Source organism: Peribacillus sp. YIM B13482, assembly GCF_042787975.1.
Taxonomy (GTDB): domain Bacteria; phylum Bacillota; class Bacilli; order Bacillales; family DSM-1321; genus Peribacillus; species Peribacillus simplex_A.
This window is the reverse complement of sequence record NZ_JBHZPF010000012.1, coordinates 57,672-103,228: the sequence shown is the minus strand read 5'-3', so window position 1 is coordinate 103,228 and position 45,557 is coordinate 57,672. Positions and strand designations below refer to the sequence as shown.

Below are 45,557 nucleotides of genomic sequence, written 5' to 3'. Positions count from 1 at the left end.
AAAAAAAGGTAGATTTCCTCAGAATAAACTGAGAAAAACTACCTCTATTGGCCCGAAGGGACTTTTTCAGTGCCCTCTATGACACTGGGCCTCTTTCAACCCTTCATAATTAAAGGCTGATATAATCATTTCCATCCCCTGAATAAGATATGGTCCACTTACCGTACGTATGCTAACTAACGATTTCTTCACTCATTCGCCATACTGCAATACCAATTTCAAATCCATCCATCAAGGAAGAGAATTATGCATTACTTGTCGATCATGTTAATGAAAGGCTGTTTTCACATACTTTGTTGCTATTTACCAGGTAGTAAGTTGTGGTTGATTTCCCCTCCAGATGCTCGCTTTCCGCGGGGCGGGCGGTGAGCCTCCTCGGCGTAAACGCCTGTGGGGTCTCACCTGTCCCGCTGCTCCCGCAGGAGTCTCGCACTTCCGCTCCAATCACCCTTAAATAGTTTCGTTTTAAAAACAACAATCTTTACGAAAAGAGCCTAATGAAAAGTGAGATAACAGTCGAAAGCTATATTATTGTATCCCCATATCTTTCATCTACCCGCCCGAACGAGTTTCAGTTCTTTTCTTCGCCGTTTATCTTGATACATTTTTTGATCCGCTTCCATGAATAAGCTATCCATATTCCCTTTGGAATGTAAATGGTAAGCATACCCGAATGACAAACTGATGTGGGGCCCATTTCATGGGAATTATGCAAAATGATTTCTTCCTTTAATAATTCACAAAGTGACTCCACTTCTCCCTTACCTCTATCAATCAGCAGAATGGCAAACTCATCTCCCCCCACTCTTGAAACAACAGCCATATCCGAGAAAACCCTTTTCAATAGATTGGCTGCTTCTTTAATCAATTCATCCCCTTTCTTATGGCCATACATATCATTCATAAATTTCAACTCATCTAAATCACATAAAATCATGGCAACCGGAGTATCAAAATCCTCATTGGATTTCGCGGATATATTATCGAAAAACTGTATATTTTTTCATTCAGGATTTCATAGTCATCAGGATGAATCCTTTCAAAAGGCGAGGAAGGATCATTGTATGCTTCTTCCAAGCCCCCTTGACCTAAAAAGGCATTGATGGATGGACTTAGATAACTGAACTTAGAACTAGGATTGGATTCATAGCGGTAGATAATATCCTTCGTGCTTTCAACTATTTTAAAAACCTTTTTTTGCTCTTCGAACCCTATCTTTAAATAGTCCTTTTCCCTTTTCTTACGGGTGAAGAACGTTCGTTTAAATATATCTAATGATAATTTATTGAATTTCATTCTGCAGCCCCCGTATATTTGAAGTCATTTAAAAATCTTCCCTTAAACTAGATGGCAGACTTACACGTTTCATTCATTCCTATTAACATGATTATTCCTTTCTATATTATAATTCCAAAACCATGTAAAAGGAAAAGCATCAAAAGTTTAAGCATTACTTTTTTCCCTATTACCTTAGAAATGGGCCCATCCCCAGTAAACTCTCCTCTAGCAAAGTACCTCTATGATAAAATGAAAAACGGATGAACCACTAGCAACTACTCTATTATTATTGGAATCTGTACATATCCAGCCGACCTACAGATGAAAAAGTGGAATGTCCGGAACCTGGACTTTCACGCCCGTTAATCGGGTTAACAACATGATAGTACGAAGCATGCCGATTTGGCCTCGCTGCTTGGACATTTGGTGTTCCCTGGGGATAAACTGACCATTACTGGTTTAGTATTAGAAGTTGTGATTCCAACCGGAGTCACCAGTTTACTTTGGGTGTCCGTCTATAAAGGGGACACTTTGCTCACCTTGACGATCGCCTTGATCGATACGCTCCTTTCGCCAATCATTGTCCCATATAGCGTCGCTTTCCTTAGCGGAACAACCGTTGAAATGGATACCGTGGCCACATGAAGGGACTGGACTGGCCTGGATGGTTGTCATTCCTTCGTTGATCGGGATGGTGCTGAATCAACTTACAAAGGGAAAAATAAAACCGATGCTCGGACGCGTTTAGCTCCCTTTTCTAAAATCGCAATTGGTATATGTGTGACCTTGAACAGCGCTAAAGTCGCTCCGCAATTAAGTCATATCGATGCTAAATTAATCAAAATGGGCATCATGGTCTTCTTCTATTCCGGTGCCTATTATCCTGGATGGCAGGTAAATTCCTGAAGTGGGAAAAAGAAGAGATCATTACCGTCACCTATACGGGAGGCATGGGTAATATAGCTGCAGGTGCCGCCCTTGCCGTTGCTTACTTCCCAGCGGCCGTTGGGTTCCCGTCATTCTCGGTACCTTGTTTCAACAAATATTGGCTTCCGTGTATGGTTCATTCTTAAAAAGGCATTACAATAAGCCAAAGTCTGTTCATGAAGATACAATGGCCGCTTAACTGAAAAAGCCGACCCAATTGGGTCGGCTTTTTCACGCTTCACGACTATTTCGTTACTTCGATTTTTCCATTATTCGTTTCCAATTTCACTAAGTTTTCACCTTTGCCAATGACAGTATTGCCCTCATACTTACCAAGGATATCTACCTTTCCATTGTCGACATGAACATTGAAAGTTGTATTTGTCGGTTCATTTTCTGTTTTGATCATGATTTTACCGTTATCACTTTCGAGGTCGATCATCCTATCCAGGTCTTTCGTGACCAATGTGATTTCACCGTTACTCGATGACCCAACCAGATTTCCCTCTACATTATTAAGATCCACTCTTCCATTAGCAGATTTCACTTTGACTTTTTCGGTTATTATATCATTTAATTCAACACGGCCATTTTGAGATTCCACATTTAGAATTTCACTTTTCAATTCAGATATTTGCAATTTTCCACTATCGGATTCGACTACAAAAGATTTATAGGATTTATCAGGCACATATACTTTTAAATGTAAGGATTGAATTTGAAAACCAAATCTAGAAGTATGTCGATCTTTTAATTTTATCGATAGCTTCTTGCCTTCCACATCTGCAGAGAAATCCAGCTTGGAAACATCCACACCTTTTGAAACCAACTCTATCCTGGTATCCTTATCCTTCGTTGGAATAATCTCTACAGCTGCATTGTCAGCGTCGACCTGAACGTCCGTCACGATCCCCGAAACCGTTTTTTCCTCTGTAGTCGTTTTCTTATCCGTCACTTGGAAAAAAGTAAACAGACTTCCTATTACTCCGACCAATAACAATACAAGTGCAATGATCGATAACTTTTTAACATTAATCATTTTTTCAAACCGCCTTTCACAAGGGAAGCGTTAAATTTTAAATAACGAATGAAACCTTTGGTTAAAGCGCTCGTAGCGACAAACATTCCCATGGCAATGAAAATGCCAATCCCGCTTAGCCCCAATGCAAAGAACAGATCGAATAATTGAAAGTTGCCCACTGCAAGGTTGAAAATAACGCCCAACGGAGCAAGAATGAACGCTATCGCCGATGCCCATCCTGCAATAACAACTCCGACCAATGCCATAAAAGGTCCTAAAACGATCACTAAATTAAAGAATCCCAAACCAATGACTGCCCAAACGGCCCGCATTACATTACCGGCAGAAGTTGATTGTTGGACCTGACCAAGATGGTAGGATGCCAACAGCTCCTTCGAAATCTGTTTAGGATGCCCAAGGGAAGTGGAAATTTCCTGCTCTGTCTTCCCTTTTTCCATTCCAATTGCGAAATACTCTTCGTAATCTTGGAGGATATCTTCCTGTTCCTCTAAGGAAAGCCCTGTTAAAGATTCATTCAACTGCTTTAAAAACTGTTCTTTATTCATTAGTTCACACCCTCCTTGATTAATTGGTTGACCCCATTGGAAAATTCATTCCATTCCGTCAGCAACTCTTGAAGGTATCTCCGGCCTTTGTCGGTTAACTTATAATACTTGCGCGGTGGCCCTTCTGTTGATTCTTGCAAATAAGTCGTAAAATACTCTTCCTTCGTCAATCGTCGTAAAAGTGGATATACCGAACCTTCCGATATCTCGATTTGATCTGAAATCTTCTGTACAAGTTCGTAGCCATAGCGGTCCTGCTTATCCAATAAGACCAGGACGCACAGTTCCAAGACACCTTTCTTAAATTGTACATTCATAGCACCAACACTCCTTCCAAAACTTTTTTTAGTATAGTTCAATAAACAGTACTTAACACCGAACAGTACATCTTATGTAAATAATTTACCATATGGTACTATTTATTGCAAGGTACTGAAAATATTTTTTTCTTACATGCAATCCAATGAGGGTAGAAGAAAATTAACATATATTCATAGCTGTAAGAGAATACATTGTATAATAGTAAAATATGGAAGGGGGAAGTGTTTTGGTCAAAAAAGTAATAACCAAAAAGAAATTCGAGTTTCTTGAACATGAATTTAATTACCTTGAAAAGGAAGGAGTCATCTCCCAGCAAGAGAAAGTGAGGATGTTAGATTCCTATGACGTAAAAGGTAATTTGAGCTTCATCACTATTCTATTATCCATTGGGGCACTTCTTTTAGGTCTGGGGGTATTGACCTTTGTCGCCAGTAACTGGATCTATTTAAGTAAAGCGGTCAAATTCGTGCTTATCATTGCATGCCTCATCGGGGTGAACTTTGCTGGTGTGAGGTGGCAGGCACGCTTTCCCAAAACGTCACGAAGTCTGCATTATGCAGGGATTCTAATATTTGGTGCAGGGATTTTTCTAATTGAGCAGATGTTTAATATCAGCATCAATTTCAACAGTTCCTTTTTATTATGGGCGATCGGTACGGTATTCATCGGTTACTATTTAAAGGATGTCTTCATCCTTATTTTTACATCTTTCCTGCTTTTCATTTATATTAACGGAAGTATTTTCGTTGATGAAACAGCTTATCCGCTTGCCATTCTTGTTTTTTTACCGGTTTTATACATTATGTTAAAGAAATTCGATTACCCTAAATATCTGACCTTTTTCATTAACGCTTTAGCCATCAATACAATTGCCTTATTTCTTATGGAATTCGTGCCTAAGCTGGAGTTTGAAAATTCGAATACGATTGTCCTTTCCATTCTGTTTGTGCTGGGAATCGTACTGGCCTATATTCCGGTAAGAGCTAAATTACAAAACATCACCCACATACAAGGGCATATGTTACATGGTATTACTGCACTCTTCCTTACCTTTGATTTTTCAATCTGGTTCCCTCTAGCTTATTTCGTTTTTCTGCTATATCTCATTCTAAAAGGAAGTTTGACCAGCATCGTGATCATCTGTGCACTGATTTTCAGATATTACATCGATTCCTTTGACTTCCTGCCAAAATCGCTTACATTCATCATCGGCGGCATCATGCTTATCGGTTTTGGCTTCTTCTTTGAAAATCGACGAAAAAAAGGAGGAGAACTCAATGAATAAACCATCATTCCGGCCACTCATCGTATTTTCCATTCCAGTCTTGATTCTGTTAGTCTTGGCGCTTCCTCCAGTCTGGACAACAATGACAGGCGATGTAATCAAAATCAAAACTGCCCCGGTCGATCCGACTGACTTGTTTAGGGGCAGCTATGTGGCATTGCAATACGAAATTGAATCCGTTAAGCCATCACAACTCGATGGCTCGATTAAATCCGATTTCAATACTAGAAATACGGGTGATTATAAAAAGGTATATGTACGTTTAAAACAAAACGCCGATGGACTATATGATGTCGATTCCGTATCGAAAGAAAAACCCAGCAATGGCATTTACCTAAAAGGGGAATTGGAAATCCCTTATGACCTGCAAAATGCTAAAACCATTCAGATCAGATACGGTCTGGACAATTATTTCGCATCCGAAGAAAAGGCTAAGGAAATGGAGAAGGACGCATTGGCCAATCCTTCAGTGGCCGTGGTAAAGGTTCGTAATGGCAATGCTGTATTAACGGATATTATCATTGAATGAATGACCCGATCCCGGATATGACTAGCAAAAAAGAGCATCTGAATCGATGCTCTTTTATTTGCTATACTTTTTATATAAACATCAAATTGTTACTTAATGACTCGTTTTGCCCCTATATATTTTTCTTTCCAATACTTATCACTCATTTTGACCACCTTGACTCCTTTGGTCGTGGTCCCGACAAATGTGCCATTTCCATAATAGATTCCAACAAAGGATACCTGCCCTTTCTTACCTGTAGCATAGAAGACCAAATCGCCCGCCATTAAGTCCTTTTGTTTCACGGCCTTTCCGATTTTATACTGTTCCGCACTCGTTCTCGGAATCTTCATTTCCGTCGCGGCATTTTTATATACATATTGGGTAAGACCACTTGCATCGAACCCTATTGGTGTCGTCCCTCCATATTTATAGGAGCTTCCCACCTGCTTCTTTGCCAAAGCAGCCACTTCATCACCATAATTAATAGAAGCTGAAGCATTAGCCGGACTGAATATGAATGCCGTCAACAATGCCCCGAGTAAAACTATGGCAGCAAGCCATTTTGAAACTGGTAAACGATAACTCATTCTTTTTCCTCCCCAAACTGAAAATGAACCACAATTTTAAATGTATGTTGCATTTTAGTTTTCAGACCAAAAAAAATTTCATTGGTCTACCATCATCCCTACAAAAAACAAAAAACCAGATACCCGTTGTGTAACCAGTACGGTGTTATCTGGTATATTCTTCTTTTAGTAGATTACGGAGTCAGGGCCCGTTACTTGGGCTCCTCGTATTGTCGAGCATTTTCACTGTCACTTAGACCTTTTGTGGTATGATCGACCACACCGCCGACCCCAAAGAAAGTAAGCGCTATGAAGTTAATGATGCCTAATGCCCCGTTAATTGCATCATCAGTTATGCTAAAGCCTATTGGGGTAATGAAATTGTTTATGAACGCTGCAACCATCTGCGCCAAAAATAAAAGCCCTGGAAGGAGTACAGTGAATATAAACGTCGGGTTCTTAAGGCGCACTTTCCAGTTGATCATTGCTTTTCCCCCTATCTATCATATTAAGTCAACTTTATTGAAAAATAGTTACGGACTTGCTATATATTATGCCGCTTGTCCATTTTACGTTCGAAAACTCCATGAAATTCACCTTTAAAAAGGTCCATCCGAGGATGGACCTTCTCTTAAACATCAAAATAGTTTTATGAAACTAGAGTAAGAGAAACCAATTCCCTTTACGAAAAGTGTAAAACTTTGTAACTTTTACACAAGACATACGTACATGAATGAGGAGGTGTAAAAGAAAAAGTATCTTTTTTTCACGATTAGTTTCTTATTGATATTCATGATATTACAAGTTTTATCCGGACTTATTCTAACTGCTGCATATGCCCCTGATTTTTCAGGATCAGGACATATCGGCGGTACATTATCCAATGAGGTCATTTTTGTGCAACGTTTGGAAATGCCTATAATGATAATTGCTGCAATCTCTGCTGTATCAGCCTATTTCATTTTAAATAAAGTCGCGAAAAATAATTAAGCAGTAGAAACAAAAATAAAGAACGTTCGATCCATGATCGAGCGTTCTTATATCCCAATGTAATGAACATAAATCAAACGATAGGCATGATACTTGCTTTTCGCTTCAATTTTCCCCATATTTGCATGAGGGTGAAATCCTGGAGTGATATGCCTTTACTTCCCTTACTAAATGACAACTTTTACACTCGATATTCCTCCAAAAACAATCGAATCCGTTCAGCAGCTTCCGTCAACCTCTCAGCCGGTTGGACCAAAGCCATCCGGACATACCCTTCACCCTGTTTCCCAAAAGCATCTCCAGGAACGGTTGTAACTCCTGCTTTTTCAATCAGTGCATAGGAAAAATCTCGTGATTTCCAACCAGTTGGAACTTTGGCCCAAATAAACATGGTCGCTGAGGTCTTCGGCACTTTCCATCCCCCTTCGGCAAGGCCTGATATCAAGGCATCACGCCGGGACTCGTATTCCTTAACCTGATCGGATAGCAGCGAAAGGTTGGAAGTAAGCGCCATTTCGGCAGCTTTTTGGATGGGATAAAAAACCCCATAATCAATGTGTGATTTCAATGTTCCCAAGATGTTCAGCACATCGCGATTGCCGACCACATACCCAATCCGGCAGCCGGCCATATTAAATGTTTTGGAAAGTGAATTAAATTCAATCCCCACTTCCTTGGCACCAGGAATGGACATAAAACTAATTTGTGGATGATTATCAAAAATCAACTCAGAATAAGCAAAATCGTGAACCACCAGGATCTCATTCTTTTCCGCAAACAATATGACTTCTGAAAAGAAAGCTTCATCAGCAAGGGCGGTGACTGGATTTCCCGGATAACTGATGATCATCATTTTCGTTTTTTTCACTATTTCATCCGGAATGCCGTTGAGCTGCGGCAGGAATCCATTCTCCGCAGTAAGCGCCATCGGATGAATGATTCCGCCGGCAAGCTCAACACTCGCTTCATAAATTGGATATCCCGGATCTGGCACCAGCACATAATCTCCCGGGTTTATCATCGCCGTTGCCAAGTGTGCAAGGCCATCCTGGGATCCCATCAGTTGCAGGACTTCCTTTTCTGCATCCAGTTCCACTCCGTAACGCTGCCGATAAAAGTAACGGACTGCCTCATGGAATTCAGGCGTACCTTTTAACGTATATCCATAGGAATTAGGATCCTGTGCATACTTCACAAGCGTATCCACAACAAAATCAGGCGGTGGTAAATCCGGACTTCCGACACTCAAATCGATAACATCCATCCCTCGTTTCATCGCTGCCTGCTTGCGGGTCGCCAACTCTGAAAATATACCTGTTTTGAATCTTCCGACTTTTTCTGATGGAGCCATATTCATTCTGCGATTCCCCTTCATTAATGATCTTATATCTATCATTATAGCAATCAATCTATAATATTTTATACCCTTAATTAGAGTTCATCAGTATCTGATGAAGAGCTTCATCAAGATGATGGAATTTAAATGCATATCCTTCCTTTTCCAACCTCTCAGGTATGACCCAGCGGCTTTTTAATATCAATTCCGTTTCGGTCCCCATAAAGAAAGCCCCCATTTCAAGCATGGGTGTTGGGCAAGGCATTCCTATCCTTTTATTCATGTTCTTTCTCAAATAGGCCATCAGTTCACGATTTGTAACTGGGTGCGGCGATGAACAATTGAACACCCCGCTCAACTCCTCATTTTTTCTCAGAAAAAGGACAATGTTAAATAAGTCTTCTATATGTATCCAACTGAATTTCTGATTTCCTGATCCTTGATGTCCTCCAAGGCCGAATTTAACCAAATTCCTATAAGGGGTCATCACTCCCCCATCGCCCAATACAATGGCGATCCGTAAAGCAATTTGTCTCGTCTTGGGTAATCGGAAATCGAAAAATGAGCGCTCCCAGGCTTTTGCTACATCAACGGAAAAGCCTGAACCGATTACACCATGCTCTTCTGTCATTGGTTTATCTTCAGCATGCCTGTATATGGTTGCCGTGCTTGAGTTTATCCATAATGAAGGAGGATTTTCACATTGTTCAATCGCCTGTCCGAGCACTTCAGTCGTATTTGTTCGTGAATCTAAGATTTCTTTCTTATTCTTGACATTGTAGCGGCAATTGACTGTTTTTCCGGCGAGGTTGATTAACATATCCGAATTATCGATTGTTTCCCTTATTCCTTCTTTATCATCCCACCCGATATGCGGGGGTTGCCTGGAGATGATTCTTACCTCATATCCCAAATTCCTGAAATGATTTTCAAAATATTGACCGACAAAACCAGTCCCGCCAGCTAAAACCACTTTCTTCAGCATATAACAACCCGCTTTCTGTTATGTGTTAATAGTTCGAGTAATAACCAGTAACATCCTTTTTGTGAATTACTTCACAAAAATTATACCATATTATTACATTAAATGGTATATACCACGGTGGCAATAATTAAGGAACTTGTCCAAGCAAAAGGGGAAATTACACATAAATTAGTAATGTGGAAAATTATAAAACAAAAGGATGATTACAGTGTCAAATAAAAAACTAAGAAGAACAAGTAGTTCTAGAACTAGTAATTTTAGAAGCGGCAATTCCAGAATTGGAAATAGCAGCCGCAGGGCTGGCTTGATAAGAGTCTTGGAAAATTTATTAAAAAACAATAACGGTAATTCAATCAAGGAATTTAAACGGAATTTTTAAGAGGTTTCTTTTTTAAAGATTAATATGGAATCCCTTTGGAATACTCTAAAGGGATTCCATATTAATAAAACATTAATGCTGATTGCTAAGTTTTGGTTATGTATATACAAGTCCTAGCTATATATTTCTGGTAAATAACTGTTATATCCAATAGAGATAAAGGAGAAATTACGATGTACTTTCGAGACTGGAAACCTAAAAAAGACATCAAGAAATTAACGGAAATTACGGTAAGTAATTTTCGGGTTTCGTCTGATACAGTGAATGAAATTTTGCAAAAGTCACATAAGGTACTTGTGATTTGTAATGATAAAGGTAAAGTAGTGGGATTTCTTTGTTATAATCTTTATTTATCTAAAGTGGCTCATATTAATTATATAGTGCTTGAGAAGAAGTATAGAGGAAAGGGAAATCTGCAATCCCTTTTACCAGGATTAGTAGCTTATGCAAGAAAAAAAGGGATCCTTGTAGTATCCGGTTTTGTGAACAAATATAACCCTGAAGCATTGCAAAAATTTAAAGAATTTGGATTTAAACCGATTTTAATTTATCATGATGACATTCTAATTCAATCATTGATTTAAAAGGGTCCTCCTGCCCCCTATCACCATAAATACGAAGAAATCGATTAAAATACATTCTGTTTTATCCTTCATTAATTGGACTCTCAAATAAGGAATATTAGGATTACACGGATATATGAATCTTGTGTTCCTCCATGCAATGAACAACAAGGAAAATGAAATCGCCTGTAAATTCTACATGGATTCATAGGCATTTTCCCTGTAGTCTATTCAACCTTTTATTAAACCTTAATCATGATCTAATTCCTCTCTAGGTTGCCTCATTAAAATAATCTGTTCTACATTTAATCACGGACAATCTAATTGAACGAAAACCTCCGCCCATATGTCCTCCCTTGGCATGGTATTAGAGATTCCTTTAAAAAGGCCAACAAGTAGAAACTGGCTAACCTTATACGATATCCTAATTGAATTAAACAGGAACGGTACAATATATATTAGAAGGAATACGTATTAATATACAACTTCGAACGATCATTAATTTTTCCTTATTTTCAAAATAATTCAATAAATCATGCATCAAACCGTGTATAGTAATGATATACACTGCTTAATGAGGAGGAAATTATGAAATCAATTGAACTAATCATCTTAAATCTGGAAGAGGTCAGAAGAAGAAACATTAAACTATGGATTTCAATACCTAATGACACTCTCCATTGGAAACCAGATGACAAGGCAATGAGTTGTTTAGAAATGGTTAGACATGTCCTTGATAGTGAGCATTACTATCATTTATCTATTAAAAATCAAGGTAGCTTATCAGTTTATGAATCACCATTCGAAAAACAGCCACTTATCTCTGTCGAAGCAGAATTAAACTTTGCCGAACCCTACAGGCGTGATTTTTTGGAAACAATAAAATCCTTCAACGAAAGCGACTTATCAAATATTAAAATTGATCGCTCTAATATGGGATATATTAGAGATTTAGGAGACATGTTACTTAGAATCGCTTATCATGAGTCAGTACATACTGGTCAATTATTGGACTACTTAAGAACTGCCGGAGTTCCTAGAATTAGCGTTTGGGATTAACTGCATCATTTTCAAAAGGGTGATTCATCATGGTGAATCACCCCTTTTATTTTGCAGGCGTGTCATATACGGCATGAAAAATCCTTAAGATATCTATAACCTGACTTCAAGATAACTCCGCTCTATTCTAGCCACCCATTAGTGAAAAATAATGATTATCCTAATCAAATCTATAGTCATCGTAAAATATTCTTTAAATGTATAAGTCACACAGTTCAACAATTTTCACACATGATGACAGGCTGTGAAATGCCCATTCCCCATATCCCGGAAGTCAAGATCACCATCCGATTTAAGAGCCCGAAAAGAACAACAACGGGGACGCAGTCAAAGTGGATCATGTGGATTTAATTTCGGGGGAGTAACCGGAAAAACTGTGCCTGGAACACCTGCTTATAATAAAGCTACCAATGATACGGCAAAAGTGGTTAAACGCTTTACAAGTAAAGACTGGAAAACCGATGGCGACGGTTTTCATGCCATCACTTACAAGGTCAAAGCAAATAATGAATCAATATTTCCGTTTGCGAGGCACGAATCTAGGGGCAAATGTCTCTGGAGAAACGATTGACGGTGAACCGCTAATCGATACGAAGACGGAGAACGAGGATAACGAAACACGTTTTTCAAAAATCAACAAACGTAACTATAAAGACCTTTGGTTCTATTCATACCAAATTTTTATCAGCGTAGAGGACAGAAATCATGATGATAAACACTAAGTTAAAAAGATCCATTCAATAGTTCCGGACAGTCCAAAAAGGCCCTCTTCCACTTAGCTAATAATCGACGTGGATGAGGGTCTTTTTGTCCCCACAGAAAGGATATGCAATCTTAATGAACCGTTCATTTCCTTTAAGTTCCTTCCTCGAATTAATTAAGCGGGAATTATACTTCTTTCTTTTAATATTATTTCACTCCGATCCGTCAAAATCCGTATAATTCACCAAGATTCATTAACACTAATCATATAAGTTATTTTCATTGACTTTTTTCCTATTCTTGTTTAGTATCACATTGTATCAATCCCTATCAGATTACTAGGAGGTTTACCGAAATGAAAAAAATGGTTCCGCTTTTATCGCTATTGTTAGCTTTCACTTTTGTACTTACTGCATGTGGTTCAAATACAAAAAATGAGGCGAACGATAACGGCAATAAGTCTTCTTCACAAGAAAGTCTATATGATAAAGTCAAAAAAGATGGCGTATTAACCGTCGGAACAGAAGGTACATACCCTCCTTTCACATTCCACGATGATTCAGGCAAATTAACGGGGTTTGATGTTGAAATCTCTAAAGAAGTCGCAAAACGCCTTGGAGTGAAAGCTGATTTCAAGGAGACACAATGGGACGGCATGTTTGCAGGATTGGATGCCAAACGTTTTGATATGATCGCAAACCAAGTGGGCATCGATAAAGACCGTCAAAAGAAATATGATTTCTCTGACCCATATATTCAATCAGGAGCCGTTTTACTTGTTCACAAAGATAATTCGGATATTAAATCATTCGATGACTTGAAAGGTAAGACTTCTGCTCAATCTTTAACGAGTAACTACAATGAAATAGCCAAATCACATGGTGCAAAGGTTACCGGTATAGAAGGGTTTTCCCAGTCTGTACAGCTTATCGGTTCTAAACGTGTAGATGCAACGATCAATGACAAATTGTCGTACCTTGATTATAAAAAGAAACACCCGGATGCACCTATCAAAGTGGCTGATGAGGAAAAAAGCGGAGTCGCCAGTGGTTTAATGTTCAGAAAAGACAGCGACAAATTAGTGGAAGAAGTAAACAAAGCACTTAAAGCCATGAAAAAAGACGGCACTTACGCAAAAATCTCAGATAAATGGTTTGGTGAAGATGTTTCTCCTAAGTAATATTTTCAGTGACCCTGAGCGTATGAACCAGCTTGTTTCCATCGCTCAAACCTCCCTCTATCCGATGATAGAGGGAGCCATTCAATATACGATTCCACTAACGCTAATTTCATTTGTTATCGGCCTTATTCTCGCTGTACTTACAGCATTAGCTAGATTATCTTCCATTAAAATTTTTCAAATAATTGCGCGTGTATATGTGTCAATCATCCGCGGGACACCTTTACTTGTGCAATTATTTATTATTTTCTATGGACTTCCAAATTTAGGTGTAACCATTAATCCTTTCATATCGGCTATTATAGGATTCTCTTTAAATGTGGGAGCATACGCTTCGGAAATTATACGAGCAGCCATTTTATCCATACCAAAAGGACAATGGGAAGCAGGCTATTCAATCGGGATGACATATACCCAAGCTTTAAAGCGCATCATTTTGCCGCAAGCAGCACGTGTATCCATTCCCCCATTATCCAACACGTTCATTAGCCTTATAAAAGATACATCGCTTGCATCACTCATTCTTGTAACGGAACTATTCCGTAAAGCTCAGGAGATCGCTGCAAAAAACTATGAATTTCTGCTAATTTACATAGAAGCAGCTGCTTTATATTGGATTTTGTGTACTATTTTATCTTTCATTCAAGGAAGTTTAGAGGACAGACTTAATCGTTATGTAGCAAAATAAGAACCGCAGTAGTTAAAGGAGATTTTAAAATGATCAACATTAAGAATCTTCATAAATCGTTTGGTGACCTTGAAGTTTTAAAGGGCATTGATTTGGAAGTGGAGCAGGGTAAAGTCATTGTATTGATCGGTCCTTCGGGTTCAGGTAAAACAACCTTTCTTCGGTGTTTGAATCTCCTTGAAGTGCCAACGGACGGGACGATTGAAATCGATCAAAGCTTAATGGACTTCAAAAAAACCGTTAGAAAAAAATCGATTACATCTTTTCGAAGTTTGACTGGGATGGTTTTCCAAAGTTATAACCTCTTCCCCCACAAAACAGCAGTGGAAAATGTTATGGAAGGCCCCATCATTGTAAAAAACATAGCCAAACATCAAGCGAAAGAAACGGCTGCTGCCCTGCTTACAAAAGTGGGCTTAGGTGAAAAAATCGATTTTTATCCTTTTCAATTGTCCGGCGGACAGCAGCAACGAGTCGGAATTGCAAGGGCCCTGGCCATGGAGCCGAAGGTCATGCTATTCGATGAACCCACCTCCGCTCTTGACCCCGAACTAGTTGGAGACGTGTTACAGGTCATGAAAGACCTGGCAAAAGAAGAAGGCATGACAATGATCGTGGTAACCCATGAAATGCGTTTTGCCCGTGAGGTCGCCGACGAGGTCATTTTCATGGATGAAGGAAAAATAATGGAACGGGGAACACCCGAACAGATTTTCACAAACCCTAAAGAAGCGCGTACACGTAAATTCCTTAATATGATTCAATAAAAAACGGTGCTTTTTCAAGCACCGCTCGCGGCCGCCCCCCATTTTTAGAAATGGGGGGTTTTTGCCCATCATCAAATTAATGAGATACTTGGACCTGTTTAGTCTGTGTCCGTGCATGATATACCTGAAAAAGAATCAAAGCAAAAACGGAAAGGATCGCGCCCGATATAAATGGTAAATCTATCGAAATCGAAAATAACCAACCGCCTATCGGAGGACCTGCAATCCTGCCGAATGAGTCGAAGGAAGATAGCAGTCCAGTTACACTGCCATGGCCCGTCATGGAACTTTTGGTCAGCAGTGCCGAAATTGCCGGCCGGATGAACCCATTACCCACTCCGAAAATCGTCAGGAAAACCGCCGATGTCCAAAAACCGGAAGAAAACAGGATCAGAATGAAACCAACTGCCGATACGATGATTCCCATTCGTATGACCGCGCCTTCCCCATATTTCTTTGTCAGCCTACCCACTAGTCCACCTTGAACAATCGCACTGCCAAACCCCATGATCATGAAGATATAGCCTAATTGGACAAGACTTATATCAGCCTTTTTGGCTGCGAAATAGGCAAAAGTCGTTTCGAGTCCTGCCATTGAAAGGGTGACGATCAATTGCAGAAAGAACATGGTTGTAAGAGGCCCTTTAAAGGCTTTCCACATGGACTCTTCATTTTTAGACTGTTGGGCCCTCTTTTCAACAGTATGTGATTCCTTCAGAATCGCAATTACTAAAAATAAAGTAATCAAAGAAGAAATTCCAGCAATGTAAAACGGTAAATTCAAACTTGATTTGGAGAATACCCCGCCAATCGCCGGACCAAAGATGAATCCAAGCCCTGTAGCCGCACCGATGATCCCCATCCCTTTTCCTCGATCTTCCGGCGTCGTGATATCAGCCACATACGCCATTGCGGTTGGCATGTTTGCCGAAGACAAAATCCCGCCAATGATCCTGGCTACAAATAATACCCATAAGGAATCTGCCGAAGCCGTGATGAAAAACGAAAGGGCCAATCCAGCAATCCCGATTATCATGACAGGCTTACGTCCTATCCGGTCAGATATACGTCCCCACATCGGAGCAAAAAATAATTGCATTAATGAATAAACAGCCATTAAAAGACCAAGCTCAGTAGGACTGCCGCCAACCTTTTCAGCAAGGAACGGAATGACGGGAATGATGATCCCAAATCCGACCATGACTAAAAACATCACTAAAAAAAGAACGGGTAACACTTTTTTTGTTTCCATTATTTTTTCTCCTTTTATTCTTCCACATTCGCTAATAACTTTTATAGAATGATTTGGGTCAAAAGAACAGCAGCGAATCATATTACTTAGCATAATCTTCCTAGCAATACTTTAAACAGTTTATCACACAACCTTTACCAAATCAGTATGAAGCACGATCTTCTTTCTCCCCAAATGAAAGGAAACCCACTAAACTAAAAATCAGGCATCGGAGTCCTGATCTTGAAAGTACATTTTCATTTTTTAGTAAAACTTAATTGCTCTTATCCATAACGTTTTGAAAAAATTATGACGGATGCCAAAGTCACCACTTATTCGAGAAATATCTATCCCTTCCCCCTTATTTTTTCCTATGGGGTAAACTATACTGTAGGGTATGATTGAAGTTTGGGAGGTACAAGAATGTCTAATGATCAGTGGATTTTAATTATTGACGATGAAGAAGATTTGGCACGTCTCATGGAGACCGTTTTACATAAAGAAGGTATCCCGAATATTGTTACGGCTGGAACAGTTGCGGATGGCTGGTCAAAGTTTCAGGAGATCAATCCTGCACTTGTGCTGCTAGATATTATGCTGCCAGATGGTGAAGGCTATGATTTATGCAAGCAAATTCGTGAGGTGTCGAATGTTCCCGTTTTATTTTTGTCGGCAAAGGATGAGGAAATTGATAAGCTTTTAGGGTTGGCGATAGGCGGGGATGATTATATCACCAAACCATTCAGTCCGAAAGAAGTAGCATATCGAATAAAGGCACATTTGAGGCGTGCTGGCTTTTCGGATGAAAAAGCTGTTCCGAAAAATTTGCAAGTTGGTCCTTTTGAGCTTAGTGCAAATGAAAATGAAGTGAAAAAGGATGGCAATACGATTGAGCTCACAGCCAAAGAAATCGGTCTGATGAGCTGTTTTATGCATCACCCGAATCAGATCTTAAGCAAAGAAACTTTGTTCGAACATGTGTGGGGCGATGATTTCTTTGGCTCTGATAATACAGTGATGGTACATATTCGCCGTTTACGCGAAAAAATCGAGGCAGATCCTTCAAAACCTTCGTTTTTAATAACTGTTAAAGGGCTTGGTTATAAATTACAAACCAAGGGGTGAAACAAGATGAAGTGGAAATTGACACGGCGCTTTTTAGTATCCGTTGTGGCAATAGTTGTAATCGTAGGGATTGTAAATACAATTTTACTCTTAAGCTTACTCTTTTATCGGGCCATGCATAATTTCGGGACTGAAGAAGCATCTGCAGAAAACTTTAGCAGAACATTTTCACAATATGTAGAACTAAAAGATAACAAACCAATTGTAAATGAAGAAGGACTAGAAAAACTGCAGGAGAATAACGCCTGGATACAATTTTTGAATAATAAGGGTGAGCAAGTGGCTGCCTTTTATACTCCTCCAAAATTGCAAACCATGTATTCCCCTGTTGAAATCGTCCAAATGTATAAGTATAAAGAAGTTGATGCAGAGACGACTGTTTTTGCAGGAGCGGCCCATGATTTCAGCTATTTTGTAGGCGTTAAGGATCAGAAAATAGGTCGCTATGTCCTGACCTATGATTATGAAAAAGTTTTTAAAAACTTTAAAGTGTTCCTTTTACTGTTTTTAATTGTGGATATCATTATTGCAATCGTCATTGGATTCTTATTTGGTAAAAGGTTAACGAGTCCGCTTAACATATTAATAGAAGGAATTCAGCAGCTCCGGGAGAAGCGCTTTAAAAGGATGAGCATACCAAAAGGTGTTTATGAAGATGTGTTTCGCAATATGAATGAACTATCGGTAAAGTTAGATCAATATGAGAAAGAACGTGATCAACTCGACCAAATGCGTGAGGAATGGATTAGCAATGTTTCTCATGACATGAAGACACCACTCGCTTCAATCCATGGTTATACAGAATTGATGAAGGATAACGCCACTGATTTAACATCACAGGAACTGTATGAGTATACGTCCATTATTAATAGACAGTCCATTTATATGCAAGATTTGTTGGATGATCTAAATTTAACGATGCGTTTACGCAATCAACGACTCCCTTTGCAATTTGAAGATGTAGATATCGTTGGGTTTATACGAGAAATGACGATCGAGCTTTTAAATGATTCACAATTTGGTGATCGCCAGGTTGAATTCGAGGCAAATGTGGATAAGGCAACACATCAAGTGGATAAAAAATTACTGAAACGGGCTATATTTAACTTTATCTACAATGCACTCGTGCATAACGAAGAAAATGTCGTTGTTAAAATACAAATTGATGATATTCATCTACGATCAGAACTTCATACCCAAATTACCATTGCCGATAATGGCCGAGGTATTCCCCCTAAAGATATAGAACAGGTTTTTGAACGATACTATCGAGGTACGAATACAGCCAGTGCACATGGGACTGGTTTAGGAATGGCTATTGCAAGAGATATTATTCTGGCTCATAATGGGAAACTTAATTTGACTAGCGTTGAAAATGAAGGAACCACCATTACTCTACTTTTATAATTATTTTTCTTACAGAGAAAGGACTGTCCTTCACTTACAGACAGCCCTTCTTTCCTATTTTATTTTGTTTGTGCCTTTTTTGGAATTTCCTCAAATTTCACTTCATCATATGACGAAACTTCATCACCATTTTTCACGTACATCTTTAAGTAAGCATCTTTTCGAAGATTTTTTTGTGCGGTGAATTCAAGTGGTATCATTTCACCATCTGCATTTTTGGCGTCCAGTTTATAAGAATAATAAGTCATGACTGAACCATCATCCAGTTTGGTTTCATGCTGTACCCCATCCTCTGTAACTTGCAAATAATAATTGTCGGCATTCATGCGGTTAAAGTCTATTTTATTAAGCGCGAAGACTCCCGCCGCTCCCAGTATTAACAAAATACCAACTACCATAAAAAATTTCTTCATTCCGATCATCCTTCTGTTTTATTATTTTGTGTGATAATACGATTATAGGAAGCTACCGTTAAGATATAATACAGCCCATAGATAACCGTATAAGCAATCATCCAGATCAACACAGGTTTTGCTAGGTCCATCATCAATAAGCCCGAGAAGGCTTTTAAAGCGATTGCACTGTGTAATAACCCCACTGCCAGTGGAACGAAAAAGATTACGAATACTTGTGAGGCAATGGACTTCCTCATTTCTTTTGCGTTAACGCCCATTTTATGAAGCATATTATATTGTGATTTATCTTCCTCAGCTTCAGTTAGAACTTTAAAGTAAATGATACTGCCTGTAGCAGCTAAAAAAACCAAACCCAGAAAACTTCCGATAAAGAGCAATGAGCCTACACCTTCGATGCTTGTTTGGAAATCTCTAGGTGCACTAGAAAATAGCGCTTCTTCAGGTATTTGTTTTGCAATTTTTTCAGATAAATCCGTGGAAGCTTGATCCATTCCAATAACACGATAATTTAGGTGTTCGCCTTCTGTTTGCAATGCTTTAAATTGATCATTTGATACAACCACTGTAATGCCTGCTGTTCCGGCATTTAAAACTGTTTGTGTTTTATAGCTTTGGAATGTGATTGCCTTGCTGTTTTCTGTCTTAATGGTCTTGTCCTTGTATTTAGGTGAGAATCTTTTGTCATATCCAATATCTAAAATGACTGCATTGTCATCATTCACAAGCAGTGCTTCCTTACCTTGTACTTCTGCTAATTCGTTATATGTTTTTTCGTCGATAACTGTATAAACTCTTTTTTCCGAGCTATCGAATGCTGATGCCGTGTTTAATTCTTTCGTATTAAATGGGACAGATAGTGCTACGATATTTTTATCGTACATGGTATCTGGCAATACAGCGCTGACTTGTTGATCGATTTTTTCATCCGTTTGCTGATACATGAAGGTATTCGGATCAGCGGTCATAACTTGGTCATTTGCGTTGTAATAAAGACCATAAACCGCACCGCCAGCCGTTACCGTTGTAGCACTTAACACCGCAATTACGGTCAATGTACGTGCATTACCCCGAATGCGATATAGCAGTTGCGAAATCGTCATTAAATGAAGGCCTTTCCATAGCCATTTTTCATTTTTCTTAATCATGGCCAACACAAAGCCTGTCACGCTATGAAACAATAAAAACGTACCGGCAATTACTGTTGTCAAAATAGTGAGTGCCGTAATTAAAAAGCCGGCTTTTTCCCACACTTTAGAAGTAAAAAGGTCTTGCATCGCCAACCAATAACCAATGACAATCAGGGAAACTCCCAAAATGGCTACAATCATTGATGGCTTCCGAGCCGCTTCCCCTTTTTTCGATGCATGGAAGAGATCAATTAGTTTAAATTGATATATTAAACGATAGCCTTGGAATGATGTCACCAAGAAAATAATAAGAAATACGATAGAGGTGTTCAAAGCTGCAGATCCCGAAAATGTAAATGGAGCTATGACATCATAACCCATTAAATAAATCAAAATCGTCATGAATCCTTTTGAACAAAGGAATCCAAGTAAAATCCCCACAACTAATGAAACCAAACCTAGTAATAAGTTTTCAAAGAAGAGCATAAACCCTATTTGACGATTACGTACGCCAAGCAATGCGTATAATGCCACTTCTTTTTTACGTTTTTTCATAAAGAATGAATTTGAATAGGCAATAAAAATGGCAACGAAGAAAATCAGGATGACTGCCGCACCACTCATCAATGAACCTAATTTTTGTGATGAAGCCGTTTGTTCTGCAATCGTGTCGCTATATTTTAATGTTACAAATGTGAAGTATATGATAATGCTAAAAACCATGGATGCGATATATAAAAAATATTGGGAGAGGTTTCGTGCAATATTTTTTCTCGCTAGACTAAATAACGTCATCTACCTCACCTCCAATTGTTGCAAGGACATCCAAAATCTCTTGGAAGAAAGCTTTACGTGTTCGGCCACGACGATAAATTTCTGTTGAAAGCGTTCCATCCTTGATGAAAATAATACGACGGCAGAAGCTTGCGGCATATGCATCATGTGTCACCAACATGATGGTGGAATTATTATTTTCATTCAATTCACTTAAGCTTTCCAGCAGGCCTGTCGCCGATTTTGAGTCAAGCGCACCCGTTGGCTCATCTGCAAGGATCAATGCTGGCTCTGTCACAAGCGCCCTGGCTGCAGCTGTTCTTTGCTTTTGGCCACCGGAGATTTGGTATGGATATTTAGCTAGTAAACCTTCAATCCCGAATACTTTAGCAATCCGATTCACTAAGATATTAATTTCTTTCGCTGGAATTTTCGCAATCGCCAGTGGTAATAATATATTTTCCTTCACAGTCAATGAGTCGAGCAAATTGTAGTCTTGGAAGATAAAACCAAGGTTATCACGTCTGAAATCTGTTAATTCGGCTCCCTTCATATCGTGAATGCTCGTATCATTCATATATATTTCCCCCTCTGTTGGAGAGTCAATAGTTGCTAACATATTAAGCAAAGTCGATTTCCCCGCTCCAGAAGGTCCCATGATACCTACAAATTCTCCTTCATGAATGTCAAAAGATATATTTTCTAACGCTGTGTAGGAAGCGCTTGATTTACCATAAGTTTTTTTAATATTTTCTACTTTTAATAATGGTTCCATGTATTTCACCTCTTCAATATTGTTGATACTTATACTTTACATGCTCATCCTTACAGCATAATTATGCCAACCTTACAGCAAGCTTAAATCTATAAAAAAAACGCCTTCCAATTAAATAGGAAGACGTTTTTTATGGATTTGTCAAAAGTAAAAGTACTGAATAAATACGAAATCAGGTTCTTTATCATTTAACTTTGCTTCAATATCCTGCGGTCGATTACGAAATTCCCAAATGGGATGAATGAAACGATGAAGATCATCGCCATTTTAAAAAAGGACCATTTTGATTTAATGCTCACATAGAGCAGTAATAGCCCAAACACGACAAATAAGAAACCATGGATGCTGCCTAAAATGAGTGTTACTTCCCCAATATCCAATAAGTACTTAATGGGCATACCAATAGCAAGCAATAGAACATATGAGATCCCCTCAATTATTGTAATAAACCGAAACCATCCAATAGCTGTAGAAAACATTCGCACATCCCCTTATCCATTGTACACAAACGACACACAAACAGACTTCCAGCTTCTTAATCCCAATCCAAAATCTGTTCCTCTATCATATTATATTACTGGCAGATCCACTAATAAAAAGTTCCAGGATCCGTTTGCCTAAAAATAGAACAGCAAAAGCCCAATCCAAGGATTGGGCCCTTTAAATATCTTACTTATTCAACGTAATTGAAATTTACTTAAAGGGTTCAAGAACGTTCAATTCCGAAACCAATTCGCTCCCTCATCCATATGCACGAAGGGGATATCCGTATCAATTACACCTTTGATTCGTTCTAAATCAACATCTTCCCCATCGAGCCATTTCGCAAAATCTATTGAAGTCGGCTCCTGGTTCCCTCCCAAGGCAATCCAAGCTTTCATCTCCTTAGGTAAATAAGCGGATGTATGAATCGTTCCTGCCCAGCTGCTATATAAATCCGAGAAGACACCTCGATCGGTATCATTAAACAACCTGTAAGCATCGTAGGCAGATGAAAGTCTCCCTTCATGATCTTGGATGATCTCCAATCGGCGTTTCGAATCGATAAGATGGTTACGGTTCTCATTTTTCATGATTTCAAAGTGATTGGTACAGGCATTTGACGTGCGCACCTCTACATTTCTCGGAGAGGTTTCCACGATATAGGTACTTCCGCTTTTATCATAGACGACGTAAGTGAAGGAATGACGATGCGGGATTTCCTTCAACATCGCGACCGCTTCCTGTACGTTCGCACACGATTCAACAATCAGTCTGCCAATCATGCAGCAAATGAAACCATCACCAGGGTTCTTGCGGTTCATGAAATTATAGCCTATCACCAAACCTTTTTCATTCATCCCATCCATCCGGCCAGTCCCTCGCTGACTCGGGCCTATGCTTGAATACCCTTGATCGGTTGGCTGGAATAAAACATAGCGTCCTTCATATGTCTTTGGGTGGTAATCATAATTGCGAATCAGATAATCATCGCCAGTCATGATGGAGCAGCCCGACCGAACATAATCCAATCGATATCCACCGAACTCTTGCAGCACGCGGTCAATTGGCCATTTCAACGCTTCTTGCAACCCCAGTAATTCTTCCCAAACTCCAGGGGCGAATTGTGTAATTGCGTTCTTGACCTCTTCTTCCTCAACCGTAAATCGCGGCTGCCTAATCTTCCACTGATCTTCACGATTTTTCACCGTAAGTGAATCTTTTAATTCCTTCCCTTGCATGTACCCAAACTCATAATGTGTACCCCGAAATTGTATGACATCACTATATATTTGCTTCACGGCTTATCCCTCATTTACTATAGTCGCTATTCAAATTAAGGATACTTGAAGTATTGTTGAAAATAAAGAAGATAAGCCTTAAATTTATCAATCAACTCACCACCCCATACCTCCCTCATAATCTGTAACTAGACATATTTATAAGGGTAGACGGATCATGGGGATGAATGAAATTACCGGCACTCCATTGGATTTATGTTGTATTTATTGCATTGATAATCGGGTTTATAAACAAGGAATACCCGGTTAAAAATTTAAATACATAAATAAAGAGAATCCAATATAGTACTGGATTCTGAAATAGATTGAATTAGGTAAAATTATTGTAAATGGTTTTGTTGTTGTCCCATTTGGCCATATTGCTGATTGCTCATTTGTTGTTGACCTTGTTGGTGACCTTGCTGTTGACCTTGTTGACCTTGTTGACCTTGCTGTTGACCCAATTGGTTAAATTGCTGTTGTGCTTGACCTACTACTTGATTGATCTGGTTAAGCGCTTGAGTTGTTTGTGCATATTGAAGACATTGGTTTAAAGATTGGATTGCTTGTTGAATGGACTGTTGTAATTGTTGATCAGTTTGTTGCAGTTGGTTTTGTGCTTGGCTAGCAAATTGCTGGATTTGTTCCATTAATTGATTTTGTTGTTGATTTTGCTGTTGATTTTGTTGTCCTGTTTGTTGCCCTGAAATATCCCTCATTGGCTAATGCCATTCCATATTTTTTTGTTTGTTCCTTACTGCCTGATACAAAAGCACCTCCGTGTATCCACATGATAACGGGGAGTGGTTTATTCATATTTTTGGGATAATAAATATCTAAAATACTATTATCCATTCCATGCTTATCATAAGTTAAATCTTTTTCGACATGAACCTGTTCTTTAATGATCTCCATGTTTTTAGGAGATGCAAAAGAATCTGCTTCGAAAAGCTGCTTGATCATAAAGGTATTAAGTACCGGTGTGAATTTCCCTATTATTAATACAAGGATAATTGGAATGATCATGATAGAGATCGGAATCATCCATCGTTTTTTCTTATAAAATTTGGTCGTTGTTATCAATTGCGTCAACCCTTCTTTATCTTTCTAATTAAACATGAAAATCTGTATAGAGATCCATTCTTTCAAAAAAACTATTTGGAGCATTTTTTTGCTTCATATTCTTTATATCAAAGGTAAATTTTTCGTACCGTTATGAGTCAATGTTTAATCATATCCCCAAACATACTGGCTGATAATAATAATAATAACAACCAATGATAATTGTTCCCCATTAACTTTAGAGACTTTAGCTGCTCCAATTTGAGCCTTACATGATAATATATATGATTTCAATAAATAGTGTCTAGCCCATTAATAACCAGCTTAAAAACCAAAGTCGCATTATAGCTTAGATAGAAAAAAAGGACCCAAAAGTGTCTGAAATCATTTCATCTTTAAAATCTGGATATAATCCATAATTCTAGAGTCATGATCTGAACACTTTTGGGTCATATTCTTTTTACATTAATTATTCCTAATCCGAGTTCACAAACAATTGCATATACCTAAATCAGAATTTCACAACGACTTCTTAGTAAATACTCTTGAATGATTTTTAATACAATATCTTGGTTTTGCTTTAAATAGAAATGATCTCCCTTTAATATATGCAATCCTTCAATATGTTCAATGTATTCATTCCAGCTTTCCATACTTTCCTTCGTCACGGAATCCTCTGAGCCCAATAGCAAAACTGCTTTATTTTCCACCTTTTTTTTGCGTTTATTTTCATCGTGGTAGTTGGCTAAAACATTTAAATCCGATTGTATTATCGGCAGGAATAATGTCATGAAATCTTCCGTTTCTAAGAGCTCCTTGTTCGTTCCCCCGATTTTTTTCAGTGATTGTTTTAAATTATTTGAATTAGAACAATCGATTTGACCTACTTTATAATCTGGGGACGATTTACTTGAAATGAATAAATGCTCTACTTTATTGCCATATCTCTCTTCTAATTTTGCCGCAATTTCATAGGCTACTATCGCACCCATGCTATGTCCAAACAAAGAGATGTTTTCCAATGATTGAATTTGATATTTCGTTTCCATTTCTTCCATTAGGCTATCCGTCAGATCAGCCATATGATCACGCAATGGTTCACTATATTTACTGCCATGTCCAGGGTATTCCAGCGGGACTACCTCTATCACATCGTCATCAAATTTCCACTCTCTATAAAAAGATGCACTTCCCCCAGCATAAGGGAAACAAAAAAGTGTTTTCTTCAGTCCTTTCATCCCCCTTCTCCAGTTCAATAAAGATTATTTCAACATGAACTTCATAAAGCTTTCCACATACCTTGAATCAATTTCCGGCATTTTCATTGATAGCCATTCCATATCCTTCTTGGTTTTGGATTGAAGGATTTCCGACTCTTTTAATTTTGTTGATTCATCAATTAACTGGGACAAAGCACTTAATGAATGAATCTCATTAGATTGTGTCTTTTCCTTTAAAGATTGTAACCATTCTTGCAAATCCATATTGGAGTAAGGTATATTATTTTTTTCGAAGAAGGAGGTCACGAATTCACTTGAAACCCTCTGATCATTGAACATGTGATAGATTCCGAGTTTCTGATTCTCATTCAATCTTGATATTTTATACATAAACTCACTTACAAAGTCGACTGGCATCAATTCAAAATGAATTTCCTCTTTAAATGGCAATATCCTTTGTTCAATAAATGATTCAAAAACCTTGTACAGCATATCCTTCTCATTCCAAACCCCGTTTAGTGAATTAGATGAAATCCTGCCTAATCGAAAAATATCGATTGTCAGTCCATATTCCCTTGCTTGAAGAAGCAGTTTCTCTGCTACCCATTTGGACTGGCTGTACCCGATCATTAAATCGGGGGAGTAAACCAATTCGTCTTCCTCATCCCATTTCCTTTCGCCGGTCAAGACAGAAAGCGTTGACGCATAATAGATGTTTTTCCGAGTGTATGATGAAGCAAACTTAATGATCTCCACTACACCATCCACATTTGAAACCTTTGATTTACTATACGGCTCGAAGAAGTTCGTTTCGGCACCGACATGATATACATGGGAAACATCATTGCTTAATTTCTCATATGTAATATCATCCAAACCGAATTGATGTTTACTAAAATCCCCTTCAATTACAACGATTCGACTTTCGAACTCATCCTGCCAAAGACCATATTTCATTAAAGTATCTTTCAATCTATTTCTTGAAGGAAATCTAACCAAACAATATATTTTGACATGTTCCAATTCCCGTAACAATTTGTTTAATAGATGGGCTCCTAAAAACCCTGTTCCACCAGTAATCATCATATTCTTTTCAAATTTAACTGGTTTAGTGCATATTTTCCTTATTTTCTCCATAAGCGATCGATCGAGTGTGGAGTCCTTCTCCATCACAGCTTCCATACTGCCAGATGAATCAATTTCAAGTGCACCAACAAATTTATTCACTGTATTATTTTCCAATAAAATCTGTAAAGTAGCTTCAGGAAGTACAGTTTCCTTCATTATATAGACCAGTTTGGTAGCTAAAATGGAATGGCCTCCATTTTCAAAGAAGTTGTCGTCTAATCCTAAACTTTGATTTCCTAATATATTTCTCCAAATCTCCAATACTTCTTTTTTCTTTCCATATTCTTGATCGGCTAAAAAAGTCTTATTTTGCATGATATCCATTTCCAATAATTTCGCTTTATCCACTTTACCGTTGGCATTAAGCGGAAAATCATCCACTCTGACAAAAAAGTGTGGAATCATATAATTCGGCAATTCATTGCCCAGATAATCTTTAATATCCTTTTCAGCATTTTTCGCGTTTTCATCCTTATGTTTGTAATACGCGATAACATAATTCTCATCATTGATGTTTTTAACTGCTACTACTGAACTTTCAACCTTCATGTACTTATCAAGCTTATCTTGAATTTCATTCAGTTCTATTCTAAAGCCGCGAATTTTCACTTGACTGTCTTTTCGTCCTTTGTAAAGGATCTCACCATTATTTAACCGGATGCCATGATCACCTGTTTTATACCACTTCGTTTGATTCAAATCATCTATGATCAAAGCTTGTTGTGTTAATTGTGGCTGATTTAAATAGCCTCTCATGACCCCTTGACCGCCAATGTGGATTTCACCTATTTCACCATCGCCTACCTCAACTTGTTCTTCAGATAAAATCCTGATTTCGACATTGGTCAATGGCTTTCCAATAGGAATAACATCTACATCCTTAGCTTCAACTTCATGACAAATGGCAAAGGTTGTGCATTCAGTTGGTCCATACCCATTAATTAAGGAAAAATGACCGATTGTCTGCTTCAATCTTTTGACATGGGAAATCGAGATTTTATCTCCGCCAACCACAATTTTCTTTAATCCTTCAAAAATTAATGGATCCTCATCAACCATTGCATTGAAAAGACCTGTCGTAAAAAAAGCTACATCCACCTTTCCAATCGATATGGCTTCTTTCCAATCATCAAAAGAAGTGAACTCATTCGTCATCAGGAATAATGTTGCTCCATTTAATAACGCTCCCCATATCTCAAAAGTTGCGGCGTCAAAGCAAGGGTTGGAAAATTGAGCCACTCTATTATTTTCGTTTATTTCAAGTATTTCAGAGTTCAATACTAAATTGACTACGCTTCTTTGTTCTATCATTACGCCTTTTGGTTTTCCAGTCGTTCCAGATGTATAAATAACATACGCTAGACCATTCTCTGAAGAACGGTTCACAGGAGTGTGCCCTTCCCTGCTCAGTTCTTTAATCTCAAATGGAATTGGTTCAATATCCAATTCACTGAGCTTCCCTTCATGATCATTAAATGATAAGAAGAACTCCATATCCGTATCCTCAAGCATATATTCCAATCTTTTTAATGGGTACTTTTCATCTATTGGAACATAGCAACAGCCAGACTTTATAATGGCAAGCATCCCTATGATCAGTTCAATGGACCTTTTGCTTGGAATCCCGATCATTGTTTCTTCTTGAATTCCCAAATCAATGATCCTTTTGGCAAGATTATCTGAGAGAATATCTAATTCTTTATATGTTATTTGCCGTTCATTTTCATAAAGTGCCGCTTTTGATTGATTATCGCCCGCCATTTTTTTAAAAGCTTCAGTTATTGACATCAATTTATTCGTCGTCATCGATTTACTTATCATCGGGCCCCAACTTTCAAGTGATTTATTAATTTACCAATAGATAGTGTTTCATCTTTTGTTAGATTTAAGAATATTTCTTGCATGGAATCCATAAAACTTAAAATTTCATTTTCATCGAATTTATTGTTTTTATAAATGATTTTATAATGCAACTTTGATTGCACTACAGCTGCAGAGAACGTAAGATCGAAATTAGTTGATTCACTTCCAACTGAACTTTCAATCATGATTGGCGAATCATCTGCCTGTTCTGCGCTCGGATAATTTTCGAATACAAATATATGTTGAAATAAATCCCTATCCCATGGAATTTCAGCGTATCGCTTTATATCCGTAAGTGAACTGAACTCATACTCTCTCATTTGTAATTGCTTGTTTTGAATAGCGGTGAAATAGGATTGTAAATCATCCTCCCAATCGATTTTCAAAGAGAATGGAAGAGTATTGATCAATAAGCCTACAGCTGATTCGATATGCGGAATGCTGAGGTTCCTTCCTGAGCTTGTCACCCCATAACATACTGAGTTGCTTTCACTAAGGTAAGATAGAACGATTCCCCAAACTCCTTGAACAACGGTATTAATTGTTTTTCTATGCCGCTTGGATAACTCTATCAATTCTTCAGTAAGCTCTTCAGGTAAGCTATATTCAATAACTTTATCCGATGTAAAAGCTTCCTTATCCGTTTTCTTACTCACCAGTGCTTTTACTTGTTCGAAATCGCTCAACTCTTTGTTCCAGAAAGCTGCTTCTTCCTGTTTATTAATATTTCTTACATGGTTCATGACTTGTTTATAAGCATACTTATGTTCATCACTGTCTTTTAACGTACTGGATGGATTTCGATAATTATCCAAAAAATGATTAATGACGATTTGCAGGCTCCAGCCATCTATTAAAGCATGATGATGTGTCCAGATGAATTTAAAACGATGATCCGATAGCTGAATTAAGGTGATGTTCATGAGCGGCCCATTCTCTAAATCCGTTTGTCTGCTCCTGCTTTGTTCTAATAGATTTTCTATCTTGGATTCTGACTCGTCTACACTGAACATCGTTAGATTCACATGATTAAACACATAATAAATATCATTGAGTATGATTTGATAACGGTCCCCCAATTGATTGCGCCTGAAAACCGATCTTAGGACGTCGTATTTTCTGCAAGTATCATTCCAGGCTTCTTCTAATTTATCCAGATCAAGATCGCCTATTAAGTCGATGGATAGCTGCGAGATATATTCAGGACTTTGAGTTACTTCGCTATGGAATAACATCCCTTCTTGAAGTGATGTCACTGGGTAAATCTCTTCAATGTTATTAAACTTATTAATGAAATGCTTAATTGTACTTCCATCAACTATTTCCTCTGATTCAAAATCCGTTTCGATAATAGAGTCATTCAAATCTGCACTTCCGCTTAAAACTTTGTTTAATTGTGCTTCAACTTCTTTACATATCATTTGGAAGCTTTCATTGTTGCTATCCCCGATAATATTCAGCATGAGTCTATTGTTTACGATGCTAGCGACAAAATTGAGTTTATATGGAAATTTGTATTTCAAATCGATATTGCTGCTATTGGTTTGCTCCATATCACCTGTATTATTAAACTGACCTAGATAGTTGTAACTCACAAGGCTTTCTGGATAACGATAATCCCGAGTGGAAATATACTTTAGGATTCCAAAGTCAAACCCTTTGTTCGGCACACTTCTTATTATGTTCTTCGTATTTCTCAGTGTAGATCCCAAAGACGCCCTTCCTTCAATCCTTACTGGATAGATGGAGGTGAACCACCCTACCGTCCTTGAAAGATCAACGCCTTCCTCAATATCCTCTCGACCATGTCCTTCTAAATCGAGCCAAAATTCATTGATTCCCATACGATTGGAAAACACCTGGGCGATAACTGATAATAAAACTTCATCAATCGTCGTTTTATGTTTTCTTAATGTATTTTTAATGAGGTTTTGTGTTTGATCCTCATCCACTTCTATTTTGTACATGTTTTCAAAATCACACGTTTCTCCTAAGCTTTTCGTTAGCGGAGAAACGGGAGTATTCATTTCCTTTTCCCAATATTGAACGGCTTCTTCCGATAGGTCAGTGTTCTGATATTCGTTTAGTTTCTCGGACCATTGTTTATAAGAAGTCGTTTTTAAAGGAAGTGATAGTTCTTGTTCATTCTTCATCTGCTGATAACATCTTTCGAAATGTTCAAGAAGTATCCTCCATGAAACACCATCAACTATGAGGTGATGAATCACCCAAAAGATCCTTACCTCCCTTTGATCCCTGAATAGAAGAAACTTCATCATGGGGCCATTGTGTATGTTTAAACTTTGTTGGGCGTTTTCTTCTAGCTCCTTAATTTCCTTCAAACTATTTTCATCTTTAAAACTTGAAACATTAAACTCATAAAAACCGCATGCTGTATCAGCATTCCCAATATTCCCTATATATGAATCACCATGTTTTTCAAATAATGTCCTTAATACGTCGTGCTGATCAATTAATTTCATGATGATTTTTTTAAATTGTTCAGTTGATAATGTATTATCCTTCATTAATACTACGGACTGATTCCAATGATGGATATTCTCATGATTTTCATTAAAAAACCATGATTGAATAGGCGTTAACGGGACATAACCTGATATTGTTTCTTGAACCACTTGGTTTTGCTCCAATTCATTCACAATATTCCCCAACTCGCGGACCGTTTGGTATTCAAATAAATCTTTAGGAGTTATAAATAAATCTTTTTCTTTTGCAGCAGAGCATATTTGAATACTGATGATTGAATCACCGCCACATTCAAAGAAGTTATCATCCGGGCCTATAGTGGGATCATTTAAAACGTTTCTCCATATTGTCAGAAGCGCTGTTTCAGTTTTGGACAATTCTTGCACATCCAGCACTTTTCCCTTCCACTCGTCCATCTGTTCCGTCCATTTCGGCAGGGATTTCCGATCAACTTTCCCATTCGGCGTCAAAGGAAATTTATCCAGTTGCATAAAATGAGCAGGAATCATGAATGCAGGCAGTGTTTCTTTCAATCGTCTTCTGATTGATTCTATCGAAACCACATCACTCACCGTATAATAAGCAATTAGCCTTTTATTCTCAAATTCATCTTCCAATACCGTTACATAACTATCCTTAATTTCTTCCATCTTTCGTAAGGAAACATTAACCTCCGATAGTTCAACCCGGTATCCTCTTATTTTCACTTGATCGTCCGCTCTGCCTATATAGACTAATTCCCCAGCTTTGTTATGCTTAACTAAATCCCCGGTTCTATATACTTTTTCTGCAGGGTTGAATGGATTGGCTATGAACTTTTCATTTGTCAGGCTCTCATTATTCAAATATCCCCTTGCTAACCCAATTCCTCCAACGTATAGTTCACCAACCGATCCTGCCGGAACTAGTTTCCGGTTTTCATCCAAAACAAGTACAACTGTGTTAGTCAGAGGCTTCCCAATTGAAACAACGAATTCATTCGCTACCTCTTCATTCGGAGGAAATAGTTTAAAACTTGTACACACCGAATATTCTGTAGGCCCATAGGCATTAAAAAACGATATATGTTTAAACTTTGAAACGAGCTCAAATGGACATTCAGAACCTGCAGATCCCAGTACTTTAATACTGTTCAATTCCGTGATTGGCAGTTCCTTCAACACGGCAGGCGGTAAAATGATATGGGAAATTCCTTCTCCCTTAATTTGTTCAACAAGTTTACTCATGTCAAATTGATTTTCTTTATCCACACTTATATGCAGTTCGGCACCAAATAAAAGTGAGCTGAAAACCTCAATGACGGATGAATCAAAATTAAATGTAGCGAATTGCAACACTCTAGCTGATGTGTCTAAGCACATCATTTTATTTTGGTTATACACTAAGTTAATGATTCCTCTATGTTCTAACATGACTCCTTTTGGTCTGCCTGTCGTTCCCGAAGTATAAATGACATACGCTAGATTTCTCTGATCCGGAATGTGAAGATTGGCGTCCATTAACAGATCTGATTCTTCTTCAATATCTTCAAAATATATTATTTTAGCTGAATCGATCAATTCATTCACACCGAATTCTTTGTGACTCAAACAATAGGAAATGGACGAATCTTGAACCATATAGCTTAATCGCTCATTAGGATAATGAGGATCCAATGGAACATACGCAGCTCCAGCTTTAATTACTGCCAACATCCCGGTAACCATATCAATTGATCGATTCACATAAATTCCGATTCTTTCTTCTGTAGAAATTCCCCTGCTTATTAAATGGCGTGAAAGACGATTGCTCTTATGATTCAATTCGCGATATGTAATGGTTCTGGGACCATCAACAATGGCTATCTTATCAGGAAATCGCTCAACAATTTTATAGAATGCTTCTGGGATTGTATCATCGATCCCCTCAAACTGAACGGTTTCTCCCTGCCATTCTTCCAATAATACTTTCTCCTGCTTCTTACTCACTACAGATACTTGGTCAATGTATCGTTCAGGCTCGTATGTAATTGTCCGAATCCACTCCAAGAAATTTTCACCTAATAATCGAATGGTTTGTTCATTGAAAATACCTGAATTATACTCAAAAGCGAATAAAAGTTTATCTTCATATTCTTCCACAGCTAAACTCAAATCGAATTTTGCTACCTTTGATTTTATTACTTCAGGCGTTATCTTTATGTATTCACTTTCAAATGCAGCTTTAGCATTATTTTGTAAAATGAAGACGGTTTGAAATAAAGAAGTGGTTACTAAATTTCTTTCAGGGTTAATGATTTCAACAATTTTCTCCAATGTCATTTGCTGATGATCATAGATTTCAATGATATGACTTGTATTTCTTTGAAGAATCTCTTCAAATGTTTCCTCGAGTCCCAGCTTTAATCTAAATGGCAGTGTATTGACAAAATAACCTATCGATTTCTCTGTTCCTTCAATCATTCGATTCGCCAAAGGACTTCCGACAATGATATCGTTTTGACCTGTATATTTTGCTAGAAAAGACTGGTACATCGTTAGAAGTGTCATGAATAATGTCGAGTTTTTTTCAAGGGACATCCGCTTTAAACCTTGGAGCTCTTCCCTTGTTAGTTCCACTATAAAACTACTGCCATCGTTGCGATTTTCATTTGTACGCATAGTATCTAAAGGAAGCTCCAATTTAGGTAATTCCCCAGATAAGTTTGTTTCCCAAAATAGCGTTTCTTCTTTAATGTTACTTTCCAACCAGCTTTTTTGCTCAATGGCAAAATCCTTATATTGTGTAAAGTCGTTTCCAAGGTTAGGTTCCTTTTCATTCACTTCACTGTCATAAAATGATAACCATTCATCTAAAAATATACTCACTGACCATCCATCAAAAACAAAATGGTGAAGATTCACAAATAAAACAGACTCATTTTCACTCAATTTAACAAGTTTCAATGTCAAGAGAGGACCTTTTTCAAGTTCAAAGATTTCCGATTGGACGTCGTCTTCAATTTGTAGCATACGGGTCGTTTGCTGTTCTGCCTTTAATTCAGAGAGGTCCATTTCATTTATTTTAATGTACAAATCTTCCTTAACTTCTTGATAGCCTTTACCGCCCTTTTCATGCACGATGGTCCTTAAGATTTCATGTCTATCAATGACATGGTTGACGGATTTTTCCAGGAGTGAAGTATCCACTTTGCCAGTAATTTTATATTTCTGAGGAATGTTATAATTGGTTGTTTTACCATTGAGTTTTTCGTTGAACCACAAAGCCTCTTGGTTACTGGATAAAACATGATTTTCTGTTTGGATTTCTTTGTGCTCACTGTCAGTATTTGAAATTCGAGTCATGATGAAGGCCGTCAACGAATCGATCGTTGAATTTTGAAAAATATTTTTCAAAGTTAGAATTTGGTTGTATTCTTTATTTAACTTTGTCAATAACTTCATGGCTAATATCGAGTGTCCGCCCATTTCAAAAAAATCGGCATCTTTTTCGATTTGACTTGTTGATAAGACTTCCAAAAATGTCTTTTCTACAAATGATGAAACTAATTGCGTTTCATCTTTAGGAGATGTAATCACTTCTGGAAAGATCTTATGACTTAGCAATTTTAATGTGGGATTTTCAAACAAATCAGTCAATTTTATATTCGCATCAAGTCTTTTATTCACCTTAGATACCAATTTCATAGCTGTTATCGAATGCCCGCCCAATTGAAAGAAATCACCATTAATCTCAGTATTCAAGAAAAACTCTTGCCATATTTCTTTAAGTTCTTGATTAACCGATGCCGAAGTGATCGAATGGTCACTTGTTGCATGAAAGCCATTACCTACATTATTCTTTAGTTTTGAAAAATCAACATCGACATATATTTCGTCAATTTGCTGTGCTTTTGTAATTTGATGGGCAATCTGCATGAAGGCTTTTTGGATATCATTAACTAGTGAACGCTCTATGAAGCAGCGATTAAAATACAATTTGCATTTAATGGTTTCTTTATTATCCTGGGCTTGTAATGATAACGGAAAGCTATGTGATTCTTTTCCACCTTCAACTTCCCAGTTGATACTATTGCCTTCATTTTTAGCTTCCGGATAATTCTCATAAACAAATAACGTTTCGAAAATGGGATCTTCCTTCTTTAATTTCGTATGCCTTTTGATATCCACTAAAGAAATTTGAGAGTGTTCCAGCATATTGTTTAATGTTTCCTGGAACCGTTTCAGTAAATCAGTAACGCTGTCAGTATCGTTTATTTCAGCTATCATTGGAATCGTATTAATGAGCAGACCAACAATTTCTTCTGATTTGAATAAGTTATTCGACCTGCCAGAGCTTACAATTCCAAAGACTATTCGATTATGATTGGACATTTCCTTTAGCACGATGGACCATATTAACTGCAATAATACATTAATCGTTACATGGTTTTTAGCGGCAAATTCTCTTAAAAGCTCACTCTGTTTTTTATCCAGCTCCCAAAATAGATCATTTTCCTGCTGGTTTTCCTTCACAGATTTCAGCACGGGGAATGTGATTGTCGGCTGCTCAATATCCTTTGCTAGCTCTTTCCAAAAACGATTTAGATCTTCCGCATCGATTTTATTCATATACCGGATAAAATCTCCATATTGCTTTGGCTTTTCAATAAGCCGTTTGGAGTCTTTTCCTACAATTCGGCTGTAAGTTACAAAGAGTTCATCGATGACTATGCTGGTACTCCAGCCATCCAAAATTATATGGTGATGAGTCCAAATCAAGATATACTGATTTTCTTCAATTCTCACTAACTGGAGTTTCATCAAATTGGAGTTATTCACATCCATCTCCTGGGATTTTGATGTCACTCTCTGAATTTCATTTAATTGATCATGTTTACTCAACTCTGTCATATCGATTATTTCTGGTTGATAGTCCATTGCATTGAATACAACCTGAACATTATTTTCAATATTTTTAGAGATGACCTTCATTCTTAATGCTTCATGACGTTCTACAACCTGACTCCACGCCTGGAATAATGCATTTACCTCAAGAGCGCCCGTTATCCTGATTCGCATTTGAGAAATGTAAAGGTTCTCTGCTGTATTGTTCATCTCCAGTTCGTAGAGGATTCCTTCTTGAAGCGGAGTTAATGAGTAGATATTCTGAATAGATTTCTCCAATTTAGCGCCTCCCGATTCCATTATCGTTGTGTTCCATCCTATCTACTGACTTCTTCATTCTATTAAATGAGTATTCACCTTATTTATTAGAATTCAATATTTGAAACAGATCTTCCTCAGTAAGCATCGCATCTGGAAAATCACTTTCTATTAAAGAACCTTGATCAAATTCAGATCCCTTGATTTCCATCACGACTTTGCCAATGGCTTCTATTAATAAGCTCATTTTTTCTTCAGCTAATTTTGAAATTATTTTTAAGATTAGTCTTCCGTCCTGAATCATGGCCAAAAAATGGAGTTTCGGTTTTTGTTCAAATTCACCAAAGTCCTGGCTATTGGATGATTCGAATTGAGAGTCCAACCTTCCTAAATAATTAAAAGTAACGTGGATATCCGGCTCCTGAATGACCCCAGGACTAAAATACTTGATCACACCATAATCAAAACCTTTATTCGGAATTTCCCTTATAGCATTCTTCGTGTTTTTTAAAGTATCATCAAACGCCTTATCTGAATGCAGCAATATTGGATACATCGCAGTAAACCAGCCAACGGTCCGAGTAACATCCATTGTTTCGTCCACCATTTCCCTGCCATGCCCTTCTACTTCTATCCAGAATTTCTTCACTTCAAAAGATTGGTTCAAACTCTTCGCAATTAATGACAACAATACTTCTTCTACAGTCGCTTTAGATTGCCCTGTTAATTCCTGGATCAAAAACTCAGTTTCTTCTTCACCGAATGATTTCTCCACCGTTCTTTCTTGCGTAGCTATAAAGTCTTCCCCTATCATGAAATCCGTTATTTCACTTTTTGTTTTTTGTTCCCAATAACGGAGTGTTTCAGGGTCCATCAACGTTTCATTGTATTTCTTTAAGAAATTTGACCAGTCCTTAAATGATGAAGTTTTATAGGCGAGTTTCCCTTTTTGATTGTTTAATGCTTGATCATGGAGATGATTGAAATCTTCAAGTAAAATCCTCCAGGAAACTGCATCGATTAATAAATGATGGATTACCCAAAAGAAGCGATACTTGTTCATTTGTTCTTTTAAAACAAGCATTTTCATGATCGGTCCATTACTTATATCCAATGAACCTTGAACCGTACTTTCCCATTCATCTCTCGTTTTTATTCGCGTTTCCTCATCTAAATGATGAATATCCTTATAGACTAACTCCCATGTTTTGTGTTCAGAGTCTATATTCCCGATATATTTTTCGTCATGCTTTTCAAATAAGGTCAACAATCCATCATGATGTTCCACGATTTGAGATAGAATACTTTCAATATCCTCCATTAGGGCACAGGAATTTTTACTAAACACAATAGACTGGTTCCAATGATTGATGGAAGTCGTGTGTTCAGCAAAGAACCATTCTTGAATGGGGGTCAATTCCACATTTCCTCTAGTGGCTATTGGTTGAATCATGACTTTATTTTCAGTTTTTGCAACGGCTGCAAGCTCAGCTACCGTTTGATTTTCAAAAATTGATTTTGGACTGATGATTATACTTTCCTGCCTTGCTAGGGAACATATTTGGATGCTCTGAATGGAATCGCCACCAAGTTCGAAAAAGTTATCTCGGATACTTATGTCATCTAACCCTAAGACATTCTTAAAAATCTGAAGAAGCACTTTCTCATTAAACGTCTTAGGTTCTTCTGATGTATTGTTTCTAGTGACTGGTACCGGAAGAATTGCTGAATCAATTTTCCCATTTGCATTTAACGGAAAATTGTCCACTTGCATAAAGAATGAAGGAATCATGTAACTTGGTAATCTCTCTTTTAAAAATGCTTTTAAGTGATCGTTATCAACCTGTTGTTTTGATGTGAAATAAGCGATTATTTGTTTATTTAAGTTTGGCTGATCCTGAACCATAATGAATGAGTCACTTACTTGCGGATACGCATTGAGATTGACCGAAATCTCCTCAACTTCCACCCGGAAGCCTCTTATTTTCACTTGATTATCCTTACGCCCCAGAAAAATCAACTCACCATTGTTCGTGAATTTTGCAAGGTCACCGCTGCGATACAAACGCTTTCCAGCTTTAAAAGGATGTTCAATGAACTTTTCTTTTGTTAAATCATCATTATTCACATATCCAACAGCTAATCCTTCACCACCAATATATATTTCCCCTGCAGCACCTATTGGTACGAGTCTTTGCTCAGGACTTAATAAATAGACGTCAGTATTCAGGATTGGTTTGCCTATCGATACTTTATTATTAGTAGTTTCATTTTTTTCAAACGCTTTAAACATTTCAATCGTGGTCCATACTGAATATTCCGTTGGACCATAGGCATTATAAAAATTTATATTTTGATAGCGCTCCAGCAAAGCTATTGGACATTCAGATCCGGCTGAACCAACGAATTTCACATCAGATCCATCTATATTGAGCTCTTGTAATACCGCTGGCGGCAATACTAGATGCGTTAACTTTTCACTTTTGATTTGATTTTCCAATGCGAATAAATCAAACATTTCCTCTTTATTATTCCCGATATGCAGCTCTGCACCATTTAATAGGCTTCCAAAAATCTCATATATAGAAGCGTCAAAATTAAAGGTAGCAAATTGTAATACCTTTGAGGTCATATCAAGCTGTAAGTACTTGTTTTGACTTATTACTAAATTCACTACTCCTCTATGGGATAACATGACGCCTTTAGGTTTTCCTGTCGTGCCGGAAGTATAAATTATGTAAGCTAGATCTGATGGTGTAATCATTTCGGTACAGCATTCGGAATCCATGTAATGGACAGATTCAAGATCTATTACATTAGCTATCTTTTTAATCGCAGGTACCACAACTTGATTCGTAATGCATATGTCCATTTTTGAATCATTGATGATATATTCCAACCGTTCAGCTGGTAGCATGGGATCAAGCGGAACGTATGCACATCCAGCTTTAATGATTCCCAACATGCCGATTACCATCTCAATAGATCTGCTAACATGCAGGCCCACTTTATTAGAGCCATTTTCCATATAGTTTCTAAGCAATTTCGCAATCACATTTGACTTTTGATCTAATTCTGAATAGGTAATGGTCTTACCATTATCAGCAACGGCTAATTTGTTTGGATGCTTCTTAACGATTCTTTCCAAAATGGAGGTGATCGTCTCATTTTGATGTAAATCCGAAACCTCACCTTGCCACTCAAATAACAATTTATTCATTTGATTTTCGTCTAAATAATCCAAATGACAAATGGGCATATTTGTATTGTTACAAATTTGGAATAACCATTTTTCGAAACTCATCATGAGTCTTTCGATTGTTTCCCGTTTGAAAAGCTCATCGGAATACTCGAATTCAAGTATTAGGTCAAGAGAACCCTTTACTTTTATAGTTAGATCATAGTTTGAAAAAGGTATTTCGAATTGGTCTTGTTCAAGCGTGAAGAATGAATTGCTAAAATTCCCTTCGAAGCTTTCTTCCATAGCCAAAGCTGTTTGGAACAATGGGGATTGGCTTAGATGCCTGTCTGGATTAATGATTTCAACAATTTTTTCAAATGGAAAAGCCTGATGTTCCAATACATCCAAAATCACTTTGCGATTTCGGGTCAAGATTTCATGAAATGATTCCGTAACATCCACCGTTAACTTCAGTGGCAGCGTATTGACAAAGCACCCAACTGTCCGGGAAAATTCTTCTTGACCGCGGTTTGCGACGGTACTCCCAACAATGATTCGATTCTTCCCGGTATACTGACTTAAAAACACTTGATAGGCGGTCATCATAAAAGTATATAAAGTTGTGCCATTCTCCTTTAAAATCCTGTCTATCAATAAACGAAGTTCATCCGTTATAGGCATTTCCAGTCTGTCACCAGAATAAGAAGGTGATTTTGGACGCTGAAAGTCAAATGGAAGTTCTAATGCTTCTTCCTCCCGATCTAAATAACTTTCCCAAAACCTCCTCTGGCTTGGCGTACTTTCCCTGACCCACTCCTTATGCCAGACAGCATAATCTAAATATTGCATGTCCACAGGAGGAATATCACCAACCTTGCCCGTTTGAATCCTTTCATAAATCTCCATTAACTCCTCGAAAAAGGTTACAAACGATACTCCATCAAAAATGATATGGTGAAAATTGCATACTAAATAATACGTTTTTTCCTCAATTCGAAATAGCTTCATATTAAATAACCGATCATTTTCCAGATCAAAACATCTTTCCATTTCTTCAGTAAGATGAGAGGTGACCATTATATTACTGACTTCGGGGCCTACTTCCCGACAGTCTTCATAGGCTATTAAGTTACTGCTGTTTTTTGACAAGAATTGAAGTACTTGATGTTCTTCACCCTTAAAATTGGTTCGTAAAGTTTCATGGCGTTCAATCATGATATCTAATGCCTGTTGTAAGTCACCAATGTCCACTACGCCATTTAAAATGAATTTAAATGGCATATTATAGAGCATTTTCCTTTCATCGAGACTGTCAAACAGATACATTCGATCTTGATTATGAGAAAGCATCCCTTCCCTTTTTCCACGTTTATAAGGCTTATTGACCTCGTCTTCTCTCATGCTGAGAAGCATGTCCAGGAAACTTGCCAACTTTTCTATGTTCCATTGACTTGTAATGATTTCAGATGTTAATTGAATACCGAACTCCCGTTTTATCGAAGACAAAAACTCATCCTTTTTTTCATTTGTACTTAGTGATGCATTCATGTCCTCTAATAGTGATATTTTAAGAGGTTCGATGATAATTGAAATCATGTTTAATAGCCTATCTTCCGTTTCACTTATGATCCTGTTCATAGAACATCACCTCAATTCTTTTCCATTCAACTTAACTTATTAATATCGTCCAATTGTTTGATGAGTACAGATAGTTCCTGTATGGTTGATTGTTCGAACAACACTTTGATTGGCAATCTTACTCCCATGTTATTCTTCACCATTTGAATAAATTGCATAGCTAAAAGGGAATTCCCCCCTAAATCAAAGAAATTAGAATCTGTACCAATGGTTTCTTGTTCTAAGATCTCTTTCCAAAATCCAATAAGCTTTTCCTCAATTAACCTTTCCTTGACCGCAATAGTTGTCTCCATATATTTCCCCTCACTTAACTTTCATTTTTTCTAACATTCCGTTTAAGATTTGATTAAATATAGAAATGACTGATGTCCTTAACTTTAGATTGACCGCTGCCTCATTAAACTTAATTTGAACACTTGAACCAGGGTTAATGATGATGACGATTGGATAATGGGTGGTTTCCCGCCCTTCTTTCAAACTTACATTGATTTCACCAGTATTAGCTAGTTGCATGGGATAGTTTTCAAAAGCATATAATGAGTCAAATAAATGATCTTTCATATTAGCCCATTCATAAATTTCTGATAATGGTGTATTCTCATAGGCACTTAGTTCCAAAAATTCCTTTTGAACCTCATCCAGCAGTTCCATGTAGGTCTTCTCTTGGCTGATATTCTTTATAAACGGAACGGTATTGATAAATGGACCAACCATAACCTCAATATTTTGGACCGGGATATTCCTGCCTGATGTCACTACGCCGCAACATACATTATCCGTACCTTTTATTTCTTTTAAAGTAGCTAGCCAAATAGTTAGAAAGAAAGTATTCATGGTAATCTTGTATTCCTGACAGAATCGTTGAATGGAATCACTCAATTCCTCATCCAGTACTTTCAAGTAGCTATTCTCAATGTAACCCTCGCCTTCCAACATTCCCGTTAAACTAGGTACAGAACTTCGGACACCTTCCAGTTTCCCTGCCCAATAGTCCCGCAGCTCCTTATTACTCGTATAATCTTTCATATATTCAACATACTTTTTAAATGAGGTACTCAAAGATGATGACGGTGTTATTGAATGATAAGAGTCAAAAATGTCATTAATCACCATCGAATAACTCCAACCATCCATAATAATATGATGGAATGTCCATATTAATTGGTACTCATTTTCCGCAAGCTTAACGATCATGAAGCTATTCAACCTATTGTTCTCGATATCTATGATTTTGTATTGATCTGCTAACAACTTTTCCAGCTTCGCTTGATGATCGGTCATTTCTTCATATTTAATCTCGATATCCATGGAACTCATTAATAGTTGATAGAATATCCCTTTTCTACTTGAATATAATTTCGTTTTTAAAATGTCATGTTTCCCAGCTGCTGTCCCAATGGCATTCTTTAATTTTGCGACGTCCAGAACGCCTTTAATATCAAAAATGAGTTGTACTTTATACTGACTGCTCTCACTATCAAATAAACTATGATATAACATCCCTTTTTGCAAAGCAGTCAATTCATAAATATCAACAATTCCTGTTTCTTTGCTTAGTAGTTGGTTAAGTTCCTCTTCAGGCACATCCACTATTGGAAAGTCTTCCGGCCCGTACATCGAATTTTCCAATTTTGTCACTGCTTCCAACAATTCCAGCAAATTGTTTTGAACATAATTCTCAAAATCTTCTCTTACGAAATGTCTGTTGTAGTTTATTTTTATAGTTTGCTCTTCATTCACTACAAGTAATTCGATATCGATTTCATGCTCGGTATAGGAATTATGTTGAATATCATGTTCACTAAAAAAGATGACCTCCTTCGCAGCCAATTCATTGTTTTGATGAAATCTACCTAAATTATTAAAACTGATAAGTGGCTTATTTTGTTTCATTTGTGTCTCGCCACATAATTCGGTCATGATCCCATACTCAATCCCTTTATTAGGCAAGGCCCTTAACTTTTTCTTTGTACCTTTAATCGTGTTTGTAATGGATTCTTTATTTTCTAAATAAACCGGGCACATGGTCGTAAACCATCCCACTGTTCTGGATAAATCGACATCTGCGAATAATTCTTCGCGACCATGTCCCTCCAAAGTAAAATGAATATCTTTTTTATTAAAATAATTCCCGATTAGCATTGCAAAAATAGATAAGTATATTTCATCGATAGATGCTTTATGAGCTTTTGTCATTTCATTATAGATTTTGTTTGTAATTTCTTTATTCAGCTTCATATCAAATGATCTTCCATCGTATACATTCCCTGTTTTGACCAAGGCGTTTTCATACAGTGCATTATTCTCATTCAACCAGTACTCTTTAACGACTAAAGGAATACTATTTTTGTAATCATTAAGGTTATTTGCCCATTCCTTATATGATGTCGTTTTATTATCCAGTTTTAGTTCTTGATCGTTAATATCTTGAATATATAGCCGGTCAAAGTCTTCGATTAAGATTCTCCAGGAAACCCCATCAACAAGTAAATGATGAATGATCCAAATGATTCTATGCTCATTTTTGCCTGTATTGATGCATACAATTTTCATCAGCGGTCCGTTTGAAATGTTTATGCCCTCTTGTGCATCGATTCCGAGTTTAACAATTTCCTGTTCTTGTATGTCCTTATTCATGTTTGATAGATTTACGTAATTCAAAGTCCAATTTTCATTCGGATCCGTATTTTTTTCTATTTGTGAAAATGCTTCTTTGCTAGTGAACCTTGATCTCAGCCCATCATGATGTTTAACGATATGCGCCATGATCTTCATAAGCCTTTTCTCACTCAGTTGCGGGTAGCCCTTTAATGTTACGGATTGATTCCAATGATTATAATTATTTATTTGTTGAGAGAAAAACCAACTTTGAATAGGTGTAAATGATGCCTTTCCAAAAACGTCAGACTGATTTATCGTTAAATCCCCCGTCGATTCCACAACCTTTGCCAGCTCTTCGATACTTTGTTTTTCAAAGATATCTTTTGAAGTAATGAAAAGATTTTCTTTCTTGGCAAGTGAACAAATTTGAATGCTTAGGATGGAGTCTCCCCCACATTCGAAAAAGTTATCGCGGATGACTATTTCCTGATTATTCAGGACCTCTTTCCATATCTTTAGCAATTTTTGTTCCGTTTCATTAATGACACTTTTACTTTTAGTCTCTTCCGAGTTCGTTTTTGTATCCGGTAAGCTCTTCGTATCCACTTTGCCGTTAACGGTCAGCGGAAAAGACTCCATTTTAATGAAGTAAGAAGGAATCATATAATGAGGAAGATGATTCTTCATATAATCCCTGATATGATTTTCTTCCAGATCATTGTCTGAGATATAATAAGCAATGATAAATTTCTTCGATTTAGATTCATCTTTTATCGCGATAAAGCAATCCTTTATACCTGTACATTTGTTTAGAACAGCACTGATCTCACCAAGTTCGATACGATATCCCCGGATTTTCACTTGGTCATCCGCTCTTCCTGCAAATAGTAAATTTCCATCCTCGGTATACTTAACCAAATCTCCAGTTTTATAAAGCTTTTTTGAGGGATTGAACGGACTCGGAATAAAGCTTTCATCGTTCTTCACCGGATTATTTATATATCCTCTTGCAATTCCTTTTCCGCCGATATACAGCTCGCCTATTTGACCTTTAGGTGTAGGCTTCATCCTGGAATTCAACACGAACGCTTCTGCATTTAGAATTGGCTTACCAATGGGGATCACTGTATCATCACTTGGAAGTACCTTATATACAGTCGCTACCACAGTACCCTCCGTTGGCCCATAATTATTATATAAGTCAAAACTCAAACGATCAGGTTTCGTTTTTAAACGATCCCCACCTGTCAATATAGCTCTGATTGATTGCGGGAATTTCATTTCGTTGATAAATAATTGCTCTAGCAGTCCCGTTGAAAAAAATGCGAGTGTGACACTCTCCTTTTCTAACTTCTCCGAAAGGATCTCAACATCCAGTAAATCATAGTAATCCAGAATCAGGAGTTTATTCCCATTCGTTAGGTAAGGGAATGCCTCCCAAACAGAAGCGTCAAAAGATGTATTCGAAACCAGTAATGCTGCATCTTTTTCATCAACAGAATAATAATCGATATG

At 37.6% G+C, this 45,557-nt stretch carries 37 protein-coding genes (1 of these 37 only partly in view); 14 read left to right on the top strand and 23 right to left on the bottom strand.

Annotated elements, in window-relative coordinates; all coding sequences use genetic code 11:
• Window positions 1–571: 571 nt before the first annotated feature.
• Window positions 572–937, bottom strand: coding sequence for a GGDEF domain-containing protein (locus ACFX4L_RS08825; RefSeq protein WP_377404811.1), 366 nt, complete (start codon window positions 935–937; stop codon window positions 572–574).
• Window positions 934–1,296 carry a hypothetical protein gene (locus ACFX4L_RS08820; protein ID WP_377404808.1) on the bottom strand — a complete coding sequence of 121 codons (363 nt, stop codon included), beginning with the start codon at window positions 1,294–1,296 and terminating at the stop codon, window positions 934–936. Before ACFX4L_RS08820 ends, ACFX4L_RS08825 begins: the two co-directional genes overlap by 4 nt.
• A gap of 384 nt (window positions 1,297–1,680) precedes the next feature.
• Here ACFX4L_RS08820 and ACFX4L_RS08815 point away from each other — a divergent pair, with 384 nt between their 5' ends.
• The 3 genes from ACFX4L_RS08815 to ACFX4L_RS08805 all read left to right on the top strand — a co-directional run bounded on the left by ACFX4L_RS08815 (window position 1,681) and on the right by ACFX4L_RS08805 (window position 2,351).
• On the top strand, window positions 1,681–1,923 hold the full coding sequence (locus ACFX4L_RS08815; RefSeq protein ID WP_377404805.1) for a hypothetical protein: 243 nt from the start codon (window positions 1,681–1,683) through the stop codon (window positions 1,921–1,923).
• Window positions 1,898–2,026: a hypothetical protein gene (locus tag ACFX4L_RS08810; protein ID WP_377404802.1), complete on the top strand. Its 129-nt coding sequence runs from the start codon at window positions 1,898–1,900 to the stop codon at window positions 2,024–2,026. Before ACFX4L_RS08815 ends, ACFX4L_RS08810 begins: the two co-directional genes overlap by 26 nt.
• Window positions 2,027–2,165: 139 nt before the next feature.
• Entirely contained in the window at window positions 2,166–2,351 is a 186-nt protein-coding gene (locus ACFX4L_RS08805) for a hypothetical protein (protein WP_284471746.1), read from the top strand.
• Between the two features lie 98 nt (window positions 2,352–2,449).
• On the opposite strand, the gene ACFX4L_RS08800 is transcribed toward ACFX4L_RS08805, so the two are convergent.
• From ACFX4L_RS08800 to ACFX4L_RS08790, 3 genes are read right to left on the bottom strand one after another with little or no spacing between them, the layout of a single operon-like run.
• The gene (locus ACFX4L_RS08800) at window positions 2,450–3,244 is read right to left on the bottom strand and encodes a DUF4097 family beta strand repeat-containing protein (RefSeq protein ID WP_377404799.1); all 795 of its coding nucleotides are present in this window, start codon (window positions 3,242–3,244) and stop codon (window positions 2,450–2,452) included.
• The gene (locus ACFX4L_RS08795; protein WP_377404796.1) at window positions 3,241–3,792 is read right to left on the bottom strand and encodes a DUF1700 domain-containing protein; all 552 of its coding nucleotides are present in this window, start codon (window positions 3,790–3,792) and stop codon (window positions 3,241–3,243) included. Before ACFX4L_RS08795 ends, ACFX4L_RS08800 begins: the two co-directional genes overlap by 4 nt.
• On the bottom strand, window positions 3,792–4,109 hold the full coding sequence (locus tag ACFX4L_RS08790; protein ID WP_089362873.1) for a PadR family transcriptional regulator: 318 nt from the start codon (window positions 4,107–4,109) through the stop codon (window positions 3,792–3,794). Before ACFX4L_RS08790 ends, ACFX4L_RS08795 begins: the two co-directional genes overlap by 1 nt.
• Before the next feature lie 230 nt (window positions 4,110–4,339).
• Between ACFX4L_RS08790 and ACFX4L_RS08785 the strand changes: the two genes are divergently transcribed.
• Together ACFX4L_RS08785 and ACFX4L_RS08780 are read left to right on the top strand one after the other, a co-directional pair.
• The gene (locus ACFX4L_RS08785; protein WP_377404792.1) at window positions 4,340–5,398 is read left to right on the top strand and encodes a DUF2157 domain-containing protein; all 1,059 of its coding nucleotides are present in this window, start codon (window positions 4,340–4,342) and stop codon (window positions 5,396–5,398) included.
• A complete protein-coding gene (locus ACFX4L_RS08780; protein ID WP_377404789.1) occupies window positions 5,391–5,927 on the top strand; it encodes a GDYXXLXY domain-containing protein in 537 nt (178 codons plus the stop codon). Before ACFX4L_RS08785 ends, ACFX4L_RS08780 begins: the two co-directional genes overlap by 8 nt.
• A gap of 89 nt (window positions 5,928–6,016) precedes the next feature.
• On the opposite strand, the gene ACFX4L_RS08775 is transcribed toward ACFX4L_RS08780, so the two are convergent.
• Together ACFX4L_RS08775 and ACFX4L_RS08770 are read right to left on the bottom strand one after the other, a co-directional pair.
• Entirely contained in the window at window positions 6,017–6,496 is a 480-nt protein-coding gene (locus ACFX4L_RS08775; RefSeq protein ID WP_061461702.1) for a C40 family peptidase, read from the bottom strand.
• Window positions 6,497–6,687: 191 nt separating this feature from the next.
• Window positions 6,688–6,960 (bottom strand): phage holin, encoded by a 273-nt coding sequence (locus ACFX4L_RS08770; RefSeq protein WP_061461701.1) that lies wholly within the window; start codon window positions 6,958–6,960, stop codon window positions 6,688–6,690.
• A gap of 298 nt (window positions 6,961–7,258) precedes the next feature.
• On the opposite strand from ACFX4L_RS08770, the gene ACFX4L_RS08765 reads away from it, so the two are divergent.
• Window positions 7,259–7,465: a hypothetical protein gene (locus tag ACFX4L_RS08765; RefSeq protein ID WP_377404786.1), complete on the top strand. Its 207-nt coding sequence runs from the start codon at window positions 7,259–7,261 to the stop codon at window positions 7,463–7,465.
• A 181-nt stretch (window positions 7,466–7,646) separates the two neighbouring features.
• On the opposite strand, the gene ACFX4L_RS08760 is transcribed toward ACFX4L_RS08765, so the two are convergent.
• On the bottom strand, window positions 7,647–8,822 hold the full coding sequence (locus ACFX4L_RS08760; protein ID WP_377404783.1) for an LL-diaminopimelate aminotransferase: 1,176 nt from the start codon (window positions 8,820–8,822) through the stop codon (window positions 7,647–7,649).
• Window positions 8,823–8,892: 70 nt separating this feature from the next.
• Window positions 8,893–9,786 (bottom strand): TIGR01777 family oxidoreductase, encoded by an 894-nt coding sequence (locus ACFX4L_RS08755; protein ID WP_377383532.1) that lies wholly within the window; start codon window positions 9,784–9,786, stop codon window positions 8,893–8,895.
• Between the two features lie 552 nt (window positions 9,787–10,338).
• Here ACFX4L_RS08755 and ACFX4L_RS08750 point away from each other — a divergent pair.
• The 6 genes from ACFX4L_RS08750 to ACFX4L_RS08725 all read left to right on the top strand — a co-directional run bounded on the left by ACFX4L_RS08750 (window position 10,339) and on the right by ACFX4L_RS08725 (window position 15,124).
• Window positions 10,339–10,749, top strand: coding sequence for a GNAT family N-acetyltransferase (locus ACFX4L_RS08750; RefSeq protein ID WP_089362864.1), 411 nt, complete (start codon window positions 10,339–10,341; stop codon window positions 10,747–10,749).
• Window positions 10,750–11,316: 567 nt separating this feature from the next.
• Window positions 11,317–11,787: a DinB family protein gene (locus tag ACFX4L_RS08745; protein WP_377383535.1), complete on the top strand. Its 471-nt coding sequence runs from the start codon at window positions 11,317–11,319 to the stop codon at window positions 11,785–11,787.
• Between the two features lie 410 nt (window positions 11,788–12,197).
• Complete coding sequence (locus tag ACFX4L_RS08740) at window positions 12,198–12,509, top strand: hypothetical protein (protein WP_377404781.1); 312 nt, start codon at window positions 12,198–12,200, stop codon at window positions 12,507–12,509.
• 335 nt (window positions 12,510–12,844) lie between these two features.
• Window positions 12,845–13,669, top strand: coding sequence for an amino acid ABC transporter substrate-binding protein (locus ACFX4L_RS08735; RefSeq protein ID WP_377383540.1), 825 nt, complete (start codon window positions 12,845–12,847; stop codon window positions 13,667–13,669).
• On the top strand, window positions 13,653–14,357 hold the full coding sequence (locus ACFX4L_RS08730; RefSeq protein WP_125161855.1) for an amino acid ABC transporter permease: 705 nt from the start codon (window positions 13,653–13,655) through the stop codon (window positions 14,355–14,357). Before ACFX4L_RS08735 ends, ACFX4L_RS08730 begins: the two co-directional genes overlap by 17 nt.
• Before the next feature lie 29 nt (window positions 14,358–14,386).
• Complete coding sequence (locus ACFX4L_RS08725) at window positions 14,387–15,124, top strand: amino acid ABC transporter ATP-binding protein (protein ID WP_125161856.1); 738 nt, start codon at window positions 14,387–14,389, stop codon at window positions 15,122–15,124.
• Between the two features lie 76 nt (window positions 15,125–15,200).
• Here ACFX4L_RS08725 and ACFX4L_RS08720 read toward each other — a convergent pair whose 3' ends face one another.
• On the bottom strand, window positions 15,201–16,376 hold the full coding sequence (locus ACFX4L_RS08720; protein WP_284471762.1) for an MFS transporter: 1,176 nt from the start codon (window positions 16,374–16,376) through the stop codon (window positions 15,201–15,203).
• A gap of 402 nt (window positions 16,377–16,778) precedes the next feature.
• On the opposite strand from ACFX4L_RS08720, the gene ACFX4L_RS08715 reads away from it, so the two are divergent.
• Window positions 16,779–17,480, top strand: coding sequence for a response regulator transcription factor (locus tag ACFX4L_RS08715; RefSeq protein ID WP_125161858.1), 702 nt, complete (start codon window positions 16,779–16,781; stop codon window positions 17,478–17,480).
• Window positions 17,481–17,486: 6 nt separating this feature from the next.
• A complete protein-coding gene (locus tag ACFX4L_RS08710; protein ID WP_377383545.1) occupies window positions 17,487–18,887 on the top strand; it encodes a sensor histidine kinase in 1,401 nt (466 codons plus the stop codon).
• A gap of 59 nt (window positions 18,888–18,946) precedes the next feature.
• Here the strand turns inward: ACFX4L_RS08710 and ACFX4L_RS08705 are convergent, their stop codons facing one another.
• From ACFX4L_RS08705 to ACFX4L_RS08645, 13 genes are all read right to left on the bottom strand, one after another.
• Window positions 18,947–19,300 (bottom strand): YxeA family protein, encoded by a 354-nt coding sequence (locus ACFX4L_RS08705; RefSeq protein WP_125161860.1) that lies wholly within the window; start codon window positions 19,298–19,300, stop codon window positions 18,947–18,949.
• Between the two features lie 5 nt (window positions 19,301–19,305).
• On the bottom strand, window positions 19,306–21,225 hold the full coding sequence (locus tag ACFX4L_RS08700; protein WP_377383548.1) for an ABC transporter permease: 1,920 nt from the start codon (window positions 21,223–21,225) through the stop codon (window positions 19,306–19,308).
• Entirely contained in the window at window positions 21,212–21,979 is a 768-nt protein-coding gene (locus tag ACFX4L_RS08695) for an ABC transporter ATP-binding protein (protein WP_377383551.1), read from the bottom strand. Before ACFX4L_RS08695 ends, ACFX4L_RS08700 begins: the two co-directional genes overlap by 14 nt.
• Before the next feature lie 188 nt (window positions 21,980–22,167).
• Window positions 22,168–22,458, bottom strand: coding sequence for a DUF3817 domain-containing protein (locus ACFX4L_RS08690; protein ID WP_125161863.1), 291 nt, complete (start codon window positions 22,456–22,458; stop codon window positions 22,168–22,170).
• Window positions 22,459–22,695: 237 nt separating this feature from the next.
• Complete coding sequence (locus tag ACFX4L_RS08685; protein WP_377383555.1) at window positions 22,696–23,760, bottom strand: C45 family autoproteolytic acyltransferase/hydrolase; 1,065 nt, start codon at window positions 23,758–23,760, stop codon at window positions 22,696–22,698.
• Between the two features lie 320 nt (window positions 23,761–24,080).
• Entirely contained in the window at window positions 24,081–24,389 is a 309-nt protein-coding gene (locus ACFX4L_RS08680; RefSeq protein ID WP_377404778.1) for a hypothetical protein, read from the bottom strand.
• Window positions 24,364–24,822, bottom strand: coding sequence for a carboxylesterase family protein (locus ACFX4L_RS08675; protein WP_377404775.1), 459 nt, complete (start codon window positions 24,820–24,822; stop codon window positions 24,364–24,366). Before ACFX4L_RS08675 ends, ACFX4L_RS08680 begins: the two co-directional genes overlap by 26 nt.
• A gap of 485 nt (window positions 24,823–25,307) precedes the next feature.
• Window positions 25,308–26,039 carry a thioesterase II family protein gene (locus ACFX4L_RS08670; protein WP_377383563.1) on the bottom strand — a complete coding sequence of 244 codons (732 nt, stop codon included), beginning with the start codon at window positions 26,037–26,039 and terminating at the stop codon, window positions 25,308–25,310.
• A 24-nt stretch (window positions 26,040–26,063) separates the two neighbouring features.
• Entirely contained in the window at window positions 26,064–28,970 is a 2,907-nt protein-coding gene (locus ACFX4L_RS08665; protein ID WP_377404771.1) for a non-ribosomal peptide synthetase, read from the bottom strand.
• Window positions 28,967–36,643, bottom strand: coding sequence for an amino acid adenylation domain-containing protein (locus ACFX4L_RS08660; protein ID WP_377404768.1), 7,677 nt, complete (start codon window positions 36,641–36,643; stop codon window positions 28,967–28,969). Before ACFX4L_RS08660 ends, ACFX4L_RS08665 begins: the two co-directional genes overlap by 4 nt.
• A 79-nt stretch (window positions 36,644–36,722) precedes the next feature.
• Window positions 36,723–41,441 carry an amino acid adenylation domain-containing protein gene (locus ACFX4L_RS08655; protein ID WP_377404765.1) on the bottom strand — a complete coding sequence of 1,573 codons (4,719 nt, stop codon included), beginning with the start codon at window positions 41,439–41,441 and terminating at the stop codon, window positions 36,723–36,725.
• A 26-nt stretch (window positions 41,442–41,467) separates the two neighbouring features.
• Entirely contained in the window at window positions 41,468–41,734 is a 267-nt protein-coding gene (locus ACFX4L_RS08650; protein WP_125161872.1) for a phosphopantetheine-binding protein, read from the bottom strand.
• A gap of 10 nt (window positions 41,735–41,744) precedes the next feature.
• Window positions 41,745–45,557: the 3' portion of an amino acid adenylation domain-containing protein gene (locus ACFX4L_RS08645; protein ID WP_377404762.1), read on the bottom strand. Its footprint extends 3,711 nt past the window's final position; only the last 3,813 of its 7,524 coding nucleotides appear in the window; its start codon lies beyond the right edge, outside the window; it ends in the stop codon at window positions 41,745–41,747.

What these genes read in the sequence shown, in the direction of transcription:
- ACFX4L_RS08780 (WP_377404789.1), top strand. Translation starts at nt 5,391, where the DNA reads ATGAATAAACCATCATTCCGGCCACTCATCGTATTTTCCATTCCAGTC.
- ACFX4L_RS08825 (WP_377404811.1), bottom strand. Translation starts at nt 937, where the DNA reads ATGATTTTATGTGATTTAGATGAGTTGAAATTTATGAATGATATGTAT.
- ACFX4L_RS08750 (WP_089362864.1), top strand. Translation starts at nt 10,339, where the DNA reads ATGTACTTTCGAGACTGGAAACCTAAAAAAGACATCAAGAAATTAACG.
- ACFX4L_RS08790 (WP_089362873.1), bottom strand. Translation starts at nt 4,109, where the DNA reads ATGAATGTACAATTTAAGAAAGGTGTCTTGGAACTGTGCGTCCTGGTC.
- ACFX4L_RS08650 (WP_125161872.1), bottom strand. Translation starts at nt 41,734, where the DNA reads ATGGAGACAACTATTGCGGTCAAGGAAAGGTTAATTGAGGAAAAGCTT.
- ACFX4L_RS08695 (WP_377383551.1), bottom strand. Translation starts at nt 21,979, where the DNA reads ATGGAACCATTATTAAAAGTAGAAAATATTAAAAAAACTTATGGTAAA.
- ACFX4L_RS08775 (WP_061461702.1), bottom strand. Translation starts at nt 6,496, where the DNA reads ATGAGTTATCGTTTACCAGTTTCAAAATGGCTTGCTGCCATAGTTTTA.
- ACFX4L_RS08705 (WP_125161860.1), bottom strand. Translation starts at nt 19,300, where the DNA reads ATGAAGAAATTTTTTATGGTAGTTGGTATTTTGTTAATACTGGGAGCG.
- ACFX4L_RS08730 (WP_125161855.1), top strand. Translation starts at nt 13,653, where the DNA reads ATGTTTCTCCTAAGTAATATTTTCAGTGACCCTGAGCGTATGAACCAG.
- ACFX4L_RS08770 (WP_061461701.1), bottom strand. Translation starts at nt 6,960, where the DNA reads ATGATCAACTGGAAAGTGCGCCTTAAGAACCCGACGTTTATATTCACT.
- ACFX4L_RS08690 (WP_125161863.1), bottom strand. Translation starts at nt 22,458, where the DNA reads ATGTTTTCTACAGCTATTGGATGGTTTCGGTTTATTACAATAATTGAG.
- ACFX4L_RS08745 (WP_377383535.1), top strand. Translation starts at nt 11,317, where the DNA reads ATGAAATCAATTGAACTAATCATCTTAAATCTGGAAGAGGTCAGAAGA.
- ACFX4L_RS08795 (WP_377404796.1), bottom strand. Translation starts at nt 3,792, where the DNA reads ATGAATAAAGAACAGTTTTTAAAGCAGTTGAATGAATCTTTAACAGGG.
- ACFX4L_RS08755 (WP_377383532.1), bottom strand. Translation starts at nt 9,786, where the DNA reads ATGCTGAAGAAAGTGGTTTTAGCTGGCGGGACTGGTTTTGTCGGTCAA.
- ACFX4L_RS08655 (WP_377404765.1), bottom strand. Translation starts at nt 41,441, where the DNA reads ATGAACAGGATCATAAGTGAAACGGAAGATAGGCTATTAAACATGATT.
- ACFX4L_RS08805 (WP_284471746.1), top strand. Translation starts at nt 2,166, where the DNA reads ATGGCAGGTAAATTCCTGAAGTGGGAAAAAGAAGAGATCATTACCGTC.
- ACFX4L_RS08715 (WP_125161858.1), top strand. Translation starts at nt 16,779, where the DNA reads ATGTCTAATGATCAGTGGATTTTAATTATTGACGATGAAGAAGATTTG.
- ACFX4L_RS08700 (WP_377383548.1), bottom strand. Translation starts at nt 21,225, where the DNA reads ATGACGTTATTTAGTCTAGCGAGAAAAAATATTGCACGAAACCTCTCC.
- ACFX4L_RS08710 (WP_377383545.1), top strand. Translation starts at nt 17,487, where the DNA reads ATGAAGTGGAAATTGACACGGCGCTTTTTAGTATCCGTTGTGGCAATA.
- ACFX4L_RS08720 (WP_284471762.1), bottom strand. Translation starts at nt 16,376, where the DNA reads ATGGAAACAAAAAAAGTGTTACCCGTTCTTTTTTTAGTGATGTTTTTA.
- ACFX4L_RS08665 (WP_377404771.1), bottom strand. Translation starts at nt 28,970, where the DNA reads ATGATAAGTAAATCGATGACGACGAATAAATTGATGTCAATAACTGAA.
- ACFX4L_RS08735 (WP_377383540.1), top strand. Translation starts at nt 12,845, where the DNA reads ATGAAAAAAATGGTTCCGCTTTTATCGCTATTGTTAGCTTTCACTTTT.
- ACFX4L_RS08725 (WP_125161856.1), top strand. Translation starts at nt 14,387, where the DNA reads ATGATCAACATTAAGAATCTTCATAAATCGTTTGGTGACCTTGAAGTT.
- ACFX4L_RS08670 (WP_377383563.1), bottom strand. Translation starts at nt 26,039, where the DNA reads ATGAAAGGACTGAAGAAAACACTTTTTTGTTTCCCTTATGCTGGGGGA.
- ACFX4L_RS08820 (WP_377404808.1), bottom strand. Translation starts at nt 1,296, where the DNA reads ATGAAATTCAATAAATTATCATTAGATATATTTAAACGAACGTTCTTC.
- ACFX4L_RS08680 (WP_377404778.1), bottom strand. Translation starts at nt 24,389, where the DNA reads ATGGAACAAATCCAGCAATTTGCTAGCCAAGCACAAAACCAACTGCAA.
- ACFX4L_RS08800 (WP_377404799.1), bottom strand. Translation starts at nt 3,244, where the DNA reads ATGATTAATGTTAAAAAGTTATCGATCATTGCACTTGTATTGTTATTG.
- ACFX4L_RS08740 (WP_377404781.1), top strand. Translation starts at nt 12,198, where the DNA reads ATGATACGGCAAAAGTGGTTAAACGCTTTACAAGTAAAGACTGGAAAA.
- ACFX4L_RS08760 (WP_377404783.1), bottom strand. Translation starts at nt 8,822, where the DNA reads ATGAATATGGCTCCATCAGAAAAAGTCGGAAGATTCAAAACAGGTATA.